61 protein-coding genes and 1 pseudogene (2 of these 62 running past the window's edge) are annotated in these 54029 nt (G+C 67.7%); 30 read left to right on the top strand and 32 right to left on the bottom strand.

The window, feature by feature from the left end; all coding sequences use genetic code 11:
* The 4 genes from CVUC_RS12490 to yaaA form a co-directional block, all read right to left on the bottom strand.
* Nucleotides 1-330: the 5' portion of an NUDIX hydrolase gene (locus tag CVUC_RS12490; protein ID WP_096034419.1), read on the bottom strand. It extends 90 nt beyond the left edge of the window; 330 of the gene's 420 nt are visible here — the first part of the coding sequence; the start codon lies at nt 328-330; its stop codon lies beyond the left edge, outside the window.
* Between the two features lie 9 nt (nt 331-339).
* Complete coding sequence (locus CVUC_RS12485; RefSeq protein ID WP_096034420.1) at nt 340-1401, bottom strand: patatin-like phospholipase family protein; 1062 nt, start codon at nt 1399-1401, stop codon at nt 340-342.
* Between the two features lie 71 nt (nt 1402-1472).
* Nucleotides 1473-2270 (bottom strand): 3-hydroxybutyrate dehydrogenase, encoded by a 798-nt coding sequence (locus CVUC_RS12480; protein WP_010921213.1) that lies wholly within the window; start codon nt 2268-2270, stop codon nt 1473-1475.
* A gap of 97 nt (nt 2271-2367) precedes the next feature.
* Entirely contained in the window at nt 2368-3135 is a 768-nt protein-coding gene (yaaA, locus tag CVUC_RS12475) for a peroxide stress protein YaaA (protein ID WP_010921214.1), read from the bottom strand.
* Between the two features lie 135 nt (nt 3136-3270).
* Here yaaA and CVUC_RS12470 point away from each other — a divergent pair, with 135 nt between their 5' ends.
* From CVUC_RS12470 to CVUC_RS12460, 3 genes are read left to right on the top strand one after another with little or no spacing between them, the layout of a single operon-like run.
* Complete coding sequence (locus tag CVUC_RS12470; protein WP_096034421.1) at nt 3271-3723, top strand: hypothetical protein; 453 nt, start codon at nt 3271-3273, stop codon at nt 3721-3723.
* Entirely contained in the window at nt 3720-4016 is a 297-nt protein-coding gene (locus CVUC_RS12465) for a transcriptional regulator (protein WP_010921216.1), read from the top strand. Before CVUC_RS12470 ends, CVUC_RS12465 begins: the two co-directional genes overlap by 4 nt.
* A 43-nt stretch (nt 4017-4059) precedes the next feature.
* The gene (locus CVUC_RS12460; protein WP_010921217.1) at nt 4060-4368 is read left to right on the top strand and encodes a hypothetical protein; all 309 of its coding nucleotides are present in this window, start codon (nt 4060-4062) and stop codon (nt 4366-4368) included.
* Here the strand turns inward: CVUC_RS12460 and CVUC_RS12455 are convergent.
* The gene (locus tag CVUC_RS12455) at nt 4365-5774 is read right to left on the bottom strand and encodes an FAD-binding oxidoreductase (protein ID WP_096034422.1); all 1410 of its coding nucleotides are present in this window, start codon (nt 5772-5774) and stop codon (nt 4365-4367) included. The two genes, CVUC_RS12460 and CVUC_RS12455, sit on opposite strands and share 4 nt — an antisense overlap.
* A 65-nt stretch (nt 5775-5839) precedes the next feature.
* Between CVUC_RS12455 and CVUC_RS12450 the strand changes: the two genes are divergently transcribed.
* Together CVUC_RS12450 and CVUC_RS12445 are read left to right on the top strand one after the other, a co-directional pair.
* Nucleotides 5840-6124, top strand: a complete 285-nt coding sequence (locus CVUC_RS12450) for a type II toxin-antitoxin system VapB family antitoxin (protein ID WP_096034423.1) — start codon at nt 5840-5842, stop codon at nt 6122-6124.
* The gene (locus tag CVUC_RS12445) at nt 6121-6513 is read left to right on the top strand and encodes a type II toxin-antitoxin system VapC family toxin (RefSeq protein WP_096034424.1); all 393 of its coding nucleotides are present in this window, start codon (nt 6121-6123) and stop codon (nt 6511-6513) included. The genes CVUC_RS12450 and CVUC_RS12445 overlap by 4 nt, the downstream gene beginning before the upstream one ends.
* On the opposite strand, the gene CVUC_RS12440 is transcribed toward CVUC_RS12445, so the two are convergent.
* From CVUC_RS12440 to CVUC_RS12430, 3 genes are read right to left on the bottom strand one after another with little or no spacing between them, the layout of a single operon-like run.
* The gene (locus tag CVUC_RS12440) at nt 6510-7487 is read right to left on the bottom strand and encodes an L-threonylcarbamoyladenylate synthase (RefSeq protein WP_096034425.1); all 978 of its coding nucleotides are present in this window, start codon (nt 7485-7487) and stop codon (nt 6510-6512) included. The two genes, CVUC_RS12445 and CVUC_RS12440, sit on opposite strands and share 4 nt — an antisense overlap.
* Entirely contained in the window at nt 7418-8701 is a 1284-nt protein-coding gene (locus tag CVUC_RS12435) for a YceI family protein (RefSeq protein WP_096034426.1), read from the bottom strand. The genes CVUC_RS12440 and CVUC_RS12435 overlap by 70 nt, the downstream gene beginning before the upstream one ends.
* Nucleotides 8702-8734: 33 nt before the next feature.
* Complete coding sequence (locus CVUC_RS12430; RefSeq protein ID WP_010921221.1) at nt 8735-9376, bottom strand: YceI family protein; 642 nt, start codon at nt 9374-9376, stop codon at nt 8735-8737.
* Between the two features lie 142 nt (nt 9377-9518).
* On the opposite strand from CVUC_RS12430, the gene CVUC_RS12425 reads away from it, so the two are divergent.
* Nucleotides 9519-11330, top strand: coding sequence for an acyl-CoA dehydrogenase (locus tag CVUC_RS12425; RefSeq protein WP_096034427.1), 1812 nt, complete (start codon nt 9519-9521; stop codon nt 11328-11330).
* Nucleotides 11331-11400: 70 nt separating this feature from the next.
* Here the strand turns inward: CVUC_RS12425 and CVUC_RS12420 are convergent, their stop codons facing one another.
* The gene (locus tag CVUC_RS12420; RefSeq protein WP_010921223.1) at nt 11401-11883 is read right to left on the bottom strand and encodes a peroxiredoxin; all 483 of its coding nucleotides are present in this window, start codon (nt 11881-11883) and stop codon (nt 11401-11403) included.
* 128 nt (nt 11884-12011) lie between these two features.
* Here CVUC_RS12420 and CVUC_RS12415 point away from each other — a divergent pair, with 128 nt between their 5' ends.
* Nucleotides 12012-12599: a YqgE/AlgH family protein gene (locus CVUC_RS12415; RefSeq protein ID WP_010921224.1), complete on the top strand. Its 588-nt coding sequence runs from the start codon at nt 12012-12014 to the stop codon at nt 12597-12599.
* Nucleotides 12600-12667: 68 nt separating this feature from the next.
* Here CVUC_RS12415 and CVUC_RS12410 read toward each other — a convergent pair whose 3' ends face one another.
* The 12 genes and pseudogenes from CVUC_RS12410 to coxB all read right to left on the bottom strand — a co-directional run bounded on the left by CVUC_RS12410 (nt 12668) and on the right by coxB (nt 24366).
* On the bottom strand, nt 12668-14335 hold the full coding sequence (locus CVUC_RS12410) for a putative bifunctional diguanylate cyclase/phosphodiesterase (protein WP_096034428.1): 1668 nt from the start codon (nt 14333-14335) through the stop codon (nt 12668-12670).
* A gap of 34 nt (nt 14336-14369) precedes the next feature.
* Entirely contained in the window at nt 14370-14948 is a 579-nt protein-coding gene (locus tag CVUC_RS12405) for a GNAT family N-acetyltransferase (protein ID WP_096034429.1), read from the bottom strand.
* Nucleotides 14949-14965: 17 nt separating this feature from the next.
* Nucleotides 14966-16237 (bottom strand): M16 family metallopeptidase, encoded by a 1272-nt coding sequence (locus CVUC_RS12400; RefSeq protein ID WP_010921227.1) that lies wholly within the window; start codon nt 16235-16237, stop codon nt 14966-14968.
* A gap of 46 nt (nt 16238-16283) precedes the next feature.
* The gene (gene thrC / locus CVUC_RS12395) at nt 16284-17681 is read right to left on the bottom strand and encodes a threonine synthase (RefSeq protein WP_096034430.1); all 1398 of its coding nucleotides are present in this window, start codon (nt 17679-17681) and stop codon (nt 16284-16286) included.
* A pseudogene (locus tag CVUC_RS12390) lies at nt 17681-18368 on the bottom strand (SURF1 family protein). The gene thrC and the pseudogene CVUC_RS12390 overlap by 1 nt, the downstream one beginning before the upstream one ends.
* Nucleotides 18361-18723: a DUF983 domain-containing protein gene (locus CVUC_RS12385; RefSeq protein WP_096034432.1), complete on the bottom strand. Its 363-nt coding sequence runs from the start codon at nt 18721-18723 to the stop codon at nt 18361-18363. The pseudogene CVUC_RS12390 and the gene CVUC_RS12385 overlap by 8 nt, the downstream one beginning before the upstream one ends.
* 173 nt (nt 18724-18896) lie before the next feature.
* Entirely contained in the window at nt 18897-19769 is an 873-nt protein-coding gene (locus tag CVUC_RS12380; protein ID WP_010921231.1) for a cytochrome c oxidase subunit 3, read from the bottom strand.
* Nucleotides 19770-19838: 69 nt separating this feature from the next.
* The gene (locus CVUC_RS12375) at nt 19839-20489 is read right to left on the bottom strand and encodes a cytochrome c oxidase assembly protein (RefSeq protein ID WP_015923266.1); all 651 of its coding nucleotides are present in this window, start codon (nt 20487-20489) and stop codon (nt 19839-19841) included.
* On the bottom strand, nt 20467-20628 hold the full coding sequence (locus CVUC_RS12370; RefSeq protein WP_010921233.1) for a hypothetical protein: 162 nt from the start codon (nt 20626-20628) through the stop codon (nt 20467-20469). The genes CVUC_RS12375 and CVUC_RS12370 overlap by 23 nt, the downstream gene beginning before the upstream one ends.
* Entirely contained in the window at nt 20625-21644 is a 1020-nt protein-coding gene (gene cyoE / locus CVUC_RS12365) for a heme o synthase (protein ID WP_015923267.1), read from the bottom strand. The genes CVUC_RS12370 and cyoE overlap by 4 nt, the downstream gene beginning before the upstream one ends.
* A 107-nt stretch (nt 21645-21751) precedes the next feature.
* Complete coding sequence (gene ctaD, locus CVUC_RS12360; protein WP_010921235.1) at nt 21752-23410, bottom strand: cytochrome c oxidase subunit I; 1659 nt, start codon at nt 23408-23410, stop codon at nt 21752-21754.
* 26 nt (nt 23411-23436) lie between these two features.
* Nucleotides 23437-24366, bottom strand: coding sequence for a cytochrome c oxidase subunit II (gene coxB / locus CVUC_RS12355; protein WP_096034433.1), 930 nt, complete (start codon nt 24364-24366; stop codon nt 23437-23439).
* A gap of 374 nt (nt 24367-24740) precedes the next feature.
* Here coxB and CVUC_RS12350 point away from each other — a divergent pair, with 374 nt between their 5' ends.
* The 4 genes from CVUC_RS12350 to tldD are packed head-to-tail and all read left to right on the top strand — an operon-like array spanning nt 24741 to nt 27953.
* Nucleotides 24741-25067, top strand: coding sequence for a PadR family transcriptional regulator (locus CVUC_RS12350; protein WP_010921237.1), 327 nt, complete (start codon nt 24741-24743; stop codon nt 25065-25067).
* Nucleotides 25064-25627, top strand: a complete 564-nt coding sequence (locus tag CVUC_RS12345; protein ID WP_096034434.1) for a DUF1700 domain-containing protein — start codon at nt 25064-25066, stop codon at nt 25625-25627. The genes CVUC_RS12350 and CVUC_RS12345 overlap by 4 nt, the downstream gene beginning before the upstream one ends.
* Nucleotides 25624-26460, top strand: a complete 837-nt coding sequence (locus tag CVUC_RS12340; RefSeq protein WP_096034435.1) for a GIN domain-containing protein — start codon at nt 25624-25626, stop codon at nt 26458-26460. The genes CVUC_RS12345 and CVUC_RS12340 overlap by 4 nt, the downstream gene beginning before the upstream one ends.
* A gap of 56 nt (nt 26461-26516) precedes the next feature.
* Nucleotides 26517-27953 carry a metalloprotease TldD gene (tldD, locus tag CVUC_RS12335; protein ID WP_024265953.1) on the top strand — a complete coding sequence of 479 codons (1437 nt, stop codon included), beginning with the start codon at nt 26517-26519 and terminating at the stop codon, nt 27951-27953.
* A gap of 166 nt (nt 27954-28119) precedes the next feature.
* On the opposite strand, the gene CVUC_RS12330 is transcribed toward tldD, so the two are convergent.
* The 3 genes from CVUC_RS12330 to CVUC_RS12320 form a co-directional block, all read right to left on the bottom strand.
* Nucleotides 28120-28617, bottom strand: a complete 498-nt coding sequence (locus CVUC_RS12330) for a GNAT family N-acetyltransferase (protein WP_096034436.1) — start codon at nt 28615-28617, stop codon at nt 28120-28122.
* Between the two features lie 287 nt (nt 28618-28904).
* Entirely contained in the window at nt 28905-30785 is a 1881-nt protein-coding gene (locus CVUC_RS12325) for a peptide MFS transporter (protein ID WP_096034437.1), read from the bottom strand.
* Nucleotides 30786-30794: 9 nt separating this feature from the next.
* Nucleotides 30795-31136, bottom strand: coding sequence for a hypothetical protein (locus CVUC_RS12320; RefSeq protein WP_015923269.1), 342 nt, complete (start codon nt 31134-31136; stop codon nt 30795-30797).
* Here CVUC_RS12320 and CVUC_RS12315 point away from each other — a divergent pair.
* Nucleotides 31083-31226 carry a hypothetical protein gene (locus CVUC_RS12315; protein WP_015923270.1) on the top strand — a complete coding sequence of 48 codons (144 nt, stop codon included), beginning with the start codon at nt 31083-31085 and terminating at the stop codon, nt 31224-31226. The two genes, CVUC_RS12320 and CVUC_RS12315, sit on opposite strands and share 54 nt — an antisense overlap.
* Before the next feature lie 18 nt (nt 31227-31244).
* Here the strand turns inward: CVUC_RS12315 and CVUC_RS12310 are convergent, their stop codons facing one another.
* Nucleotides 31245-32606, bottom strand: a complete 1362-nt coding sequence (locus CVUC_RS12310; protein ID WP_096034438.1) for a glutamate--cysteine ligase — start codon at nt 32604-32606, stop codon at nt 31245-31247.
* 142 nt (nt 32607-32748) lie between these two features.
* Nucleotides 32749-33465, bottom strand: coding sequence for a 16S rRNA (uracil(1498)-N(3))-methyltransferase (locus CVUC_RS12305; RefSeq protein ID WP_010921244.1), 717 nt, complete (start codon nt 33463-33465; stop codon nt 32749-32751).
* A 46-nt stretch (nt 33466-33511) separates the two neighbouring features.
* Here CVUC_RS12305 and ppk2 point away from each other — a divergent pair, with 46 nt between their 5' ends.
* The gene (ppk2, locus tag CVUC_RS12300; RefSeq protein WP_096034439.1) at nt 33512-34273 is read left to right on the top strand and encodes a polyphosphate kinase 2; all 762 of its coding nucleotides are present in this window, start codon (nt 33512-33514) and stop codon (nt 34271-34273) included.
* A gap of 138 nt (nt 34274-34411) precedes the next feature.
* On the opposite strand, the gene CVUC_RS12295 is transcribed toward ppk2, so the two are convergent.
* Both CVUC_RS12295 and CVUC_RS12290 read right to left on the bottom strand, forming a co-directional pair.
* Nucleotides 34412-34795 (bottom strand): iron chaperone, encoded by a 384-nt coding sequence (locus tag CVUC_RS12295; RefSeq protein ID WP_096034440.1) that lies wholly within the window; start codon nt 34793-34795, stop codon nt 34412-34414.
* A 64-nt stretch (nt 34796-34859) separates the two neighbouring features.
* Nucleotides 34860-36374, bottom strand: coding sequence for a S10 family peptidase (locus tag CVUC_RS12290; RefSeq protein ID WP_096034441.1), 1515 nt, complete (start codon nt 36372-36374; stop codon nt 34860-34862).
* Nucleotides 36375-36474: 100 nt separating this feature from the next.
* On the opposite strand from CVUC_RS12290, the gene CVUC_RS12285 reads away from it, so the two are divergent.
* Nucleotides 36475-38223: a DUF4153 domain-containing protein gene (locus tag CVUC_RS12285; protein ID WP_096034442.1), complete on the top strand. Its 1749-nt coding sequence runs from the start codon at nt 36475-36477 to the stop codon at nt 38221-38223.
* Here the strand turns inward: CVUC_RS12285 and CVUC_RS12280 are convergent.
* The 3 genes from CVUC_RS12280 to CVUC_RS12270 form a co-directional block, all read right to left on the bottom strand.
* A complete protein-coding gene (locus CVUC_RS12280) occupies nt 38204-39997 on the bottom strand; it encodes an ABC transporter ATP-binding protein (protein ID WP_096034443.1) in 1794 nt (597 codons plus the stop codon). The genes CVUC_RS12285 and CVUC_RS12280 overlap by 20 nt on opposite strands.
* A gap of 32 nt (nt 39998-40029) precedes the next feature.
* Nucleotides 40030-40317, bottom strand: coding sequence for a DUF454 family protein (locus CVUC_RS12275; RefSeq protein WP_096034444.1), 288 nt, complete (start codon nt 40315-40317; stop codon nt 40030-40032).
* A gap of 69 nt (nt 40318-40386) precedes the next feature.
* On the bottom strand, nt 40387-40644 hold the full coding sequence (locus tag CVUC_RS12270; protein ID WP_096034445.1) for a hypothetical protein: 258 nt from the start codon (nt 40642-40644) through the stop codon (nt 40387-40389).
* Between the two features lie 131 nt (nt 40645-40775).
* Here CVUC_RS12270 and CVUC_RS12265 point away from each other — a divergent pair, with 131 nt between their 5' ends.
* The 5 genes from CVUC_RS12265 to CVUC_RS12245 all read left to right on the top strand — a co-directional run bounded on the left by CVUC_RS12265 (nt 40776) and on the right by CVUC_RS12245 (nt 44718).
* Entirely contained in the window at nt 40776-41807 is a 1032-nt protein-coding gene (locus CVUC_RS12265) for a UbiA family prenyltransferase (RefSeq protein WP_164512748.1), read from the top strand.
* A 202-nt stretch (nt 41808-42009) separates the two neighbouring features.
* Complete coding sequence (locus CVUC_RS12260; RefSeq protein WP_096034447.1) at nt 42010-42942, top strand: fatty acid desaturase family protein; 933 nt, start codon at nt 42010-42012, stop codon at nt 42940-42942.
* Nucleotides 42943-42974: 32 nt separating this feature from the next.
* Nucleotides 42975-43610 (top strand): hypothetical protein, encoded by a 636-nt coding sequence (locus CVUC_RS12255; RefSeq protein WP_125469941.1) that lies wholly within the window; start codon nt 42975-42977, stop codon nt 43608-43610.
* Between the two features lie 50 nt (nt 43611-43660).
* The gene (locus CVUC_RS12250; protein ID WP_010921252.1) at nt 43661-44320 is read left to right on the top strand and encodes a class I SAM-dependent methyltransferase; all 660 of its coding nucleotides are present in this window, start codon (nt 43661-43663) and stop codon (nt 44318-44320) included.
* A 44-nt stretch (nt 44321-44364) separates the two neighbouring features.
* Entirely contained in the window at nt 44365-44718 is a 354-nt protein-coding gene (locus CVUC_RS12245; protein WP_096034449.1) for a VOC family protein, read from the top strand.
* Nucleotides 44719-44732: 14 nt separating this feature from the next.
* Here the strand turns inward: CVUC_RS12245 and CVUC_RS12240 are convergent, their stop codons facing one another.
* Nucleotides 44733-45602 (bottom strand): NAD-dependent epimerase/dehydratase family protein, encoded by an 870-nt coding sequence (locus CVUC_RS12240; protein ID WP_096034450.1) that lies wholly within the window; start codon nt 45600-45602, stop codon nt 44733-44735.
* 29 nt (nt 45603-45631) lie between these two features.
* Here CVUC_RS12240 and CVUC_RS12235 point away from each other — a divergent pair, with 29 nt between their 5' ends.
* The 11 genes from CVUC_RS12235 to CVUC_RS12185 form a co-directional block, all read left to right on the top strand.
* Nucleotides 45632-45994, top strand: a complete 363-nt coding sequence (locus CVUC_RS12235; protein ID WP_096034451.1) for an MmcQ/YjbR family DNA-binding protein — start codon at nt 45632-45634, stop codon at nt 45992-45994.
* Nucleotides 45991-46647 (top strand): Pr6Pr family membrane protein, encoded by a 657-nt coding sequence (locus CVUC_RS12230; protein ID WP_096034452.1) that lies wholly within the window; start codon nt 45991-45993, stop codon nt 46645-46647. The genes CVUC_RS12235 and CVUC_RS12230 overlap by 4 nt, the downstream gene beginning before the upstream one ends.
* Before the next feature lie 20 nt (nt 46648-46667).
* The gene (locus CVUC_RS12225) at nt 46668-47507 is read left to right on the top strand and encodes an aldo/keto reductase (protein WP_096034453.1); all 840 of its coding nucleotides are present in this window, start codon (nt 46668-46670) and stop codon (nt 47505-47507) included.
* A gap of 73 nt (nt 47508-47580) precedes the next feature.
* Nucleotides 47581-48525 carry a DUF6624 domain-containing protein gene (locus CVUC_RS12220; protein WP_096034454.1) on the top strand — a complete coding sequence of 315 codons (945 nt, stop codon included), beginning with the start codon at nt 47581-47583 and terminating at the stop codon, nt 48523-48525.
* Between the two features lie 110 nt (nt 48526-48635).
* Nucleotides 48636-48899: a hypothetical protein gene (locus CVUC_RS12215; protein WP_096034455.1), complete on the top strand. Its 264-nt coding sequence runs from the start codon at nt 48636-48638 to the stop codon at nt 48897-48899.
* 132 nt (nt 48900-49031) lie between these two features.
* On the top strand, nt 49032-50306 hold the full coding sequence (locus tag CVUC_RS12210) for a glutamate-5-semialdehyde dehydrogenase (protein WP_096034456.1): 1275 nt from the start codon (nt 49032-49034) through the stop codon (nt 50304-50306).
* On the top strand, nt 50272-50922 hold the full coding sequence (locus CVUC_RS12205; RefSeq protein ID WP_010921260.1) for a nicotinate-nucleotide adenylyltransferase: 651 nt from the start codon (nt 50272-50274) through the stop codon (nt 50920-50922). The genes CVUC_RS12210 and CVUC_RS12205 overlap by 35 nt, the downstream gene beginning before the upstream one ends.
* A 120-nt stretch (nt 50923-51042) precedes the next feature.
* Nucleotides 51043-51474, top strand: coding sequence for a ribosome silencing factor (gene rsfS / locus CVUC_RS12200; RefSeq protein ID WP_024265955.1), 432 nt, complete (start codon nt 51043-51045; stop codon nt 51472-51474).
* A 104-nt stretch (nt 51475-51578) separates the two neighbouring features.
* The gene (gene rlmH / locus CVUC_RS12195; protein WP_096034457.1) at nt 51579-52043 is read left to right on the top strand and encodes a 23S rRNA (pseudouridine(1915)-N(3))-methyltransferase RlmH; all 465 of its coding nucleotides are present in this window, start codon (nt 51579-51581) and stop codon (nt 52041-52043) included.
* Nucleotides 52044-52059: 16 nt separating this feature from the next.
* The gene (locus tag CVUC_RS12190; RefSeq protein WP_096034458.1) at nt 52060-53115 is read left to right on the top strand and encodes a murein hydrolase activator EnvC family protein; all 1056 of its coding nucleotides are present in this window, start codon (nt 52060-52062) and stop codon (nt 53113-53115) included.
* Nucleotides 53116-53228: 113 nt separating this feature from the next.
* On the top strand, nt 53229-54029 hold the 5' portion of the coding sequence (locus tag CVUC_RS12185; RefSeq protein ID WP_010921264.1) for a S41 family peptidase. The gene runs 594 nt beyond the window's last position; only the first 801 of its 1395 coding nucleotides appear in the window; it begins with the start codon at nt 53229-53231; the stop codon falls past the right edge of the window.

Genomic DNA, 54029 nt, shown 5'->3' with positions numbered 1-54029 from the left:
CCGCGCCTCGGCCGCGTCGTCGCCGGCCACAGGCTCGCCGCCGGTCCAGCGGGCGGCGTAGTCGATCAGGACGTAGTGGCGGGTGATCTCACCGCCCGGCCGTGCGGGAAACACCCCGTCGATCACGTCGATCAGGCCCAGGAGTTCGGCGTCCACACCCGTCTCTTCCTTCAGTTCGCGCAGCGCCGCGTCCTGCAGGGCCTCGCCCCATTCCAGGCGCCCGCCCGGCACGCTCCATTGGCCAAGCCTGGGCGGGGTGCCGCGCTTGATCAGCAAAACCTCCTCGCCCCTTAGACAGACGACGCCGACAGTGGGAACGGGATGGCTCATGCCTGACCTTTAGGGGAAGCCGACCTTCAGATCGACACTGGACTTCACACCCACGCAATCGCCGCAGTCGTCCAGCCAGGCCTGCGCCGCCGCCCGCCCCCGATCCTTCAGATCGGTCAGGAAGCTCCATTCGGTGTTGAACTTGGTCGACATCGAAAGATCCGCCAGCGGCTTGTCGGCGGTGATGGCGTGGACCAGCATCCGGCGGTAGCGGCCGCGGGCGTTGTCCTTCAGGAGGCCCTCGTCCAGCAGTTTCTGCACGAAGCCGATAGCTCGCAGCTCTGAGGCCAGCGAGGCGTTGAAGGTGATCTCGTTCAGGCGGTCCATGATCTCGCCCGGCGACTTGGGGGTCTCCTCGCGGACGAACGGGTTGAGGGTGACGATCAGGATGTCGTCGGGCGTGTCGTCGTAGAACAGCGGCCACAGCGGCGGATTGGCCAGATAGCCACCGTCCCAATAGGGCTCGCCGTCGATCTCCACCGCCTGGAACAGCTGCGGCAGGCAGGCGCTGGCCATGATGTGGCGCGAGGTCAGCTCGGTCTCGCGGAAGACCTTCGACTTGCTGGTCCGGATCTGGGTGGCCGAGATGTAGAGCTTGATCGGGCTTGCGTCCCGGATCCGGCTGAAGGTGATCTCGCCCTCCAGCACGTCATGCAGCGGATTGAGATTGAACGGATTGAACTCGTAGGGGCTCAGCGACAGCGCCAGGGTCTCGGCCATCCGCCAGCCGGGGGTGTTCTTCAGCCAGTCGACGCCGCCGCCGAAGGCGTTGGTCCAGATGCCGGTGTCGCCGAAGACATTGCGCCCGCCGGCCCGGTTCACATTGCGCCAGAACGACTCCAGGCGCGCCCGCGCCCCCGCGCGGCCGTCATCGATCAGGCCCTGAGCCAGACAGACCGCGTTCATCGCCCCGGCCGAGGCGGCGGTGACGGCGCGGATCTCCAGATCGTCTTCCTCGAGCAGGCGATCCAGCACGCCCCACTCGAACGCGCCGTGCGCGCCGCCGCCCTGGAGGGCGAGACTCAGCCCCTTGGGGCCGGGGGGCTTCTTCTTGAACGGTGGAATCGGCATGCGACCTCGCGAAGGACCAGCCCCCGATCAGTAACGCTTCCTCCCGGCGCTTGGCGCCCGAAATCGAGGGCCTATTGGGCGACCCAGCCGCCGTCGATCTGATAGGCCGCGCCATTGGCCGAGGCGCCGAGGTCCGAGACCAGATACAGCAGCATGCCGTTCAGCTGGTCGAAGGTGACGAACTGCTTGGTCGGCTGGCTGGCCAGGATCACGTCCCTCATCACCGCCTCTTCCGAAATGCCGCGCGCCTTGGCCTGGTCGGCGATCTGAGCCTCGACCAGCGGCGTCTTCACAAAGCCCGGGCAGATGGCGTTGCAGGTGATCCCATGCTGGGCGACCTCGAGGGCGACCGTCTTGGTCAGGCCCATGATCCCGTGCTTGGCGGCGACATAGGCGCTCTTGAACGGCGAGGCCACCAGGCCGTGCGCCGAGGCGATGTTGACGATCCGACCCCGCCCCTGCTCCTTCATGATCGGCACCGCCGCCTTGGTGGCGTGGAAGGCCGACGACAGGTTCACAGCGATAATCAGGTCCCACTTGTCTTCCGGGAAGTCCTCGACCGGGGCCACATGCTGGACGCCGGCGTTGTTGACGAGGATGTCCAGCTCGCCGAACTCGGCCTTGGCCGCGCGGACCATGTCGGCGATCTCGATCGGCCTGGTCATGTCGGCGCCGTGGTAAAGCACCTCCACGCCGTGGGTCTCGGCCATCTCGGCGCGGGCGCGCTCGATGGCGTTCATTTCACCAAGACCGTTCATGACGATGTTGCAGCCCTGGGCGGCCAGCGCGTCGGCCATGGCGTGGCCGATGCCGCTGGTCGAGCCGGTGACGATGGCGACCTGCCCCTGCAAACCGAAATCGACGGCCATGCGCGTTCCCCTGAAGTGCTACCCGATCGTGTTGCGGTGCAGCATATAACTCGCTCCTGCGAAGGGCGAGCGCTTATAAATTCATCGATAGATGAATTCAGGGCTGCGGGCGAGCGAAAACCCAGTCCGCGCTCGTCGACAGGCCGGGCTGGAAACGATAGCCGTCGAGATCGAAACCCTTCAGCGCCTCGGCCTGATCGATACGATTGTCGATGATGTAACGCGCCATCCGACCGCGCGCCTTCTTGGCGAAGAAGCCCAGCACGCGCAGTTCGCCGCCCTTCTCTTCCTTGAAGTGGCAGGTGACGACCGGCAGCTTCAGGGCCTTGGCGTCGACGGCGCCGAAATATTCCTGGCTGGCCAGGTTCACCAGGGTGGGGTCGGCGTGGCCCTCGGCCGCCTGGTTGAGGGTCCTGGAGATCGTCTCGCCCCAGAAGTCGTAGAGATTGGCGCCCTTCTTGGTCTTCAGGCGCGTGCCCATCTCCAGGCGATAGGGCTGCAGGGCGTCGAACGGGCGCAAGACGCCATAGAGGCCCGACAGGATCCGCAAGTGGTCCTGCGCCCACTCCAGGGCCGGACGGTCCAGCTCGCGCGCGTTCAGCCCCGCATAGACGTCGCCGTTGAACGCGATCACGGCCTGCAAGCCTTCCTCGACTTCGGGATCGAAGGCCTGGAAGCGCTCGCGGTTCAATGTGGCCAGGGCGTCGGAGATATGCATCAGGCGCTTGAGGTCGGCCGCCGTCAGTTTGCGGGTCACTTTCGACAGCTCGGCGATCTGAGCTTTTAGCTCAGGCGTCGTGAGCGGCAGCACCGTCTGGGGCGCGGTGAAGTCCAGCGACTTGGCGGGCGAGATGACCATCAGCATGAGCGGGGAGATAGAGGCTTCCAGGGCCCGGCGCTAGGGCTGGCGACGATCACTTTCCGATATGGAAAGTTTTCACTTGCCAATATGGAAAGTGCAGAGCTATGACTTTCCACATTGGAAAGTAAGGAGGTCGCCATGACCCGAGACCAAGACACCCTGCGGATGCTGGCCGAGGTGGAGGCCGCCAACGCCGACCTGGCCGAGCGCGCCAAGGCGCCGGTCTGGTATCATCCGGCATTGGGCCTCCTGATCGGCGCTCTGATCGCGGTGCAAGGCCAGCCGACGCCAATCCTGGCCGCCGTCTATGCCGCCTGTATTGCCGGCATGGTCGTGCTAGTGCGGGCCTACAAGCGTCATACGGGCCTGTGGATCGGCGGCTATCGCGCCGGACGTACCCGCTGGGTCGCGCTCGGCCTTGCGACGCTCACGATGATCGGCGGAGTGATCGCGGTCTGGCTGCTGCGGGAACGTGGCCTGACTGCGGCGCCTCTGATTTTCGGCGCGATCGTCGCCGTGATCGTCACCATCGGCGGGTTCGTCTGGGAAGCCGCCTTCCGCGCCGACCTGCGCGACGGACGCCCCCTGTGAGCGCAGCGCTGGACCCGGTGATCCACGCCCCCAACCGCCTGCAGATGTGCTGCATGCTGGCGGCGGTGGACACCATCGACTTCGCCACCGTCCGCGAGGCTCTGGACGTTTCGGAGTCTGTGCTCAGCAAGCACGTGAAGACCCTGGAGGAGGCCGGCTACGTCAAGGTCAAGAAAGCCGCCTCCGACGGTCGCCAGCGGACCTGGCTGTCGCTCTCCAAGCCGGGGCGCGAGGCGCTGAAGGGCCACCTCGCCGCCCTCAAGGCGATGATGGCGGGCGTTCCCGAGGCGTAACAACGCCTCGACCTCGGGGAGCGGCGAGGCTATCCAGCCGGGCATGAACACCCTTGGCCTCGCCGCAGCCCTCGCCTGGCCGATCCCGATGCTGGTCGCCCTGTTCTTCGTGCTCCGCGACCGAACGCTGAAGTTCCGTCCGCTCTGGGCGGTGGCGTGCTTCATCGGGGTGGGCGCGTTCTGGATGGAGCAGGCGAGCGGGCGGTGGGGCTTCATACCGCTGGCGATCAATCTGATCCCGGGGACTCAGCCGGGCTTCCACCGCTCCACCCTACCTGGCGGCGCGCTCCTGGTGATGATCGCTCTGTGGCTTCGCGCCCGAAAGCGGGCGCAGGCCCAGACAGCCGCCTAGAACAACACCCGAGGGTTCATGATCCGCTGCGGGTCCAGCGCCCCCCGGATCGCCCGCAGGGCCGCGACCTCGATCGGGTCCTTGTAGGTCAGAGCCTCAGCCGTCTTCATCGCGCCCAGGCCATGCTCGGCGCTGATCGAGCCGCCGAAGCCGGCGGTGATGTCGTGGACGATCTTGGCCCCGGCCTCGCGCTGCGCCTCGTGGGCGTCGCCGTCGCCGCCGACGGGCTGCAGCACGTCGTAGTGGACATTGCCGTCGCCGACATGGCCGAAGGCGACGATGCGGGTTCCGGGAAAGCTCTTCTCGATCGCGGCGTTCGCCTGGCCGATGAAATCAGGAATTTTGGAGACCGGCACCGAGACGTCGTGTTTCCACACCGCGCCTTCCGGTTTCTGGCCGGCGGAGTGGCCCTCGCGGATGTGCCAGAAGGCCTTCATCTGCGTCTCCGTCTGCGCCACCGCCGCGTCGGCGATCAGGCCGCGCTCCAGGGCGCCGGCCAGCAAGCGCTCCAGCGCCGCCTCGGCCGCGCCCGGCTCGCCGCTGGCGATCTCGATGAGCACGTACCAGGGGTGCGCCTCGGGCAGCGGATCGCGCAGGCCCGGCACGTTGCGGACGGTCAGCTCAAAGCCCAGGCGGCCCATCAGCTCAAAAGCCTCGACCGCCCCGCCCGTCTCGTCCTTCGCCCGCGCCAGGAGCTGGATGGCGCTCGCCGGCGAGGCCAGACCCACGATCGCCACGGCCCGCGAAGCCAGCAACGCCTGCAGCTTCAGCGACGCGGCGGTGACGATCCCCAGGGTGCCTTCGGCGCCGATCAGCAGCTGCTTGAGGTCATAGCCGGTGTTGTCCTTGCGAAGGCGCTTGAGGCCGTTCCAGATCTCGCCGTTGGGCAGCACGGCCTCGATGCCCAGCACCTGCTCGCGCATCATGCCGTAGCGCAGAACCGCCGTACCGCCGGCGTTGGTCGAGATCAGCCCGCCGATCGTGCACGAGCCTTCGGAAGCGACGCCCACCGTGAACCGTCGCCCAACCTTGGCGGCCTGCTGGTGAGCTTCGTAAAGCGTGACACCGGCCTCCAGCACCATGGCGTCGTCGATCGGATCAACGTCGCGAATCGCCGTCAGCTTCTGGGTCGACAGCAGGATCTCGCCGCGCGGAATCTGACCGGCGACGAGGCCGGTATTGCCGCCCTGGGGGGTGATCGCCACGCCCTCGGCCGCGCAGATCCCGACCACGGCGGCGACCTCGGCGGTCGAGCGCGGCGTGACCAGCAGCGGCGTCTCGCCCTGCCAGCGACCGCGCCACTCCACGAGCTTGGGCGCGATCACGTCGCGATCCTGACTCCATCCACCTTCGCCGAGCACGGCTTTCAGGCGGGACACGACATCGGCGGGGACGGGCTTGGTCATGCGGGCAGGATACGCTTTCGAGGGGGCGGCTGTCAGTATATACTGCAGTCTATACGGAGGCGCGCATGGGCATCCTGATCAAGAACCCCGAGGCCGAGCGCGCCGTGCGCGAACTGGCGGAGCTGACCGGCGAGAGCTTGACCACAGCCGTCGAGATCGCGGTCAAGGAACGGCTGGCGGCCAAGCGGGCCGAGGCGCCGCCCCGTCGTCGTCGCAGCGTCGAAGAGATGAAGGCGATTACCCGCAAGTATCTGACGCCCGAGGCGCGGGCCGGCCTGCTCCCGCCCATCACCCAGGCGGACTACGACGAGATCAACTTCATACCCGGCCTGGACGATCGCCCGTCGTGACGGTGGTCGTCGACACCTCGGCGCTCATGGCGATCGCCCTCGACGAACCCGAAGCCGACGCGCTGATAGAAGCGCTTGAAGCGGCTGACGACGTCGTGATCTCGCCCATGACCTATGTCGAGCTGGGCATGGTGCTTCTTGGACGCAACCTGATGCCGTCTCGCGATGATCTGGACGACTGGCTGGCCCTGTATCGCGTCGAGATCGCAAAGGCTCCCGTCATCGACACCGCCGCGCTGGACGCCTACCTGCGCTACGGCAAAGGGCGAAACCCCGCACGGCTGAACCTGTCCGACTGTTTCGCCTACGCCCTGGCCAAGACCCTGGACGCGCCCCTGCTCTACAAGGGCGACGACTTCAGCCAAACCGACATCCGCTCGGCGCTTTAACCGACATAGCCCGCCGCGCGGCGCAGGCGGTCGTTGATCGCTTCGCCCAGGCCCTCCTCCGGGATCGGCGCCACGGCGATGGCGGTCGGCCGAATGCGGTCGGCGGCGCGCAGGAACGCGAACAGGTTGGCGGCGGCCTCGGCAAGGTCGCCGGTCGGGCTGAGATTGAAGACGCGCGGGCTTTGCGGCCAGGGGCCAAAGGCGAGATAGGCCTCGCCGGCCTCCGGCGTCTTGGCGTTGATCCGCACCGGGGCGTCGGGCGCATAGTGCAGGGCCAGCCGCCCCGGCGAGCGCTTGGCGTCGTCCTGCGCCTCAGCCAGGCGACCGACGATCTGCTGCAGTTGCACGCGCGTGACCGCGCCCGGCCGCAAGAGCCGGACCTCGCCCTCCAGCACCGAGACGACCGTCGATTCCAGACCCACGGCGCACGGCCCGCCGTCGAGGTGGGCGGCGGCCTTGTCGCCGGTCTCGGCCATGGCGTCGTCATAGGTGGTGGGGCTGGGCCGTCCCGAGCGATTGGCCGACGGCGCGACGACAGCGCCCCCGAAGGCGGCCAGCACGGCGCGCGACAGGGGATGGCCCGGCACCCGGATGGCCACCGTGTCGAGGCCCGCCCGCGCCAGATCACAGACGGCCTCGGCGTCGCGGATCGGGGCCACAATGGTCAGGGGACCGGGCCAGAATTCGCGGGCCAGCGCATGGGCGCGGTCATCGAAGACGGCGATCCGCGCGGCGGTCTCCAGATCGGCGACATGGGCGATCAGCGGGTTGAAGCGCGGCCGGCCCTTGGCCTCGAAGATCGCGGCCACGGCCGCTGGGTCGGCGGCGTTGGCGCCCAGGCCATAGACGGTCTCGGTGGGCAGGATCACCAGCCCCCCGGCGCGCAGCGCCTCGGCGGCGGCGGCTACTTCCGCTTGGCGGTCAGCTTGAAGCTGACCTTCACCTGCGCCGCGATCTCGTCCGTCGAAGCCCATTCACCCTGTCCCACGCCGAACGTCGTCCGGTCCAGGGTGGTTACACCGCTGGCGGTCGCCGTGTCGCCGTCGATCTTCAGAGAGAACGGCAGGCTGAGCGGCTTTTTCACCCCGCGCAGGTCCAGCGTCCCGTCGGCGACATAGCGCCCCTCGCCGGTCTTGCGGAACTTGGTCGCCGTGAACACGGCCTTGGGGTGGTCGGCGGTGTCGAGGAAGTCTTCACCGGTCAGGCTGGCGTCGCGCTGGGCGTCGCCGGTCTCGGCCGAGGCGAGGTCGACGCCGACCGTGACCTTCGAGCGGTCCAGGGCCTCGGGCGAGAACAGGATCTCGGCGGTCCAGCGCTGGAAGCGGCCCTCGATGGACGCGCCCGACCAGGTGGCGGTGAAGCCCAGCGTGGCGCCCTTCTGAACGGTCCAGGCGACGGGATCCTTGAGCGCGCTGACCGGCGGCGCGGCGGCCGCCTCCGGTGTGGCGGCCGGATCAGTGGTCGCGGCGGGCGCAGCGACAGGCTCGACCGCCGGAGCCGCCTCGGCAGGCGCGGGAGGCGGGGCCGATGGCGCGGCGCTGGGCATGTAGAGATAACCGGCGGCGACGACCGCCGCGAAGCCGGCGGCGGCCAGCCACAGGCGCGGCTCCTTCCAGCCGGGCTTGGCGCCCGGCGCCATGTTCTGGAACACCGCGTCCTTGTCGAGAATCTGGTGCTTGGCCACCGCGCCCAGGTGCAGGGCCAGCAGCAGATAGGTGGTCTTGACCAGCACGCTATGACCGATCTCGCCGATCTCGTGCCACAGGTGCTTGGGACCGGCGGCCAACTCCGGAAGCAGCGGCAGGTGCGGCCAAGGGATCGCGCCGAACAGGAGGGTCGGCAGGTTCGTCCGGCTGGTCGAGACCAGGATCCAGCCCGTCAACGGCAGGCCGATCATGATCACATAGAAGCCGATATGGACGATCTTGGACGCGGTCTGCTCCCAGCGGGGCTGACCGACCGGCGCCGGCGGGGCGGGATTGACCAGCCGCCAGCCCAGACGCGCCAGACTGAGCAGCAGGATCGTGATCCCGATCGACTTGTGCAGCTGCATCAGGGCGAAGGTGGTCGGTCCCTTGGGACCGTCTTCCGCCCGCCAGCCCAGGATGATCTGGAAGATGATGGCCGCGGCGATCAGCCAATGCAGCACGATCGCCACCGTCGTGTAGCGCGTCCGGTTCTCGGCCATGCGACTCTCCCAGATCCCTGTCAGACGATAGGCTTACTTCTTGTCGAACTCGACTTCGATGCTCAGCGCGACCTCATCGCCGACCATCGGGATGTACTTGCTGACGCCGAAGTCCGAACGCTTGATCGTGGTCGAGGCCGAGAAGCCGGTCTTGACGCTGCCGGGGACGAAGCCCGAGCCGACGCCGTTGAAGGTCACGTCCAGCACGATCGGCTTGGTGACGCCGCGCAGGGTGAAGTCGCCATAGACCTTGCCGGTCTGGCCCGCGCCCGGCTCGACCTTGGTCGAGACGAAGGTGGCGGTCGGGAACTTGTTCGCTTCCAGCCAGCCATCGCCGGCCAGCTCCTTGTTGAACTTCAGGCCGAACGCGTCCGTGCCGGTGTCGATCGAGGCCGGATCGACGGTCACGTTGATCTTGGTGTCCTGCGGGGCCTTGGGGTCGTAGGTGAACTCGGCGTCGACCTTGGTGAAGCGGAACTGATAGTTCGAGAAGCCCATGTGCTTGATCTTGCCCACGACCGAGGCGTGGGTCTTGTCGAGCACATAGCGGCCGGCCGGCACGTCGGCGGGCTTGGTCGAGCTGACGCCCGGCGCGGCCAGGGCGGCGGGAGCCGCCAGCAAGGCGATAGCGACGGCGCCATAGGCGACCTTGGACAGAGAGAAGTGACGGGACATCGGGAGGCGCTCCAGGGTAAATTAAAACAGCGCTAGTTGCAGTTCCCCGATCTAGGTACTCCAGCACGGCTTTGAAGGGCTTGATGTTCACGAGCGCGTGATAACGCACTCTCATGATATTCATTGATGAGGCGCCGGGCGCTTGGCGACCCTCGGCGCCCCGCTTAAAGACGGCGCACGACCTGGAGTTTCTCCCATGACTTTCCGCGCGCCTGTTCGCGATCTTGCCTTCTCTCTGCGCCATGTCGCCGGCTTCGAGCGTCTGGCCGACGCCTTTCCCGAGGCCGACGCCGACACGGTTGCGGCGGTGCTGGAAGCGGCGGGCGCGTTCGCCAGCGACATCCTGGCGCCGCTGAACCGCCAGGGCGATCTGGTCGGCGCAAGACTCGAGAACGGCGTGGTTCGCACCGCGCCCGGCTTCGCCGACGCCTACCAGCAGTTCGCGCAAGGCGGCTGGACCAGCCTGGCCGCACCGGCCGAGCATGGCGGTCAGGGCCTGCCCAAGACGCTGGAGGTGGCCGTCCTCGAAATGGTCCAGGCGGCCAACATGGCGTTTGGCCTCTGCCCGATGCTGAGCCTGGGCGCCATCGAGGCCCTGGAGCTGTGCGGCTCGCCCGAACAGAAGGCCAAGTATCTGGGAAAGCTGGTGTCGGGCGAATGGACCGGCACTATGAACCTGACCGAGCCCCAGGCCGGCTCGGACCTAGCGGCCCTGACCACGATGGCCACGCCGGATGGCGACGGCGGTTGGCGGATCACCGGCCAGAAGATCTACATCACCTGGGGCGACCACGACGCCGCCGACAACATCGTCCACCTCGTTCTGGCGCGCACGCCTGACGCTCCGCCTGGGGTGAAGGGCATCTCGCTGTTCCTGGCCCCCAAGGTGCTGGTCGGCGATGACGGCAAGCTGGGGCCAGCCAACGCCCTGCGGGCCGGTAGCCTGGAGCACAAGCTGGGCATCCACGGCTCGCCCACCTGCGTGATGCTGTTCGAGGGCGCCAAGGCCGAGCTGGTCGGCGGTCTGGGGCAAGGCCTGCCCAACATGTTCGTGATGATGAACGCCGCCCGCCTGCAGGTCGGGACCCAGGGCGTGGCGATCGCCGAGCGGGCCTATCAGCAGGCCCTCGCCTTCAGCCAGGACCGCGCCCAGGGCCGCTCGGCCTGGACCGGCGCCTATCCTTCGCGCCTATTCGATCATCCGGACGTGCGGCGCACGCTGGTGTTGATGAAGGCCCACATCGAGGCCGCGCGGGGCATATGTCTGTCGACCGCCGTCGCCGCCGATCTGGCCCGCGCCGCGCCGGACGCGGCGACCCGCACGGCCGCCAAGTTGCGCGAGGAACTACTGACCCCCATCGCCAAGGCCTGGTCGACCGACATCGGCGTCTGGGTCGCCTCGCAAGGCGTGCAGATCCACGGCGGCATGGGCTTTATCGAGGAAACCGGCGCGGCCCAGCACTATCGCGACGCCCGCATCGCCCCGATCTACGAGGGCACAAACGGCATCCAGGCCATCGACCTGGTCGGCCGCAAGCTGATGCTGGGCGAAGGCCAAGCCGTCGGCGACCTGATGGACGACATCCGCGACACCATCGACCTTCTGAAGGCCTCGGACCTGAAGAGCGTCGGCCTGCGCCTGGAGGCCGCGCTCGACGCCGCCGCCTCGGCGACCGCCTGGCTGATCGAACGCCGCGCCAAGGCCATGCCGGACGCGCTGGCGGGCGCCACGGCCTATCAGACGTTGCTGGGCGATGTGGTCGGCGGCTGGATGCTGGCCAAGGGGGCCCTGGCGGCCGCCGGCGAGGCCGACGCGGCCTGGGCCGAAAGCAAGCGCGCCCTGGCCCGCGTGTTCGCCGAAGCCGTCCTGGCCCAGATCCCCGGCGCGGCGGCCGGGGTCATGATCGGGGCGGCGGATTTCGAGGCGATGACCCCCGAGGTGCTGGGGGCTTAAGCGCCTCTCCAAAACAACGTCATCCCGCGCACAAGGCGCGGGATGACGGCAAGACGAGCTGAACTTACGCTTACAGCTGTTCCAGCAGATACTCGGCCGACGAGACCTTGAACTGGCCGGCGTCTTCGACGTGCAGCTGGGTGACGACGCCGTCCTTGGCGACCAGCGAATAGCGCTGCGAGCGCGCGCCCATGCCGAACTTGCTGCCGTCGAAATCCAGGCCGATGGCCTTGGTGAAGTCGCCATTGCCGTCGGCGATCAGCAGGACCTCGCCGTCAATGCCCTGGTCCTTGCCCCAGGCCTTCATCACGAAGACGTCGTTGACCGAGACGCAGACGATCGAGTCCACGCCCTTGGCCTTCAGCTCGTCGGCCTTTTCCTTGAAGCCCGGCAGGTGCTTGGCCGAGCAGGTCGGGGTGAAGGCGCCGGGCACGGCGAACAGGGCGACGGTCTTGCCCTTGAAGATGTCGTCGGTGCTGATCGGCGCGGGCCCTTCAGCCGTGCTGGTCATGAAAGTCGCCGCCGGGAGCGTGTCGCCAACCTTGATCGCCATGGGCCTCTGTTCCTCGTGTGTGGGATGAATTGAGGCGACTCGAATAGACCCCCGCGCGGCGGCCGCCAAGCACGCTTTGATGAAGCATCCGACTTGAAACCGTCACAACGAACGCCAATGCTTGAGGTATGGCCAGCTTAATCGACGATGACGACGGCGAGTTCCTGATCGGCAGGCTGCTCGTCGCCATGCCCGGCATCGAGGATCCGCGCTTCGAGCGGACGGTGCTGTATCTGTGCGCTCATGACGAGGACGCAGCGATGGGCCTGGCGGTCAATCGCCCGGTCGAGGGCCTGACCGTGTTCGAGCTGCTCAATCGCCTGGGCGTACGCTCCGAGATCCAGGCGCCCAGCGATCTCGTGCTGTTGGGGGGGCCGCTGGAGCGCGAACGCGGTTTTGTCTTGCATACTGACGACTTCAGCTCCCCGGACTCGACCCTGCCCGTCGCCGACGGCGTGGCCTTGACCGCGACTCGCGATGCGCTCGACGCCATGGCCAGCGCCATCAAGCGTCCGCGCAAGTCGCTGCTGGCCCTGGGCTACGCCGGCTGGGGGCCGGGGCAGCTGGAACAGGAGCTGCGCGACAATGTCTGGCTGATCTGCGACGCCGACGAGGGCCTGCTGTTCGACGAGGACCACGAGCACAAATGGACCCGGGCCCTGGCCAAGCTGGGGATCACGGCCGATCACCTGTCCGCGACGGCGGGCCGAGCCTAGGAAAATCCTCTCCCTGTGGGAGAGGGGTCGCCGACAGGCGACGGAGAGGGGAAAGGCGGGGTCGGCGTTTAACCCCGCGCCTTCACCGGCGCGGCGCCGTCGACATAGGCCTCGTTCAGATAGACCTCGGCCTCCTGCGGCGACAGGGCCGGCGCATAGCCAAAGCCTTGGCCATAGTCACAGCCCAGCGATTGCAGCGCATGCGCCATCTCGGCGTTCTCGACCCCTTCGGCGACGACTTCCAGATCCAGATCCTGGCCCAGCTTGACCACCGAGCGGACGATCTTGGCCGAGCCGGCGTTATTGCCCATGGTGCGGACGAAGTAGCGGTCGATCTTCAGCGTGTCGAACGGCAAGCGCGTCAGGTACGACAGCGACGAGAAGCCGGTGCCGAAGTCGTCCAGCGCAAGCCCTGCGCCCGCGTCGCGCAGCGTCTTCAGGATCACGGCGGCCCGTTCGGGATCGCGCATGATGTCGCTTTCGGTGACTTCCAGCTTCAGGGCGCCGCGCGGCAGGCGATTGACCCGCAGGGTCTCGGCCACGTCGGCGACCAGGCCGGGCCGGTCGATCTCGCCGGTCGACAGGTTGACGCTGACAGTCAGGTTCCCCATCGCCGGGTGAGCGGCGCGCCAGGTCGACAGCTGCTGGGCGGCGGCGTGCATCATGTGCGCGCCGAGCTCGCTCATCAGCCCCATCTCTTCGATCAGCGGCAGGAACTCGTCCGGCGGCAGCATGCCCCGGCGCGGATGGATCCAGCGGGCCAGGGCCTCGAAGCCGGACAGGGCGCCGGTCGACAGGCGCACGATCGGCTGGAAGTAGGGCGTGATCTCGCCCCGACCAATGGCGCCGCGCAGATCAGCCTCCAGCGCCAGGCGCGACAGGCCGTCGGTCTCCATCGCCCGGCCATAGGCGGCCGCGCCGCCTCGGCCGGCGGCGGCGGCGGCCTCGACGGCCAGTTCGGCGCGGCGCAGCAGTTCGGCGGCGTCCGGCGCGTCCAGGCCGCCTTCGGCCGAGACCGCGCCGATCGACAGGGTCGGGTGAATATCAAAGCCGGCCACGCGCAGCGGCTGCTCCAGCGCGCTGCGCAGCACCTCGGAGGGTTCGTAGCCGAGCGGCTGGCAGAGAACGGCGAACTCGTCCTCGCCGATCCGGCCCAGGATCGACTGGGCCGGGAACGCCGCCGCCAGGCGCGAGCCCAGCGCCGCCAGGACCAGGTCCGCGCGCTCGTGACCCAGCGCCTCGTTCAGGCGACGCAGTCGGTCGAGGTCGGCGACGACCAACTGGTGGGTCCCCTCCTGCGCCAGGCGCTCGCGGGCGCGGGCGAGGAAGCTGCGACGGTCCAGAAGTCCGGTCAGGTCGCAAAGCTCGGACGCGGAGAATTTCGTTTCGGGCGCCACGACGCCGGCGGCGCGCACGCCCTCTTCCAGCCAGACGCCGCGCCAGAGGCAGGTCTCGCCGCCGCGCACGCGGAAGCGGGCGACGACTTCGCTGCCCGGTTCACGCGGCTTCAGGACCTCTTCGGCCTGGGCGCGATCCTGCGGCAGGGCCAGGGCGCGGAAGGCGGCCGACGAGCATTCAGGCGCCAGCGGCCCAAGGCCCAAGGCGCGCGCCGCGCCGTTCAGACGCAACCTGTCGGTTTCGGGCTCCCAGATCCACAGGGCGACGTCCGCCGCGCCCAGCGCCTCAAGCGTGGCCGTCGCGTCCCAGATTCGTCGTTCGCCTGTCCGAAAAGACATACCCGTCCTAACCGTTTCGGCGAAAGCCGTGGCGCTACTCGGGCGCCACCAAGCCGAACAGACGATGATCTCGCCAAGCGCCGTTAATTTTCAAATAAGCGTGGGCATATCCCTCCTCGGAAAACCCGCATTTCGCGAGTAACGCGGCCGAGGCGTGGTTTTCCGGCATGCATGCAGCCTCCAGGCGGTGGAGACCAAGCCCGTGAAAGGCGAAACGGATCAAGGTTTCGACGGCGTCGGCCATATGCCCCTGGCGGACATAAGGCTCACCCAGCCAGTAGCCGATGGTTCCCGTCAGCGACACACCGCGCCGCACGTGAAACAGCCGGATCGCACCCAGCAGCGCGTCGTCCTCGCGCCGGAAGATGAAGAACGGATAGGCCTCGCCAAGCTCCAGTTCGCGGGCATAGGCGGCCAGCCGCGCCCGGAACGCCGCGCGGCTGAGATCGTGCTCCGGCCAGGTCGGCTCCCAGGGTTCGAGAAAGGCGCGCGACTGGCTGCGAAGGGCCGCCCACGGCGCGTAGTCCCGCTGCATCGGCGGCCTCAGATAGACCGCACGACCCTGCAACCGCAGGCGGGGACGAGGACTCAGAAACGGCAGCAAAACGGACACGCAGCCATCTTCGACCGTCAGGCCGCCGAGAACAACGCCTTGTCGAAGACTTCGCCGGCCTTGAGCGCCGACTTCGCCCCCAGCACGGCCGTCGCGGCGCGGCCGGCCGCCAATAGGCGCTGACCCAGACGGGCGACGTCCTGTGGCGTCACGGCGTCGACTTCCCGCGCCAGTTCAGCGGGCGGATAGAGACGGTCAAACAGCAGCACCTGCCCAGCCCCCTGCTCAGCGCGCGACAGCGGCTGCTCGCGGGCCATGAACATGTGCGCCTTCAGCTGCGCCTTGGCGCGGGCCAATTCCGCCTCTTCGATCCGGTCGGCCAGCTTGATCAGTTCGTCGGCGCAGACCTTGGCGGTCTCGACCGCGTCGCTCGCCGCGCAGCCCGCATAGATCCCCAGCGCGCCGTGGTCGGCATAGGTGTCGGCATAGGCGTCGATGTTGTAGGCCAGACCGCGTTTCTCGCGGGCCTCCTGGAAGAGGCGCGAGGACATGCCGCCGCCCAGGCATTCGGCGAAGATTCGCAGGGCGAAATAGTCGTCCTCCCGCGCGCCGCAGGCGGGCAGCATGAAGACCAGATGCGCCTGTTCGAGCTTGCGCGCCTCGGCCTGCGGGCCGCCGACAAAGGCGGCGGACTGCGCAAGCCCGACGCCCGGCGTCGCCGGCAGATCGCCGAACGCCCGCTCGGCGGCGGCCATCAGCTCAGCCTCCTCGACCGCGCCGGTGGCGGCGATCACCAGGCGATCGGCCGCGTAGAGATCGCCGCGCCAGTCCGACAGCGCCTCGACGCTGGCGGCGTTGACGGTCTCGTCGCTTCCGAGGATCGGGCGGCCGACGGGATGGTCGCCCCAGCTGGCCCGCTGGATCAGGTCGAAGACATAGTCGTCGGGCGCGTCGGCGGCCTCGGCGATCTCCTGGGCGACGACCTGCTTCTCCCGGGTCAGATCGGCGGGATCCAGCGTCGGGCGGCGCACCAGGTCGGCGATGACGTCCATGCCAAGGTCCAGGCCGCCCTTCAGCGCCCGGACCTGGAAGCTGGTGCGCTCATAGCCCGTGGCGGCGTTGATCGACCCGCCCTGGTTCTCGATCACCTCGACGATGTCACGGGCCGAACGTGAGCCGGCGCCCTTGAACACCATGTGTTCCAGAAGGTGCGACCAGCCCGAGCGCGCCGGGTCCTCATAGGCCGCGCCCCGGCCCGCCACGACGGACAGGGCCAGGGTTTCGAGGCCGGGCATCGGGTCGCAGACGACGCGGACGCCGTTCTTCAGGGTGCGCAAGGAAGCGGTCATGAGGCGCGCTATCTAAGTGTTCGCGCCCCTAAACGCCAGCTTTAGCTCAACTATTCGCCGCGAAGGTCCGCACAAAGGCCTTCACCGACGATCCATCCGCGGGCAGACGCTCGAACTTTTCCGGCTTCTTGGAGAGGTCGGGCGTGGCGCGCGGGGTCGAGGGCAGCAGGCCCGTGGCGGCCTGAACCGCCTCTGGGAACTTGGCCGGATGGGCGGTCGACAGCACCACGACCGGGATGGCCGGATCGATCCGGACGCCCTGGGCGGCGGCCAGGCCGACAGCCGTGTGCGGATCGACGACCTCGCCCGTTTCGTTCAGCGTCGAGAGCATGGTCTTGGCGGTGTCGGCCTCGCTGACGGCGGCGCCGCGGAACAGCTCGCGCATCCAGGCATGGGCGGCGGGCGGGATGTCCAGCAGGCCGGTGTCGGCGAACGCGCGGAAGGCGCGGCCGGTCTCGACCCCGTCGCGACGCACGGCCTCGAAATAGAGACGCTCGAAGTTCGAGGCGACCTGGATGTCCATGGCCGGGCTCTGGGTGGCGGCCACCGCGCCGCGCGAATAGCGGCCGTCCTCGAAGGCGCGGGCCAGGATGTCGTTGCTGTTGGTGGCGGCGGTCACCGAATGGATCGGCAGGCCCAGCGTCTTGGCCACGAAGGCGGCGTAGGCGTCGCCGAAATTGCCGGTCGGCACCACGAAGGCCACTTCGCGCGCCGGGGCGCCCAGGGCCACGGCGGCGGTGAAGTAATAGACGCTCTGGGCCGCGATCCGCGCCCAGTTGATCGAGTTGACGCCCGACAGGTCCACCGCGTGGCGGAACTGGTCGTCCTGGAAGGCCTGCTTGACGATGGCCTGGCAGTCGTCGAACGAACCCAGCACCGAGACGCAGGCGACATTGGCGTCGGTCGCGGTGGTCATGAACCGGCGCTGCACCTCGCTGATGCGGCCCTCGGGGAAGAGCGCGACGATGCGGGCGTTCTTGCGGCCCCGGAACGCTTCGACGGCCGCGCCGCCGGTGTCGCCCGAAGTGGCGCAGATGATGGTCATCTTCCGCGACTGGCGCTCGAGCACATAGTCGTAGAGGCGGCCCAAGAGCTGCATCGCAACATCTTTGAACGCCAGGGTCGGTCCGTGGAACAGTTCCAGCAGATAGCGGTTGGCAGTCAGTTGCTTTACCGGCGTCACAGCGGTGTGGGCGAAGGTGGCGTAGGCCTCCTCGCACATCTGGAGCAAGTCGTCGGCGGGAATGTCGTCGCCCACGAACTTGCCGACCACGGCGGCGGCGACCTCGGCATAGGGCTTGCCGGCGAAGGCGGCGATCTGCTTGGCCGTGAGGCTGGGCCATTCGGCGGGCACGTACAGGCCACCGTCGGGGGCCAGGCCGGCCAGGACGGCGTCGAGGAAGCCGATGGGTGCGGACTGGCCGCGGGTCGAAACGTAACGCATCAGGGTCTCAGTCTCCGCCAGAGCATGGCGGCATAGATAAACAGCAGGGTTACGGCAAGACCAAACCACGTAAGGGCGTATTCCAGATGCCGATTGGAAATTTCTGCCGGTAGCGGCGTGGGCGTCAGGCCTTCGGGCGCGGGCGTTTCCTGTTCGACCATCAGCACCAGCGGGGCGGGCTTGCGATCGGCGAAGCGCTCCAGGACCTTGGCGCGGTCGCCGCCCAGCTGCTCGATCGGGCTGAGCACGCCGACAACACGCCGAGGAGCCGCAAAGGCGCGCGGCGCCGGTGGGGACCTGGCCGGTCAGGCCGGGCACGACGCCGCGATCGACCAGGATCATGTTGTAGGGACCGGCCAGCACCGCGCACGGCGACTGGGCGCGCCAGACGACGTCGCCGTCACGGACGCCATAGACCAGCGGCAAGGGCTCCCCGCCCACATCGCCGCAGTCGACGCTGACCCGGGTCCAGGCCAGATCCTCTGGCCGCGCCTCGGCGGTCAGCACCTGGACCAGCGGCAGGGCCGGCGCGGTCTTCAGCGCCTCGAGCCGGGCCAGTACGCCCTCCTTCCAGTGAAGGCGCTGCAGCTGCCAGCTCCCCAGGCCGCACAGGATGGCAAAGGCGATGGCGGTGGCGATCGTCAGGCCGAAGGGAAAGCGTGTCTTGCCGGTCGAAATCTCAGACATGGTCGCGTCCCGCTTCCGAGGCCTTCTGCGCGATCTGGGCGGCGACCATCAGGCCCTTGGCCGGACGCATCAGGCCGAGGCTGATCGCCACCACGGCCGGCAGCCAGACCACCAGCGACACCCAGACCGGCCAGTTCCAGGCAAACATCGAGAACAGCGCCCCAAAGGCGCAGATCGCGCCGGCGATCAGGATGACGAAGGTCGCCGCGCCGTCGCCGGTCTCATGCTTGCCAAGGTCAAAGCCGCAGGCCTCGCAGCGGGGCGCCACCTTGAGAAAACCGTCGAACAGATAGCCCTCGCCGCAGTGGGGGCACAGACCGCGCGCGCCGGCGGCGTAGGGGTTCACTTTTGTCATTCGAACCTTGGCCCGAAATCCACGCCCTTCGACAAGCTCAGGGTGAGGATTTCTATGTCGTCGACAGTGGCCCTCATCCTGAGCCTGTCGAAGGACGAGGGCGGCGCACCGCCCTCAAACGAAAAAGGCCCGGAACGCTGTCTGGCGTTCCGGGCCCCCGTGGATCTTCTGATCTAGTGGGCCGAGGCCCCGAAGATCACGTAGATGAACGCGAACAGGAACAGCCAGACCACGTCAACGAAGTGCCAGTACCAGGCGGCCGCTTCGAAGCCGAAGTGCTTCTGGGGCGTGAAGGCGCCGGTCATCAGGCGGATCAGGCAGACGATCAGGAACAGCGTGCCCACGAAGACGTGGAAGCCGTGGAAGCCCGTGGCCAGGAAGAAGGTCGAACCATAGAGGCCCGAATTGGCGGCGGCTTCCGAGTAGAACAGCTGCTCGTGGTTGATGTGCGCGTACTCGTACACCTGGATGGCGGTGAACAGGCAGCCCAGCACGATGGTCAGGATCAGACCCCACTTGGCGCCCTTGCGGTCGCCGACCTGCAGCGCGTGGTGCGCCCAGGTGACCGTCGTGCCCGAGAGCAGCAGGGTCAGGGTGTTGATCAGCGGCAGGTGCCAGGCCGAGACCGTCTCGACACCGGCCGGCGGCCAGGCGGCCCAGGCGGTGCGAACTTCTTCGATCGTCGAGAGGGTGCGGTGCTCGTGGAACAGCGCCATCTCGAAGAACATCCAGAACCACGCCACGAAGAACATCACTTCCGAGGCGATGAACAGGATCATGCCGTAGCGCAGGCCGATCGAGACGACCGGGGTGTGATCCCCCGCCTTCGATTCCTTGGCGACATCGGCCCACCAGCCGAACATCGTGTAGAGGATGCCGGCCATGCCCGCGGCGAAAATGGCCCAGTTGCCCTTCTCGATGCCGAGCACGCCGCCCTTGAGCCAACCGATCAGGCCGATGGCCATAACGGTGGCGGCGGCCGAGCCCACGAAGGGCCACGGGCTGGGCGGAAGGATGTGGTAGTCGTGTTTGACGGCGCCGGCCATGTTGCTGCTAACCCTTATATCCCTCTAGACGCACGGCCGGTCCCCCCGCCTATGCGTGTATGCCGAATGCTATAGACCTCTCGACGGTGCGCCGCCAAGGGGGTCCACGATGCGGGGCGTTGTCGCGGCCGCGACTTGCCCCGGCTTGTCGTCGTCGACCGCCGGGAAGAAGGTGTAGCTGAGGGTGATCTCAGGCTTTCCCTTCGTTTCAGGGTCGTCCGCATATTGGGGATCTACGAAGTAGACCACCGGGAACTCTACGGTCTGGCCAGGCTGGATCGTCTGGCTGGTGAAACAGAAGCACTCCAGCTTCTGGAAGTACGGCCCCGCCTGTTCCGGCACGACGTTATAGAGCGCGCGTCCCGTGATCGGCTTGTCCGTAGGGTTGGTGACCTTGAAGAAGGTCAGACCCGTATCGCCGATGCGGATATCCTGCTTGGGCTGCAGCGCCTGGAAGCGCCAGGGCAGCTCACGGATATTGGCGTCGAATCGTACGGTGATCTTGCGATCCAGCACACGGGTCGGGGCCACCTCGGCACGGCGGACCGTGCCGTCGAAGCCGGTCACCTGGCAGAACAGCTTGTAGAGCGGCACCGACGCATAGGCCGCGCCGATCATGCCGCAGAAGGTCGCCACGCAGATGACCGCAACCTTCTTGTTGCGACGCGCCATCTGCTGCTGCGGGGTGAGATCGTCGTTAGATGTGGGGTTTTGCGACATTTCCGCCGAGCCTCACGAGGGTGACCACGAACACGAGAACGACGAAGGCGACCAGGCCCAAGGCGAGGGCCAGGTTGCGTCCGTCACGGGCTTTCTTGGCGGCCTGTTGCGCCGCGTCGGTTTCGACCGGTTGATTCACTTCAGGAGCTCCAAGGGGCGAACGCCCGTGACCGCCTCGCCCAGCAGGGCGGCGAACAGGGCGAAGAGGTAGAGAATCGAGAAGGCGAACAGATTGCGGGCGGCCTTGGCCCCGGCGGCCTTCTCATCCTCGGTGACGTCATAGAGGGCGCGGTCGGCTACGCGCGGATCGGCGGCGTCGCCGGCCTTGCTGGCGAACACGCGCCAGGCCAGCAGCAGGAAAACGAGGCCACCAAGACCCGACACGGCCAGATAGATCGGGCCGCCCAGGCCCGTCAGCACCGGCGACAGGCAGATCGGGAACAGGATCAGGCTGTAGAGCAGGATCTGCTTGCGCGTCTCGCGCGCGCCCTTGACCACGGGCAGCATCGGCACGCCGGCCTTGGCGTAGTCGGTGGTGACATACAGCGACAGCGCCCAGAAGTGCGGCGGCGTCCAGAAGAAGATGATCGCCACCATCAGCCAGGCGTTCAGGGGCGCCGAGCCCGTGGCGGCGGCCCAGCCGATGGCGGGCGGCAGCGCGCCCGCAAGGCCGCCGATGACGATGTTCTGCGCCGTCCAGCGCTTGAGCCACATCGTGTAGACGACCGCGTAGAAGACGATCGTGAAGGCCAGGAGGCCGGCGGCCAGCCAATTGACCGCGAAGCCCAGGAACATCACCGACAGCAGGGACAAAACCACGCCCAGCGAGGCGGCTTCCTCGCCCTTGATCTTGCCGGCCGGAACGGGGCGGCCGCGCGTGCGGCGCATCTTCTGGTCGATGTCGGCGTCGTACCACATGTTGAGCGCGCCCGAGGCGCCCGCGCCCACGGCGATGCAGAGCACGGCGATGGCGGCCAGCACGGGATGGATCGGCGCGCGCGCGGCCAGGAGGCCCGTCAGACCGGTGAAGACCACCAGCGACATGACGCGCGGCTTCATCAGCTGAAAATAGTCCTGCCAGCGGGCGGTTTCCGACGAATCCCGCAGCGGGGTCGTCTCGGCGCTGTCAGACGTCATGGCGGCTGTCTTTGACATCGATCCAAAACATACAGGTCTTGAACAGGCGAGGGGCGCGGCCCGGACCCTTAAGGATCCCGCCCGCGCCCCCCCTTTTTAGGTCCGGTTACGGACGACGGTTCACCCTAGTGGTGGTCGTCGCCCTTGATCACCGGCGGTTCGCTGAACTGGTGGAACGGCGGCGGCGAGGACAGGGTCCATTCCAGCGTGGTGGCGCCTTCGCCCCACGGGTTGGCCTCGGCCTTGCGGCGACGGATCGCCGCCTCGATCAGCACCAGCATGAACACGCCGACACCAACGACGGTGATCATGTAGCCGACCGTCGACACGTAGTTCCACAGGGTGAAGGCGTCCGGATAGTCGACATAGCGACGCGGCATGCCTTGCAGGCCCAGGAAGTGCTGCGGGAAGAAGATCAGGTTCACACCGATGAACATGATCCAGAAGTGGGCCGCACCGAGGAACTCGTTGTACTTCACGCCCCACATCTTCTCGAACCAGTAGTAGAAGCCCGCGAAGATGGCGAACACCGCGCCCAGCGACAGCACGTAGTGGAAGTGGGCCACCACGTAGTAGGTGTCGTGCAGGGTGTAGTCGATGCCGGCGTTCGACAGGACGACGCCGGTGACGCCGCCGACCGTGAACAGGAAGATGAAGCCGATCGCCCACAGCATGGGCGTCTTGAAGCTGAGCGAACCGCCCCACATCGTGGCGATCCAGCTGAAGATCTTCACGCCGGTCGGGACGGCGATGATCATCGTGGCGGCCACGAAGTAGGCGCGCAGGTTGATGCTCATGCCGACCGTGTACATGTGGTGCGCCCACACGACGAAGCCGACGAAGCCGATGGCGACCATCGCATAGGCCATCGCCAGGTAGCCGAAGACCGGCTTCTTGGAGAAGGTCGAGACGATGTGGCTGATGATGCCAAAGCCCGGCAGGATCAGGATGTACACTTCCGGGTGGCCGAAGAACCAGAACAGGTGCTGGAACATGACGGGGTCGCCGCCGGCGGCCGGGTCGAAGAAGTGGGTGCCGAAGTTACGGTCGGTCAGCAGCATGGTGATGGCGCCGGCCAGGACGGGCAGCGACAGCAGCAGCAGGAAGGCGGTGATCAGCACCGACCAGACGAACAGCGGCATGCGGTGCAGGGTCATGCCCGGCGCGCGCATATTGAAGATCGTGGTGATGAAGTTGATCGCGCCCAGGATCGACGAGGCGCCGGCCAGGTGGAGCGACAGGATCGCCAGGTCCATGGCCGGACCCTTGTGACCGATGGTCGACAGCGGCGGATAGATCGTCCAACCACCGCCGAAGCCGTGGCCCGGGCCGCCGTCGACGAACATCGACAGGACCAGCAGGATCCAGGCGGCGATCAGCAGCCAGAACGAGATGTTGTTCATCCGCGGGAAGGCCATGTCCGGCGCGCCGATCATGATCGGAACGAACCAGTTGCCGAACCCGCCGATCATCGCAGGCATGACCATGAAGAAGATCATGATCAGGGCGTGGGCGGTGACGACGGCGTTATAGCCGTGCTTGCCCTTGAAGATGCCCATCTGGGCCAGCATGCCGGTGTCGGAGAACACCTGAATGCCCGGCGCCATCAGCTCCCAGCGGATGAGGCCCGAAAGCGCGCCACCGACGATGCCCGCCATGATGGCGAACAGGATGTACAGCGTGCCGATGTCCTTGTGGTTCGTGGAGAAGAACCAGCGAGCGAAGAACGGCGGCTTGTGGTCGTCGTCGTGGGCGTGGTCGTGAGTGTCTGCGGCGGAAGCCATCTGACGTCTATCCTACGATCGTATTCTTAGGCCGCCGGCGCGGCAGGAGCCGCGGCCGGAACGGAAGCGGGGGCGGCCGGAGCCGAGGCGGGGGTCGCGCCCGAAGCCGCGGGGGCTTCAGCCGGAGCGGCCGCAGGCGCGGGCGGAGCGGTCTTGGCCTTAACCCAGGCGTCGAACTCGGCTTGGGTCACGACCTTGATCTCGATCGGCATGAAGGCGTGGTCGACGCCGCACAGCTCCGAGCACTGGCCGTAGAACACGCCGGTGCGATCGGCCTTGAACCAGGTTTCGTTCAGGCGGCCGGGAATCGCGTCGGTCTTCAGACCGAAGGCCGGCAGGGCGAAGGCGTGGATCACGTCGGCGGCGGTGACCTGAACCCGGACGACCTTGTTCACCGGAACGACCATCGCGTTGTCGGCGGCCAGCAGATACGGGACCTTCTTGGCCTCGGCCTGTTCCTTGGTCAGCGGCAGCGAGATGATTTCGCTGACCTTCTGGTCCGGGTACTCGTAGCCCCAGTACCACTGATAGCCCGTGGCCTTCACGGTCAGGTCCGGCTTGGGCATGTCGTTGTAGTGGAACAGCAGGCGGAACGAGAAGATGGCGATGACCATCAGGATCGCGACCGGCACGACCGTCCAGATCACCTCGATCATGGTGTTGTGGCTGAACTTGGCGGCGACCGGGTTCGCCTTCTTGTTGTAGCGAACAACGATCCAGATCAGCAGGCCCAGCACCAGCAGGGTGATGGCCGTGATGATCGGCATCAGGATCCAGTCATGGAACCAGATCGCGTGGTGCTTCAGCTCCGACGCGGCCGGCTGGAGGTCGATGGCCCCCGGCGTCGGCTGGCCCATCAGATCTTCCGCGAGCGCGTGTCCCGCGAACATCATCGTAGCGGCGAGGGCGGACGCGCCCGTCATGATCCGCCGAATCCCCGAAAATTGCGCCTTCATATCCCTCACGGCCCGTTTCGGCGGCGATTTGAGCCCGATCAAGGCCCGCGCCGCGCCGACATGCACATTACGACTGTCGATAAGGTCCTGCGCAATCGACTTTGCTCAAAATGAGTCGCGTGTCGACGCCCAGCCCGCCCGATTGTCGGTCCGGAGGCTGCATACGCGCATCGCCAGCCCTTGCCAAGCGCCAGAGCCCACGCGCTGAGCATGGGAACAGCCCGTAACCCCCGCCCCGAGGGGGTTCAGTCGCGAATGCCTCTCAGAAACCCCCGGATTCGGCGTCCGGATCATTACGTATCATTCATGAGTAGGTACCTTGCACCGCTCAGTACCGGGCGGTACAAGGGAGCATCAACGGAGGCAAGGACGCCGTGCCGGAAACAATTGAAATCCAACTGAAGAAAGGCGTGCTGGCGCTCTGTGTGCTGGCCCTGCTCTCGCACGCCGACAGCTACGCCTACGAGATCGCCAGCAGGCTCACGAGGGACATCGATATGGGGGAAGGGACGATCTATCCGCTGATGCGCCGCATGCAGTCGGATGGCCTGGTCGAGACCTATCTGGTGGAAAGCCAGAGCGGCCCGCCGCGCAAATACTACCGCCTCACCGCCGCCGGGCGCGAGAGCCTGGCGCAGCAGAAGGCCGAATGGACCGCGTTCGCCACCGCGGTGAACAACATCGTGGGAGCCGCTGCATGACCCGCGCCGAGTTCATCACCCGCCTGCGCCGGGGCCTGTCGGGCCTGCCGGCCACCACGATCGCCGACATCGTCGCCGATCACGAGGCGCACTTCGCCGACGCCCAGGCCGCCGGTCGCACCGAGGCCGAGGTCGCCGCCGCCCTGGGCGATCCCGATCGCCTGGCCCGCGAGCTGCGCGCCGAGGCCGGCCTCAAGCAGTGGGAGGAGAAGAAGACCCCGTCCAACGCCATGGCCGCGATCATCGCCTTGATCGGCCTGGGGGCCATCGACGTGATCTTCCTGCTGCCCCTGCTGATGGGCGTGCTGGCCACGCTGTTCGGCTTCCTGGTCGCCGTGGTGACGATCTTCTTCGTCGGCGGCTTCATCTTCGCCGCAGGTCCGCTGGCCTCGCCGCCCGGAGGGCCGATCACCGCCTTCCTGACGGGCATCGGCCTGATGGGCGTGGCCACCTTCATCGGCTCGCTGCTGACGGTGGTGACGGTCGGGGTCTTCAATGCGGTCGTCTGGTACGCCCGCCTGCACTTCCGGCTGCTGAAGCCGGCCATGGAACAAGCTTGAGCGGAGAGGAGGGGACCATGTTGATCCGCAATACGCTCATCGTCGCCGGGGCGAGCTTCGCCCTCGCGGTCGGTTGCTTCGCTGGGGTGGCGGCCATCGCCGGCCCTGAACTGATGACCAAAGGCTGGACGATCCCGTTTGGGGACAGCGCCTCGGTGACCATCACCGACGACAACGGCAAGGTGATCCACACCGTCCGCCACGTTGGCGCCGGCGGAGCGCCGTCGCCGATGGTCGATCGCACCCTGCCCTGGACGGGCAAGGACACGCTGATCATCGACCTGCCGGTCGACGTCGTCTTCGTCCAAGGCGCAGAGGCCAAGATCGTCGTCTCCGGGCCCAAGACCTATGTCGATCGCCTGAAGGTCGACGGCGGCCGCATCAGCCTCGACGACATCAATCTGGCCGACAGCGCCGTCATGACCTTGGGCCCGGACGGGCTGCAGGTGCGTAGCGATCGCGACCGGATGAAGATCACGGTCGTGGCGCCCGACGTCACCCGCTTCGAGGTGCGCGGCTCGGGCGATCTCGATATCCGCCGCTACGAGCACCCGGCCCTGGGGCTGGATATCTCGGGCAGCGGCGACGTCGAGGCCGAGGGCAAGACCGAGACGGTCACCGTCGACAACGCCGGCTCGGGCTATGCCGACCTGGCCGCGCTGAAGGCCAAGGACGCCACCATCGACGTCTCGGGCAGCGGCGGCGGCGCGGTCTTCGCCACGGACAAGGCCAAGATCGACATCTCCGGCAGCGGCGATGTCGAGCTGCGCACCGAGCCCAAGTCGGTGACCAGCGAGATCACCGGCTCGGGCGATATCCGCCGCGAGTACTGATCCGCGACAAAAGGGGCGGGGTGACGAGCGCGTTCGGAAGTCTTACCTGTAGGACCATGAACGCTCCGATCCCCGCCTCTTCCCTTTCGATCCTGGACGCAGCCGGCGTCGATCCTGACCGCGCCCGCGCGATCCTGGGCGAAGCCCTGGCCGGCGCCGACGACGGCGAACTGTTCCTCGAACGCTCCGAGAGCGAGGCCTTCGTCTTCGACGATGGACGCCTCAAGAGCGCCTCCTACGATTCGGGCGAGGGCTTTGGCCTGCGCGTGGTGGCCGGCGAGACGGCAGGCTACGCCCACGCCGCCGAGATTTCCGAGGCCGCCATCCGCCGCGCCTCTGATTCGGCGAGCCTGGCCAAGCGCGGGCACGCCGGCGTCAGCGCCGAAGGACCGCGCGCCACCAACGAGAAACTCTATGGCGAGGACAATCCGGTCAGCGCGCCGGACTTCTCCGACAAGGTCGCCCTGCTGCAGGAGATCGACGCCTTCGCCCGCGCCCGCGATCCGCGCGTCGTGCAAGTGATGGCCTCGATGGCCGGCGAGCGCCGCGTCGTCGAGATCCTGCGCGCCGACGGCCGGCTGATCCGGGACGTCCGCCCGCTGGTGCGCGTCAATGTCCAGGTCACCGTCGAGAAGGACGGCCGCCGCGAGAGCGGCTCGTCCGGCGCCGGCGGCCGCGCCGGCTTCGCCGCCTGGATCAGCCCCGACAAGTGGCAGGATCAGGTCGATGAGGCCCTGCGCATGGCGCTGGTGAATCTGGACGCCGTCGCCTGCCCCGCCGGCGAGATGGACGTGGTGCTGGGTCCGGGCTGGAACGGCGTGCTGCTGCACGAGGCCGTCGGCCACGGCCTGGAAGGCGACTTCAACCGCAAGGGCATCAGCGCCTTTTCAGGCCGCATCGGCGAGCGCGTGGCCGCCCCCGGCGTCACCGTCTTCGACGACGGATCGATCCCCGGTCGCCGCGGCTCTCTGACGGTCGATGACGAGGGCACCCCCACCGAGCGCACCATCCTGATCGAGGACGGCATTCTCGTCGGCTACATGCACGATCGGATGAGCGCCCGCCTGATGGGCATGAAGGCCACCGGCAACGGCCGCCGTCAGTCCTACGCCCACATGCCCATGCCGCGCATGACCAACACCGGCATGCTGGCCGGCGAGCACGATCCGCAAGAGATGATCGCCTCGCTGAAGCGCGGCCTCTACTGCGCCAATTTCGGCGGCGGCCAGGTCGACATCACCAACGGCAAGTTCGTCTTCCAGTGCACCGAGGCCTACCTCGTCGAAGACGGCAAGATCACCGCCCCCGTGAAGGGCGCCACCCTGATCGGCGATGGCCCCAGCGCGCTGACCCGCGTGACGATGATCGGCAACGACTTCGACTTCGACCCCGGTATCGGCGTCTGCGGCAAGTCGGGCCAAGGCGTGCCGGTGGGCGTGGGCCAGCCGTCGCTGAAGATCACCGGCCTGACCGTGGGCGGGACGGCGGTCTAAGGGGACGTCCGAAAGCGCCCCCACCGTCACGCCGCGTATCCGCAGCGCGCCACCTCCCCCGTTTCACGGGTGAGGAGAGCGATCACTCAGAGCTTCCTGCCCCGCTCGCGGGGGAGGTGGCGCAACGCCGGTAGGCGATGCGACGGGGGGGGGGCGCTTCTCAGCGCTAAAGCCGCCGCTCCAGATACGTCACCGTCTTCTTCCCGCCATGGATCTCGGCCGTCCCCACCGGGACAAAGCCGAGCGCCGCATGGAAGGCGTCCGAGGCGGGGTTGGGCGGGTCGGAATTGACCTCACAGACGATCCGCGCGTGGCCCGCCGCCGTGGCTGCGGCGAAGAGGTCGTCATAGAGCGCCTTGGCCAGCCCCCTGCCCCGCGCGCTGTCGGCGACGACGACGCGGTCGACATAGACGAACGTCGGATAGCGCTCGCGAAACCACAGGAAGTTGGGGCTGTCGTAGTCGGCGTCCTGGTCGAAGGTCAGCAAGAGGGCGTCGGCCACGCCGACACGCCGCGCCAGAAACGCCTGCGCGACCAGATGCGCCAGCCGCTCGGGCTCCAGCCAGGACAATTCCACGGCGTGGGCGTTGTTCAGCGCCAGCAGCGCCGCGCCGTCAGGCGCGTTCAGATCAGCGAGGGCGAGGGGGATCGAAAGTCGGCTCATAACCTCACCTGCGCCTGGGCCCCACGGCGGACGGGTCGCGGCCCGGCGCCACCTTGCAAAGGTTTAATCCACCTGTCCGGCTTGTAACTTCCCTCAAGGGGAGCCGAGAGGCACCGTCGAACCCAGGACGCCATTGTCCTGACCGTTCGGGTTGGGAGCGGAAGCGGTCCCCGCGGTTTGAGCCACCGCGAGGACCGTCTCACCCGAAGGTGAGACGTGGTCCCCTCCACGTCTCCGCGAGGGGCCCCGGATCGTCGCCGGGGCCCCTCTTTGCTTAGGACGCCGCCTTAGGCCTTCTTGGGCGCGCCGACGTTGTCGGCGCCGTGCGACCACTTCTTGAGGACCGGCGACAGCAAGAGGAAGCCGATCCCGATCGCCACCGCCACCAGGCCGATGATGTTGAAGACCTTCAGCGACGCGGCCAGGGCCGCGCCGGGGTCCAGCACCTGGCCGCCGACCGTCTCGGTGGCCGCCAGACCGGCGATCTTGCCGCCGACCCACTGGGCGATGGCCACGGCCAGGAACCAGACGGCCATCATGAACGACACCACCGAGGCGGGCGACAGCTTGGTCATCTGCGACAGGCCGACCGGCGACATGCACAGCTCGCCGGTGGTGTGCAGCATGTACATCAGCACCAGGAAGATCAGCGGCAGCTTGAACGCGCCGTCGGCGAAGGTGGAGCCCCACTGCAGCAGCAGGAAGCCGGCGCCGACCTGGATCAGGGCCAGGCCGAACTTGATCACCGGGTTCGGGTCCTTGCCGCGCGCGCCCAGGAACGTCCACACCGCCGCGAACACGGGCGCGAAGATCAGGATCCAGCCGGCGTTCAGCGCCTGGGTCTGCGGGGCGTTGAAGCTGGTGTCGACCCAGAAGGTCGAGGCCGCGTCGATGCCGGCCTTGGCCAGCTGGTCAGGCGTGGCCAGGGTCACCGCGCCGCTGAACAGCCGGACCGGCTCGCGGACCAGATCCAGCTGGACATTGGTGGCGGCGAACAGGCTGAGCGACGAGCCGGCCTGTTCAAACAGGGTCCAGAACACCACCGCGCCGAAGATCAGGAACACGGCCAGCGCCAGGCGCTCGCGCTCTTCCTTGGCGCACTTGGTGAACATGAAGAAGCCGATATAGCCCAGCGAGGCCAGGATGCCGATGTTGAGGGCGACCCCGACGATGGCGTTGAACTGCACCAGGAAGAAGATCCCGATGAGGCCCACCAGAGACAGGCCGTAGATGGCCAGTTCGCGGTTGATCGGACCGGCGACCTTTTCCTTCAGCACCTTGGGCTCCGGCGGTTCGGCCTTGCCGTCCAGCCAGGGCTTGCCCAGCACGAAGACGATGAAGCCGGCCAGCATGCCGACGCCGGCGAGGCCAAAGCCCGCCCACCAGCCGACATTGACGCCCAGCAGGCCGCACAGGATCGAGGCCCAGAACGAACCCAGATTGATGCCGTAGTAGTAGAGGGTGAAGCCCGGATCGCGGCGCGGATCGCCCTGCGGATAGAGCTGGCCGACGATGGTCGAGATGTTCGGCTTCAGGAAGCCGACGCCCAGGATGATCAGCGACAGTGAGAACCAGAAGATGTTCAGGTACAGCGGGTCGCGGCCCGCGACGTCCAGCTTGTAGTCGGCCTTGGGCAGAACGGCGGGCAGCGGCGCGTTGGCGGGCAGGCCCTTGATCTCGAAATCGCCGACCTTGGTCGCGGCGACCTCATAGGCCTTGCCGTCGACCACCAGCTTGGCTTCGCGGTTCTGACCGCGGCCCTCGGCCTGGAACTCGTAGGTCGCGCCCTGATAGGTCAGGGTCTGGACGGCGGGCTTGCCCTCGATCGCCATGGCCAGGTGGCCGGCCACCAGCAGGACGGCGCCGAACGCCACAGCCTTGCGCGTGCCCAGCCACTTGTCGGCCAGGAAGCCGCCGATCAGCGGCACCAGATAGACGAGCGCGGTGTACGAGCCGTAGTGCCCGGACGCGGCCTTCGGATCGAACAGGAAGTGCTGCGTCAGGTAGAAGATCAGGATGGCGCGCATGCCGTAGTAGGAGAAGCGCTCCCACATCTCGGCCAGGAAACAGATGATCAGGCCGCGCGGATGGCCTTTCAGCAATTGAAGAAGAACCGGGATCCCGGTCACGAGCGTGACCAGGATGCCCACGGCGATAACGATGTTCATACGCTAGCCTTAGAACGTGACGAGAGGCGGAAACTGACCCCCCATTTGGTCAAATCGTCCCCGCCGGCCCCAATTTGGCGGCGAGAAGACCACGCGGGAGAGGGTTTCACAAGCAACGGCTTGCGCGGGCGCCAGAGCCCAGGCCCGCCATGCCCGATCCAGAACGGGAAACGGGCGACGCGGACACCCCGACCGCGACATTGCGCCCCCTTGATCGAAACCGCGAATTAAGGCGCTTTTGACCCTTGGGAGCGCGACCATCGCCCCAGCGTCCGCCAGAGACGCACGGAGGAAACCATGGCCTACGTCTCCTATGATCAGGCTGTTCACGCGACCGCAATTCGACCGCAACGCCGCCTCGCCTGGGGCCGGCTTCTGGCGCTCGCCGCCACGGTCGGGCTTTGGATTGGCCTGATCGCAGCGGTTCGGGCGATTCTCTGATCAGCCTCTCGCGGACGACTAGTACGCGCAGTCGGTGAAGACCCGTTCGATGTCGCCGCCCCAGGCGCCGTTGTACAGCGACAGCAGCTTCTCGGCCGGGGTGATCCCGCTGTCGGCGATCTGCTCCAGCTCGCCCAGATAGATGGTCTCGTCCAGGAAGCCGCCGTTCAACTGGGCGCGGTTCTTCAGACCCGCCTTGGCGACGGCGACAAAATCCTTGGCCACGTCCTGGGCCGAGCGGCCGGCGACTTGCGCCTTGAGGCCCAGCTTGGGCACATCGCGACGCAGGCCCTCGCGGTCCTCCAGCGTCCAGTCCTTGCAGAGGTCCCACGCGGCGGCGAGCGCGGCGTCATCGTAGAAGACGCCCGTCCACAGCGCCGGCAGGGCGCACAGGCGGCTCCAGGGCCCGGCGTCGGCGCCGCGCATCTCCAGATACGTCTTCAGCCGCACTTCGGGGAAGGCCGTGGTCGTGTGGTCGGCGAAGTCCTTCATCGTGGCGATCTCGCCCGGCAGCTCGGGCAGCTTGCCCTCGATGAAGTCGCGGAAGGACCGGCCGGCGACGTCGATGTACTTGTCGCCGCGCTTGACGAAATACATCGGCACATCCAGCGCGTAGCGGGCGTAGCGCTCGAAATCGAAGCCGTCCTCGAACACGAAGTCCAAGAGGCCCGTGCGGTTGGGATCGGTGTCGGTCCAGACATTGGCCCGGGCCGACAGGAAGCCGTTGGGCTTGCCTTCCGTGAACGGAGAATTGGCGAACAGGGCCGTGGCGATCGGCTGCAAAGCCAGGCTCATGCGGAACTTGGCGACCATGTCGGCTTCGCTGGAGAAGTCGAGATTGGCCTGCACCGTGCAGGTGCGCAGCATCATATCGAGGCCGAGATTCCCGACCTTGGGCATGTAGTTGCGCATGATCACGTAACGCCCCTTGGGCATCACCGGCACCTCTTCGCGCGTCCACTTCGGCGAGAAGCCCAGACCCGTAAAGCCCAGGCCCAGCTCGTCGGCGACGGTCTTGACCTCGTCCAGGTGCTGGCCGGTCTCCTCGCAGATCTCGTGCATGGTCGAGAGCGGCGCGCCCGAAAGCTCGAACTGACCGCCCGGCTCCAGGCTGACATTGGCCCCGTTGCGCTCGAGGCCGATGATGACCTCGCCCTCCATGACCGGCGTCCAGCCAAAGCGCTGCAGTCCGGTCAGCAGGGCGTGGACGCCCTTGTCGCCCTCGTAGGGCACGGGCTCATGCGAGCCCAGATAGAAGCCGAATTTCTCGTGCTCGGCCCCCACACGGAAGGCTTCCTTGGGCTTGGAGCCCTTGGCGAAATAGGCGGTGAGGTCGTCGAGCGTCAGCTGACGCTCCTGAACGCTAGCGGTGTCGGCCATGCAAGCCGTCCCTCCCCAGGGTGTTGCGGTGCTGCGGAAAGAGAGGGCCCATACTCTCCGCCGACGGCGATCCTAATCAGTCACGCCCAGTTGGGCGTTTTCTTTGCGAACCTCAAGGGGCCACCTTGAGCTTATCTGCGGACTACCGCCAATCCCCGGCAGCAGCCTGCCACAGGGTCATGGCTGAAATGGCCGCCGTGTCGGCGCGCAGGATGCGCGGGCCCAGCGACACCGGCGTGACGAAAGCAAGCCCGCGCAGGCGCTCGCGTTCCTCCGGGGCGAAGCCGCCCTCGGGACCGATCAGGATCGCGGCAGGCCCGGTTGTCCCCGACAGCGCCTCGATCATGGGCCTGGCGTCGCCACCCTCGTCGCAGAACACCAGGCGCCGGGCCGGGTCCCAGGCGTCGAGGATCTTGTCCAGCTTCTCGGGGTCGGCGACCTCGGGCACGTCGAGGCGCCCCGTCTGCTCGGCGGCCTCCATGGCGATGGCGTCCAGGCGCCCCAGCTTGACGAAATCGACATTGGTCCGCCGCGTGATGGTCAGCCGCACCCGGCGCGCGCCCAGCTCGGCGGCCTTCTCGACGATGGTCTCGACGCGGCCGCGCTTGACCATGGCGACGATGAGGTCGAGGTCGGGGCCCAGCGTCATCGGCCGCGTCTGCTCTTCGGCCTTCAGCAGGCAGCCGCGCTTGGTGGCCTCGACGAGGGTCGCCCGCCACTCGCCGTCGCGGCCGTTGAACAGCAAAAGCTCGGCGCCGACCGACAGACGCATCACCGAGGTCAGGTAGCGCGACTGATCGACGGTGGGGACGACGCCGGCCCCGGCGGACAGATCATTGGGAACGAAAAGGCGGATCATTTCGTCCTTCTAGCCTAACCGACGCGCCCGGGGGTAGGCTCGGCAGATGAGCAAGTCCGACGACGACGAGGCCGAACTCGTCCAGCTGCAACTGGCGCTGATCGCCCTGCAGAAAAAGGCCATCAAGGACGGCGACAAGATCCTCGTGGTCTTCGAGGGCCGCGACGCCGCCGGCAAGGACGGCGTCATCGCCCGGATCACCGAGCACCTGTCGCGGCGCGCCACCACGGTCGTGGCCCTGCCCAAGCCCACCGACCGCGAGCGCAGCGAGTGGTATTTTCAGCGCTATGTCGAATGGCTGCCGGCCTGCGGCGAGGCGGTGCTGTTCAACCGCTCCTGGTACAATCGGGCGGGCGTCGAGCGGGTGATGGACTTTTCGACGCCGCAGCAGCAGGAGCAGTTCCTGCGCGATGTCCCGGCCTTCGAGCGGATGCTGGTCGAGAACGGCCTGCGCTATGTAAAGTTCTGGTTGGACATCAGCCGCGAGGAGCAGGCCAAGCGCCTCAAATCCCGCCGCGAAGACCCGCTGAAGGCCTTCAAGACCAGCCCGCTGGACGCCGTCGCCCAGGAAAAGTGGGACGACTACACCAAGGCCCGCGACGAGATGCTGATGCGCACCCACAGCGACGTCGCGCCCTGGATCTGCGTCCGCGCCGACCACAAGAAGGCCGCCCGGCTCAACGTCATCCGCTGGCTGCTGCACGCGGCCGGCGACAAGAAGATCCTCAAGGGCGTGGAGAGGCCCGATCCTGCGGTGATCTTCCCGTTCGAGCCGGCGGCGCTGGAAGATGGGCGGTTGGCGCGGTAGCTGCGCCCCCTCCGTCACGTCGCCTATCGGCGCCGCGCCACCTCCCCCGCGATGCGGGTGAGGAGGAGAGGGCCACCCTCCTGCCCCGCTTGCGGGGGAGGTGGCGCGCGGCGCAGCCGCGCGACGGAGGGGGCGCTGCTAGCCCCTCTTCCGAGCCCTTCGCTCCGCCGCGATCTCCACGTTCCGCGCCACGCGATGGCGGACGATGTCCTCCACCAGGTCCGGCGGCAGCGGCGCGTCCGGCTGGAACCGGATCGTGCCCTTGGCGGTGTCGAAGCCGGCCAGCCGCTCGGCGAACACGTCCATCACCGCGCCCGGATAGAAGGCGCAGTGTTTGGCCGCCGCGCCGAAGTGGACGAGATTGCCGTTCAGCTTGAAGGTCGGCAGGCCATAGCTGATCGCCTCGACCGCCTCGGGGGCGGCCGCGCGGATCTGACCGCGAAGAACCTCCAGCGCCGCGCGCTGATCGGCGGGCAGTCTGGCCAGATAGTCGTCCACGGATGCGGCGGGGGGCTTCATCATCGGATGGTCCTCGATCGATCACACCAAGGACGTTGCAAAAACGCCCCCGCCGACACCGCCGCGACTATTTCACCCCATACAGCGCCATCACGTCCTTGCGGAACGCAGCCCCGCTGTCGGGGCGGCTGTAGAACATGTGGCCGCCCGCATAGTTGGACAGGGTCACGCGGCCATTGGCCGTGGCCGGCATGGCGTCGACGATCAGGCGCGAGGCGAAGAACGGACACGACAGGTCGTTATAGCCGTGGACGATCAGCACCTTCAGCTTGGGATCGACCGAGACGATCTTGCGCAGGTCGGTGACCGACTCGGTGTCCGCGCCGCGACCGCGGTCCCATTGGCCGTTGACCTTGTAGGACAGCGCCTCATAGCGAGCCTCAGGCTTCCAGCCGACGACGCGGGTCGTGAAATCGACGATCGCGCTGGTGGTCGGAGCGATGATCGCGTCGAGGATCGGGTCATTGACCTCCTGCTCCGGCGCGAACGGGAAGGGGTCGAGCGAGGTGACGTTGCTGTCGTAGCGGCTGCCCAGGCGCCCCTTGTCGCGGAACGCCTCGCGCAGGAACGACTGGGTTTCCAGGCGACCACCGGCGCGGCGGACATAGGTCGGATCAAGCCCCGTCATCGCCGAGACCTTGGCTGTCAGGCGATCCAGGGCGGCGGGGTCCGCGCCCTTCATCAGGTCGACCATGTATTCGCCGCGCGTATAGTCCTCGACGGCCTTGATCGCCTCGGGCGTCAGCTTACCCTCGCGCTCCAGCTTGGCCGCCGCGATCGACGGCAGGGTCCACATGGCCGGCAGAGGCGAGATCTCCTGCGAGACACGGCCGGCGCTGGTCAGCAGCGGCGAGACCAGCACCACGCCCTTCACCGCCACCCCTAGATCGGTCTGCAGGGTGTAGGCCAGGCGCGGCCCCCGGAAGCCGCCGTAGCTTTCGCCGACCAGATACTTCGGCGCGGCCAGACGGTCGGACTTGACCAGGTAGTCGAAGACGATCCGCGACAGGTAGTCGATGTCCTGCTTGACGCCGAAGAAGCGCTTCTTGGCTTCGTCCTCAGGGATCAGCGAACGCGAGAAGCCGGTGCCGACCGGGTCGATGAACACCAGATCGGTGAAGTCCAGCCACGAGGCCGGATTGTCGTCCAGCTTACTGAAGTCCGACGGGCTGTCGCCCTCGGCGCCGAACTGCACGCGCTTGGGGCCCAGGGCGAAGTTCAGATAGACGCTGGCCGCGCCCGGACCGCCGTTGAAGGCGAAGGTGATCGGACGCTTGGGATCGCGCGGTCCGTCCAGGGTGTAGGCGGTATAGACCACCTCGGCGATTTTCTTGCCCTTCTCGTCGCGCACCGGCATGGCGCCGACCGTGGCGGTGTAGGTCAGGGTCTTGCCGGCCAGGACCGTGGTCTGCTTGACCGACTTCTCGCCGGGGAACGCCGGCAGGTCGGTTCCAGACTTCTCGGCGGCGGCCTTGTCGCCGCCCTTGTCCTGGGCGAACGCGGACGGGGCGAACACGCTCGGACCCGACAGGGCCGCCACGGCGACCAGAGCCAGCAGGCCCGCTCGGAAAGACTGTTTCATCGATACCCCTCCACTGAGGGCGAAATTGCTAGGCCAAGGCGCGTGGCTTCACAACCTTGAGCCAACGTGATGGTGTGGCCGCGAACGGGAGGACTTCGCCATGGACGCCACGCGGTCGCGCGACGCCGCCATTCTTCGCCTGGCCATCGGCCTGGCCCAGGGGATTGCGCTGTTCCTGCTGCAGAAGGCCGACGAGTCGAAGACCTGGCCCGCGACACAGCCGATGTTGTACGCGCCGCTGCTGGTCTGCGTGCTGATGGTCCCGCTGCTGCCGCTGGCGGCGCTGTCGGCGATGCGGCGCGCCAACCTCGTGGTCTGGACCGCGGTCGCCACCGCCGTCACGGCGATCCTGGCCGTCCATGCCGCCTGGGTCGGCGCCGCCCTCGACCGTATCGGGGCCAGCCCGCTGTCGCCGCCGTTGTTCCTGGCGACCGCCGCCATGCTGTTCATCGCTCACCATCTGGTCCAGCCCGCCGACGCGGCCGGCAAGCCCGTCGCGCCCTACCCCGCCTATTTCGACCTGACCTGGACCAACGGCGTGCGGCTGGCGCTGTCCCTGGCCTTCACCGGCGCCTTCTGGCTGCTGCTGTTCCTGGCCGCCGCCCTGTTCAAGCTGATCGGGATCGAGGCCATCGGCAAGCTGATCGGCGAGACCGCCTTCGCCTTCCCGGCCACCGGCCTGATGTTCGCCGCCGCCGTCCATATGGCCGTGCAGCTGACCGAGGCCCGCGCGGGCCTGGTGCGCGGCGCCCTGACCGTGGGTCTGACCCTGCTGGGCTGGCTCTTGCCGCTGATGGTGCTGATCGGCGGCGGGTTCCTGGCCACCCTGCCCTTCACGGGCCTGGCGCCGCTGTGGGGCACCAAGGCCGCCACCGCCCTGTTGCTGTCAGCGGCCGCCGCCCTGATCCTGCTGATCAACGCCGCCTATCAGGACGGCGAAGAGCCGCCGCATCTGATCCCTCGTCTCGCGGCGCGGATCGCCGGCCTGCTGCTGATCCCGATCGTGATCCTGGCCGGCTACGCCCTGTGGCTGCGGATCGACCAGTACGGCCTGACGCCCGAGCGGGTGGTCGCCGGCGTCTACCTGGTGGTCGCGATCGGCTTCACGGCGGGCTACGCCCTGGCGGCCGTGAAGCCCGGCCCCTGGATGAAGCCGCTGGAGCGGACCAACCCGATCATGGCTGCAGCCTGCGTGCTGCTGCTGATCGCCCTGTTCACCCCGATCGCCAACCCGGCGCGGCTTTCGGTGGCGAGCCAGGTCAAGCGGCTGGAGAGCGGCGAGGTGGCGGCGGACAAGTTCGACTTCCAGTTCCTGCGCTTCGACGCCGGCCGCTACGGCCGCGAAGCGCTGGATCGCTTGAAGACCCACCCCAACGCCGAGATCGCCAAGCGCGCCCGCGACGCCGCCGCCAGCACCGAGAAGCAATACCCGGCGGGCGAGAAACGGCCCGACTTCAAGGCCATGGCCGTCTATCCGGCCGGCAAGGCGCTGCCCCAGAGCTTTGTTGCGCAGGACTGGTCACAGCCTTCAGGCTCGAACTGCACGGCCATAGCCATGCAGTGCCCAGCCCTGGTCGCTGACGTCGACGCCGACGGCAAGGACGAGGTGCTGCTCGCCGAGGGCGACCGCCTGAAGGTCTTCTCCGAGGGCGCGGACCGCGTCTGGACCCTGACCGCGGTCGCCGCGGCGGGCTGTGAGAGCTACGACCTGGAGGCCTGGATGAAAGCCGGCGCGTCCAGCCTGAGCGAGCCTGTCGCCCGCCGCGATCTGATCCTGGACGGGCGTCGCCTGGCGCTGCAGCCGGCCAGCAAGGATTGTCAGGTCAGCGTTACGCCACCCCCGCGCTGATCGCGTTGAGCCGCGCATAGACCCCGCCCCTGGCGGTCAGCTCGGCGTGCCGGCCTTCCTCAACGACGCGGCCGCCCTGGAACACCAGGATCCGGTCGGCGCCGCGCACGGTCGACAGGCGGTGAGCGATGACGATCGTCGTGCGGCCCTCCATCAGCGCCTCGGCGGCCTCTTGGACGTGGCCTTCGGTCTCGACGTCCAGCGACGAGGTCGCCTCGTCCAGAACCAGGATCGGCGCGTCGGCCAGGAAGGCGCGGGCGATGGCCACCCGCTGGCGCTCGCCGCCCGACAGCTTGACGCCGCGCTCGCCGACCAGGGTGTCGTAGCCCTTGGGCAGGCGCAGGATGAACTCGTGGGCGCGGGCCTTGATGGCGGCGTCCTCGACCTCTTCGCGGGTGGCGTTCGGTTTGCCGTAGGCGATGTTCTCAAACAAGCTGCGGTGGAACAGGGCGGGGTCCTGCGGCACCACCGCAATGGCGCGGCGCAAAGACGCCTGCTTCACCGTCGAGACGTCCTGGCCGTCGATGACCACCGCTCCGTCCTGCAGGTCGTGCAGGCGCTGGATCAGCTTGACGAAGGTCGACTTGCCCGAGCCCGTCGGCCCGACCAGCGCCACCCGCTCGCCGGGGGCGATCTTCAGGCTGAACCGATCGTACAGCGGCGCGCCGGCGGCCTTGTAGCGGAAGGTCACGTCCTGGAATTCGATCGCGCCGGAACCGGGCTGGAACTCCGGAGCGTTCGGGTCATCGGCGATCTGCGGCGCAAGGCGGGTCCAGGCCGCGACGTCCTCGGTGTCATCAATGCCCTTCTGCAGCATGCGGATGTTTTCGCCCAGATTCCGCAGGTAGCCGCTCATCAGCATGAAGGCGGTGATCGCGAAGGCCACATCGCCGGGCGTGGCCGTGCCCTGCGTCCAGCCCCAGACCATGGCCCCGGTCAGGCCGGCCTGCAGCACCACCAGCAGCAGGTTCTGGCCCAGCCACACGTCGGTGAAGCGGTTCCAGGTGACCATCACCGCCTCGCGCCACTGCGCCGTCACCTTGGCCAGGCGCTCGGCCTCGCGGGTTTCGGCGCCGAAGCTCTTGACGGTGGGGTTGGAGGTCACCGCGTCGGCCAGGGCCCCGCCGATCTTTGAATCAAGCGCATTGGATTTCAGGTTCGACGGCCGCACATAGCGCTCGGTGATGACGAGGTTCACCGTCAGATAGGCCGCCACCACGACCAGCGAGATGATCCCCGCCAACGGCTGGCGCACCAGCATGGCGACGGAGAGGCCGATCAACACGATGACGCCCGGCCCCAGCCAGATGGTCACCGCGTCGGTGACGCTGTCATAGCCCCACATGGCGCGGGTCAGCTTTCGCACGGTCGCGCCGGCGAAGCTGTCGGCGTGCCAGTCCGACGAGAAGGCCTGGACCTTGGCGAAGCCCTCGTTGGTCATCTCCTCCATGTTCCGGGCCGCCAGGGGGATCCAGAACCGGTGGGCGATGTTGCGCACCACCGCGAAGGCGAAATAGACGCCGACAAAGATCGCCAGCGCCGACCAGGCCTGCGTATCGCCGCGCGGCTTGGTGGCCACGGTGTCGACCAGGTGTCCTGCGGCGTAGGGCAGCGCCAGATCGAAGGCGACGGCCACCAGGGTCAGACCCACACCCAGGCCGAACAGCACCGGGCGCCGCTTCCAGAAGCGGGCGACAAAGCCCAGCACCTGGCGGTTGGACAGCGCGCGCTTCTTGGCGCCGGTCTCGTCTTCGTCCTCGATCATGTCGGTCATGGCGCGGGAGATAGGGCTTTCCCGCCCGCGCGTCAGCCCCGCCCGCGCTTTCGCCCGCCGCCAAACGGCCGCCAGCGCAGGAACCAGCGGATCGCCGGCCCCACCACCGGCACGCGCAGCATCGGGCGCACCGCGTGGGGACGGGTCTTCAGGAAGCACAGCACCGCGCCGATCCAGAACACAGTGGTCGGCATGCCCGGCACCACCGCCCCGACCGCGCCGGTGGCCAGAAGCACGCCGCCCATCCCGTCCAGCACCCAACGCTCGACGCGGGTGAGGCGGCGGCGGCGCGAGCGACGGTCCTGGACGGCGAAAGCCATGCGTCGATCCTCGCGCCGCGCGCCCCCGCTGTCGAGAAAATTGAGAGCGGCTCGCAAGACCTGGAGCCCTTAAGCGAGGCTAAGGCGCGTCGGCCTGGCGCCCGGGTCGCGGGCAAGGCCGCGCCGGATGCGCGGCCCGAACTTGGTCGCCGAGGTCAGGCGGGCGACCATCCCCGCGTCTCCGGCCTTCGCGAACAGCCGGGTCGCGGCCGTCCACAGGGCTGTGGTCACCGGATGCGGCAGAACGATCCCGGCCACGCCGCCGGCCAGCAGCAGGCTCCAGGCCAGGATGCGGAGCACGGCGCCGGAAAGGGGTGACAGGGTCATGGCGAGAACTCCTCGGGGCTACACCAAGACCTTCGCGCCGAGGGACGAATAAATCCAATTGATCGTTTTTCGCGGAGACATCGATCTTCCCTATGCGACGAGCGCGCCGTTCGCAGGTTAAGCCTCGCCGCATGACCGCCGCCCAAAGCCCTCCTGGCGTCCTGCCGGACGCCGCCGCCACCAACTGGGTCGACCGCCACGCGCCTGAGCGCCTGCGGCCCTGGCTGAAGCTGGGCCGCTTCGACCGGCCGGTGGGCATCTGGCTCTTGATGCTGCCCGGCTGGCAGGGCATCGCCCTGGCCGCCGCCGAACAGGGCCGCTGGCCCAACCCGCTGCTGCTGCTGGCGGTGTTCGTCGGCGCGGCCCTGATGCGGGCGGCCGGCTGCGCGTTCAACGACATCGTCGACCGCGACTTCGACGCCCAGGTGGCCCGCACGGCGATGCGGCCGATCCCGGCGGGGCTGATCAGCGTCAAACAGGCCTGGCTGTTCGTGGTCGGCTGCTGCCTCGTGAGTTTCCTGATCCTACTGTGCTTAAATCCGCTTTGCTTGCTTCTCGGGGTCTTGTCCCTAGGACTTGTCGCAGCCTATCCGTTCATGAAGCGGATCACCTGGTGGCCCCAGGCCTGGCTTGGCCTGACGTTCAATTGGGGCGCCTTGCTAGGCTACGCCGCCGCTAGCGGTGGAGCTCCGACGCTGTATCACCTCGTGGCGAGCCTGATGACCGCCGCATCCCCCGGCAGTATGGCCGTTCTGGCGTCGACGCCTCACCTCTCTTGGTCGGCCGCCCTGCTCTACGCCTCGGGCATTTTTTGGACCCTGGGCTACGACACGATCTACGCGATCCAGGACATCGAGGACGACGCCCTGGCGGGGATCAAGTCCTCGACCCGGCGGCTTGGCCAGCACGTCCAGATCGGCGTCGCCGGGTTCTATCTCGTCAGCTTCATCCTGCTGGTGATCGCCGGCTGGATGGGCGACATCGGCCCGCTGTTCCTGCCGCTGGCGGCCCTGTTCGCCCTGCACCTGTCGCGTCAGGCCGCCGCCGTGCGGATCGAGGATGGTCCCGGCGCGCTGAAGCTCTTCAAGTCCAACGCGGTCGCAGGGCTTCTGGTGTTCGCAGGCCTTGTGGCCGGGCTCTGGAAGCCGGGCGTCAGCTTCTAACCTCAAACCCCTTGTCATCCCGCCCAAGCGCGAAGCGCGCAGAGCCGGGACCCAGGGGCCGCCGCACCGCCGCTCGCCCCTGGGTCCCGGATAGCCTCTGCGAGGCTTCCGGGATGACACACCAAATGGCGTCAGAGGCGGCTCCATCTGGTGACGCAAGGTCACGCTGTTGAGCCCAGGCGGACTGTGCGATGCTCCGCACATGGCCGTCGCTCCACGCGTCAAACCGCTGGACCTGTTCACGCCCGAGGAATGGACGCGGATTTCCGCGCGCTCGTCCTGGCGGGGCATTTGGATGGTGGCCCACGCCTGGGGCGTGATCCTCGCCGCCGGGGCGCTGTTCGTCGCCTTCCCCAATCCGCTGACCTATGTCCTGGCCGTGATGCTGATCGGCGCGCGGCAATTGGGTCTGGCGATCCTGATGCACGAGGCCGCGCACGGCGGGCTACATCCCAACCACAAGATCAACGACTGGCTGGGCGAGTGGCTGTGCGCCGCGCCGACAGGAGCGTCTCTGGCCAGCTATCGCCCCTATCACCTCAGTCATCACAAATACGCCCAGCAGGCCGAGGACCCTGATCTGGTGCTCTCTGCGCCCTTCCCGACCACCCGCGCCTCGCTGTGGCGCAAGGTGATCCGCGACCTGACCGGCCAGACCTTCTTCAAGCAGCGCTTCGGCCCACTGCTGGGCAAGATGAAGGGCGGCGCGCCGAAAGGAGCGATCTTCGCCGGCGAGATCGCACGGCAAAGGCCGTTCCTGCTGTGGAACCTCGGCATCCTGGTCGTGCTGTCGGCTCTGGGCCTGTGGTGGGCGTGGCTGGCGCTGTGGATCGTGCCGATGGCGACCTGGTTCCCGCTGGTCACGCGCCTGCGCAACATCGCCGAGCACGCCCTGGTGGCCAAGAACGAGCCCGACCCGTTCCGTCACGCGCGCACCACCCACGCCAACCTGATCGAGCGCGCTCTGATCGCGCCCTACTACGTCAACTTCCACGCCGAACATCACATGTTCATGCACACCCCGTGCTGGAACCTGCCGCTGGCCCACCGGGTGCTGGAGAAGAAGGGCCTGACTCAGGGCATGCTGACCGCGCCGGGGTATCGGAGCGTGTTAACGCAAGCCTCTTCCAGATAGAGTTGCTCGAACAGTCAACTCACGAGGTATCCGTGGACATCGTCACGCGCGCACAGGTCGCGTTCAAATCGACCTTCGGTCCTTTCGGAAACCATCTACCGGCTCTCAAAGCTCTACGCGGCGAGATCTACGGGTACATCCATGAAAACGCTTCGGCTGGCATGGCGCGGGGCCTCTATTGGAACATCTTCGTCGAGCTGGCGCCGTTGAAGTTTGATGGCGAAGTTTGGGACTGCGCCATTCTCGCGGACTGGCTGAGTCTCACCATCCAGAACGTCCATGAGCTAGACGGCGTTACCTGGGACAGCGTGAGGGAAAAGGAGCTCGTAGAAGGCAGCTTCTATCTCGCGGAGCATCATCCCGCGCGTGTGGATGAACTCACCATCTGCCGAGCCTCCGAGCCTTCGGCGCTCACCGTATCTCTGCGTGGCGAATTCGAATTCTGTTGGAATCTGAAGTCCCAGAACGTGCCATTCGATATTCAGTGTCCTCTTGAGCTTAGAGGCATCCTAGTCACGCCTGAGGGCCTCGATCCAAAACCACTCGGATCCGACGATGTGCGCGCAACCGTGAGTCAGTTCATTTCGACAATCGGACTAGATGCTCCGATCCAAAATGGCTCCCAATACGTTATGGCTCCAGAAACGAGTGAGCCAGTTAGCCGATAGAAATCTCTAGTTCCCTCGCGCCGTCCTCCGACTGGTGCTTTAAGCGCCCCATGATCGTCCAGACCCTGGAAGGCCGGCGGGCCTTCATCCGCGACAACACCCAGCTGCTGCCGCCGCCGCATGCGCCCGAACTGGCGCTGCATCTGGCCGACGAGGTCACGCCGCTGTGGAAGCTGACCGAAGAGGCGCTGGAGGAGATCGGCCTGCCGCCGCCCTTCTGGGCGTTCGCCTGGGCCGGCGGACAGGCCCTGGCGCGCTATATCCTCGATCATCCCGAAACGGTGGCCGGCAAGACCGTCTTCGACTTCGCCACGGGCTCGGGCCTGGTGGCCATCGCGGCGATGAAGGCGGGCGCCAAGAGCGTTCTGGCCAATGACATCGACGTCTTCTGCGAAGCGGCCGTCACCCTGAACGCCGAAGCCAACGGCGTCTTAGTCGCCTTCACCGAGGCCAATCTGCTGGGCGGCCCGCCGCCGGAGGCCCAGGTCCTGCTGGCCGGCGACATCTGCTACGAGAAGCCCATGGCCGAGGCGGTGATGGACTGGCTGCGGCGCGGCCGCGCCCAAGGCTCGACGGTGCTGATCGGCGATCCGGGCCGCACCTACTTCCGCAAGGACGACCTGGTGAAGCTGGCCGAATACCAGGTCGAGACCACCCGCGAGCTCGAGGACATGGCAGTCAAGCGCACCAGCGTCTGGACTCTGCCCTGAAGGGCCGATAAGAACATTTGCAGAACATTATACCGAGGGCCACCATGCGCGAAGACGGCAAGATCGACTATATCGAGTGGCCCGGCGGCGATCTGCCGGCGACCAAGGCCTTCTATTCCGCCGCGTTTGGCTGGACCTTCGCTGACTACGGTCCAGACTATGTGGCCTTCGAGGGCCAGGGAACCGACGGCGGCTTCGCCAGGCCGCAGGAGGAGTCCAGCGATAAGCCGCTGGTCATCCTCTACGCCCACGACCTGGAGGCCATGCTCGACAAGGTCACGGCGGCCGGCGGGGTGATCACCGCGCCGATCTTCAGCTTCCCGGGCGGGCGCCGCTTCCACTTCACCGACCCGTCGGGCAATGAGCTGGGCGTGTGGAGCGCCACCGGGGTCGAATAGGCGCTCGCGATCTGTCAGGGGGCGGCAAAGCGCGGGTGGAACTTGCGCGGACTCCAGCCAAAGTCCCGCGCCGCGTCAGACGAGTCGAAGGTCAGGTCCTGGCCCATGCGGGTTCCCATGGCCGTCGTGGCGCCGGGATAGAACGGCTTGGCCAGGCGCATCAGCAGGCCAAACAGCCAGGTCTGCATCGGCAGGCTGCGGGGCGTCTTGCCCAGGCCTTCAAACACGCGGTCGACCATGACGCGATAGGTGAGCGTCTCACCTCCGACGAGGTTATAGGCCTTGTCAGCGGCCGCAGGCGCATGGGCGGCGGCGAGGGCCCCGGCGGCCAGATCCTCGGCGTGGACCGGCTGGCGCAGCCCCTCCCCCGCGCCCGACAACGGCATGAAGTGAAAGCGGCGCACCAGCCGGGCGATGCGGCTGACATTCGCGTCGTGGCCTTCGTCATAGATCAGGGTGGGCCGCAGGATCGTCCAGGCGACCCCGTTGGCGGCGCACCAGGCCTCGACCGCCTGCTCCGCCTCGGTCAGCGCCGCCGCCACCGCGCGCTCGGCCGCGTCCGGCGAGGTCGTCTTGGTGAACCGGCTGGTCGAGGAAAAGGCGATCAGACGCGCCATGCCGCGCGCCTTCAGCGCCGGCAGGGCGGGCGGCAGGAGCCAGATCGGCGACAGCGAAAACACCGTCGCGGTCACCGGCAGGCGCTCGGCGAGGTCCGGGTCCTTCAGGTCGCCGCCGATCCAGCAGGCGTCGCCCGGCGGCGGGCGGCGGCTGAAGGCGACCGGATCCAGGCCCTCGTCCTTCAGCCGCGCCATCAGATGGCGCCCGATCAGGCTGGTCGCGCCCAGCACCAGCACCGGCGTCTTCAGGGTGTTCTCAGCGTCCATTCGCCTCCTATAGTCCCGCGCGGGAGGGCTTGCCCATGACCTATGACGAGGTGCGCGCCTTTGCGTTCCGCCTGCCGGGCGTGAGCGACGGGACCAGCTATGGCCGCCCCTGCCTGAAGGCGCACGGCAAGTTCCTGACCCGCCTGTTCGAGGACGGCGAGAGCCTGGTCTGTCCGGCCGTGCCGTTCGACGAACGCGACATGCTGGTCGAGGCCGAGCCCGACGTCTTCCATTTCACCGACCACTTCCGGAACTATCCTTATGTCCTGGTCCGCCTGGCGCAGGCGCATCCGGGCACGGTCGAGCGGCTCTTGCTACGCCAGTGGCGCGCCACGGCGCCCAAGTCGGTGCTAAAGGCCTGGGACGCAGCCCATCCGACGGAGATTCGATGAAAGGCCCGCTCGCCCTTTGGCGCATCCTGATCGCGCTGGTCGCCTGCCTTGGCCCGACCCTTCAGTACGGCCTGATGGTCTATGACGAAACCCTGGTGTCGGCGGCGGTGAAGTCGGTCGAGTTCTTCAGCTATTTCACGATCCTGACGAACCTGCTGGCCGCCGCGGCGCTGACCGCGCCCCTTGTCGCGCCCCAAAGCCGCTTCGCCGCCTGGGCCGAGCAAAGCGGTCCGCGCGCCGCGATCGCGACCTATCTGGCCATCACGGCGGTCGTCTATCACACCATGCTGGCCTCGCAGTGGGACCCGCAGGGCCTGCGCAAGGTCTCCGACACGATCCTGCACACCATCACCCCGATCGCCTTCCTGCTGGATGTGGCCCTGCGCGGCGGACAAGGCCCCGCGCGCTGGATCGTCGCCGCCAAGGCCATGGCCTTCCCGGCCCTGTTCGGGGTCTGGACGCTGCTCCACGGCGCGCTGACGAACTGGTATCCGTATCCGTTCATGAACGTCGCCAAGCGCGGCTATCCCAAGGTGCTGCTGACCATGGTCGAGATGAGCGTGGCCTTCGCGCTGGTCGCGCTGATCTTCATCGCCCTCTCGCGCGTTCGGGCCAGGGTGGCGCCCAGCCCCAGCGAGCCCCTATCGGCCTGACGCCCTTTTCGGAGCCTTCGATGTCCAAGCTTGTTCCCGCCGTCCGCTCGGGCGATGTCCTGATGCCCGCCCTGGGCTTTGGCACCTGGCAGCTGGAGAACGGAACCGCCGTTCCGCTGGTCGAAAAGGCCCTGGAGATCGGCTACCGCCACATCGACACCGCCCAGATCTACGGCAACGAGCGCGATGTCGGCGCGGCGATCAGGAACAGCGGGGTCAAGCGCGACGAGATCTTCCTGACCACCAAGGTCTGGATCGACCAGTTCGCGGACGGCGACTTGCAGCGCTCGGCCGAGAAGAGCCTGGAAAAGCTGGGCGTCGACCAGGTCGATCTGCTGCTTCTGCACTGGCCCAAACCCGATGTCCCGCTGGCCGAGACCCTGAAGGCCCTGAACGCGGTTCGCGCCAAGGGCTGGACCCGCGCCATCGGCCTGTCGAACTTCCCGTCCGCCCAGCTGGAGGACGCCGCCAAGCTGTCGGAGGCCCCCATCGCCACCGATCAGGTCGAGTATCACCCCTACCTGTCGCTGAAGACCCTGAAGGCCAAGGCCGACCAGCTGGGCGTCTCGATCACCGCCTGGTCGCCACTGGCCCAGGGCAAGGTCGCGCAGGACCCGGTGCTGATCGAGATCGGCCGCGCCCACGGCAAGACGCCCGGCCAGGTCACCCTGCGCTGGATCATCCAGCAGGGGATCATCGCCATCCCGCGCACCAGCAATCCGGCCCGGATCGTCGAGAACTTCGACGTTCTCGATTTCGAACTGTCCGACGCCGAGATGACCCGCATCCACGCCCTGGCCCGCCCCGACGGCCGGATCGGCGACTGGCTGGACAAGGCGTATCAGTGGGATGCGGCGTAGGGTGGCGCTCAACTTGACGAGCCGCCCACCTTGCGAACAATCTTGAATTGAGATTGCCGGGGCAGGGGTGGCGATGACGTTTGGCGCAGGACTTGCGGTTTTCGCCTTCGCGCTCGCCAGCGCTTCGCCGCCTGCCCTGCCGCTCGCCGCCCTGCGCGCTGATCCCTCTGTGGCTCGCACGTTCGACTACTGGAGCCTCCGCGCGGGTCGCACGCCGGCCGAGCTGCGAGCGCTGGCCGGTGCGATCGCGGCCGATGCCAAGACCAAGGGGTGTCGCACCGAGGCTGAGTTCGAGATCGTGCTGGGGCTGGAGAGCGCGGCGAGCGCCCCATCGCCGGAGTCATGGCGCGCGGACCGCGACGCCGCCGCCAGGCTCGAGCGCGAGAGCGAGGCCCTGCGCGCCAAGGCCCTGGCCGGCGAGAAGGTCGGCGATCAGTATATCAACCGGAACGTCCAGACCTTCGTGGAACAGGCCCAAGCCGCGCGGACGCCGCGCGCCCGGGCGGTGATCCAGCGCGTGGCTGTGGATCAAGCCCTTTTGAGCATCGACGCGCCCGGCGACCGCACGCCCGGGGTTGAGCAGCGGATCGCTCTGCGCGCCGAGCACAGCTACTGCGTTCTCACCCGCGACAATGCTGAATGGTTGCGGGCGCAGATCAAGTCCGACGGCTGGTTCACCCTATCGGCCGAAGGCGCCGAGGCTGACAGGGCCGCGTGGCTGATGGTGCAGCACAGCGATCACGACCCCGCTTTCCAGCGCGAGGCCCTGGCCCTCCTGACCCGCCTGAAAGACCAGAACGAGACTAGCAAACGCAACTACGCCTATCTCTACGATCGCCTGGCCGCCAATGAGGGCCGCAATCAGCTCTACGCGACCCAAGGCCGCTGCCGGGCCGGCCAGCGCGAACCGCATCCCGCCGTGGACGATCCTGCCGGCCTCGCGGCGCGTCGGGCTGAAATGGGTCTGGAGTCGCTGGAAGCCTACTACGCCCGCTGGGGCCCGTGCCCCAAGGATTGAGCGGGCATTGATCGCCCCCTGTTCCTGCCGCTCGCCGATGCTAAGCTGCCAAGACTAGCGACCGGGAGTTCCTCGCGATATCGCCACCCGAACCACCGCCAAGGAATTCCATGCGCCTCGCCATCGTCGCTCTCGCCGTCCTGACCCTCCCCGCCCTCTCGGCCTGCACCGAGAGCAAGCAGGCCCGGCGGGCGGCGACGTGGAACGACAAGCCGGCCGATATCGTCTGCTGGTCTTACGGGACCCAGACCTTCGCCGGCCGGTCGACCGGCAAGGTCGAGTACGATGAAGGCGGCCGGATCTCGTTCGTCGACGCCGCGAACGACCGCTACACCACGGTCGAGGGCGAGTGCCGGATCGTCTACGCGAAATAGACTCGGGCAGCGGGCGCGCCGGGATCGCTCCCACCAAAACTCGCTCCGTTTTCAGACGAACGCGGTTTCATCCGCCTCTGAAAGAGCCTAGGTAAGCCTCAACCTGAGCATAACCTTCAGGACGGGGACGAGATGGACGACGCGGGCGCGAGCCTTCAGGCGATCATGGCGGGGATGGGCCGGACGGCCCGCGAGGGCGCGCGCGCGCTTCGCCTCGCCACGCCAGAGCAGCGCACGGCCGCCATCCAGGCCATGGCCGTCGCCATCCGCGAGGACGCCGACGCGATCCTCACCGCCAACGCCAAGGATTTGGCGCGCGCAGAGGCCAACGGCGTCTCGGGCCCGATGCTGGACCGGCTGGCACTGGACGCTGCGCGTCTGGAAGGCGTCGCCGCAGGCGTAGAGGCCGTAGCCGCCATTCCTGATCCCGTCGGCGTCGCCACCTCGCGCTGGACCCGGCCCAACGGCCTCGATATCGCCCGCGTGCGCACGCCGATCGGCGTGATCGCCATGATCTATGAGAGCCGCCCCAATGTGACCGCCGACGCCGCAGCGCTGTGCGTGCGCTCGGGCAATGCGGTGATCCTGCGCGGCGGGTCGGAGTGCATCCACTCCAACCTCGCCATCCACGCCGCGATCGCGCGCGGTCTCCAGAAGGCCGGCCTGCCCACCGCCGCCGTCCAGGCGGTGAAGACGCCCGACCGCGCCGCCGTCGGCATGATCCTGGCCGGGCTGGACAAGACCATCGACCTGATCATTCCGCGCGGCGGCAAGAGCCTGGTGGCCCGCGTCCAGGCCGAGGCCCGCGCCCCGGTGCTGGGCCACCTGGAGGGCCTGAACCACGTCTTCGTCCACGCCGCCGCCGACCTGAAGAAGGCCGTCGAGGTGGTGGTGAACGCCAAGCTGCGCCGCGTGTCGGTCTGCGGCTCGGCCGAGACACTGCTGATCGACCAGGCGGCCGCCGACAAGCTTCTGCCGCCGATCGCCGACGCCCTGATCAAGGCCGGTTGCGAGCTGCGCGGCGACGCCGCCGCCCGCGCCATCGAGCCGACGATGAAGAAGGCCAGCGTCGAGGACTGGACCACCGAATACCTGGCCCCGATCCTGTCGGTGGCCGTGGTCGACGGCGTGGTCGGCGCGGCGCGGCACATCGCCTCGTACGGCTCGGGCCACACCGACGCGATCATCACCGAGGACGCCGCCGCCGCCGAGGCCTTCATCGCCGAGGTCGACAGCGCCATCGTTCTGGTCAACGCCTCGACCCAGTTCGCCGATGGCGGCGAGTTCGGCTTCGGGGCCGAGATCGGCATCGCCACCGACAAGCTTCACGCCCGCGGCCCGGTGGGGGCCGAGCAACTGACGACGTTCAAATATGTGGTTCGCGGGACCGGCCAGACTCGTCCCTGAGGCCGGCCGGCCCAACGCCCAGCGTCTGGGGTTCCACCTGGAACCCGGGATGCGCGTCGGGCTGTTCGGTGGCAGCTTCAACCCGGCGCACGAGGGGCACGCCCACGTGGCCGAGACTGCCATGCGCCGTCTGGAGCTGGACCGTGTGATCTGGCTGGTGTCACCGCAAAATCCGCTGAAACCCACGCACGAGACCCGCCCCGTGGCCGAGCGCATGGCCAACGCCCGCCGCTGGGCGCGCGGCAGCGGCATGATCGTCTCCGACGCCGAGACGCGGCTGGGCTCGCAGTACACGATCGACACCCTGCGGGTGCTGCGGGCCCGCTATCCGGGCGTGAAGTTCGTCTGGGTGATGGGCGCCGACAGCCTGGCCACCTTCCACCGCTGGCGCGGCTGGACCCAGATCATGCGTGAAGTGCCGGTGGCGGTGATCTCGCGCCCCTGGATCGCGCTGAAGGCCCGCACCTCGCCGGCCGCCCGCCGCTTCGCCTTCGCCCGCTGGCCGGCCAGCGCCGCGGCCCGCCTGCCGGACGCCAAATCGCCGGCCTGGGTCTATCTGACGGGACCGCTGAATTTCGCCTCCTCGACAGCGATGCGGGCGCGGCAGAAGGGCTGATCAACGTTGCGCGAGGGCCTCGGACGGCCCGCAAATCAGCGTTTGGCCATCACCCCCTCACGTTTCGCCCAATTCCGTGCTATAAGGGCTATCCACAGCGACCCCATAAGGAGCAATCCGCTGCGTAGCGACCCCGCGCATAGTGCGCATGAAGGCCCGGCCGGCGCCGAGTCTTCGACTGAATCCCCCGGCCTGAGTCCGGTTCTCGACGTGAAGGCGCTGGAGCGCCTCATCCTCGACCGCCTTGACGACGACAAGGCCCAGGACATCGTCCACATCGACCTGACGGACAAGAGCTCGGTCGCCGACAGCCTGATCGTGGCGTCGGGCCGTTCGCACCGTCACGTCGGCGCTCTGGCCGATCACATCCTGCGCGCCTTGAAGGAAAACGGCTTCGGCAAGGCGCGGGTCGAAGGCCTGCCGCACTGCGACTGGGTGCTGATCGACGCCGGCGACGTCGTCGTGCACCTGTTCCGTCCCGAAGTGCGCAGCTTCTACAACATCGAGAAGATCTGGGCGGTCGACGCACCGCACCGCACCGCGGCGAACTGATACGGCAAGGCCGTCGCTCCACGAGCGACGGCCTTTAGCTTTTTTGCTTGGCGCGTGGCGGGCGCCGAAACCGGCTTCCACTTTCGGCTGCCACGCTTGCCTTGATGAAGATCACCATCCTCACCGTCGGAAAGCTCGGCCGCATGGTCGAGGCGCAGCTGGCTCTGGACTATGCGTCCCGCGCCACAGCGTCCGGCCGCGCCCTGGCGCTGGGCCCCGTCGACATTCTCGAGGTCGAGGCCAGGAAGCCCGGCAAGGCCGCCGAGGCCGAGGTGCTGCGCCCGCATCTGGAGGGCGCCTATGTCGTGGCCTGTGACGAGCACGGCAAGGCCTGGAAAAGCCGCGCCTTCGCCGATCACCTGGCCCGCCTGCGCGATGACGGAAACCGCCGCGTGGTGTTCCTGATCGGCGGGGCCGACGGTCTGGATCCCTCGATCCTGTCGGCCGCCAACGAGACCATGGCCTTCGGCGTCCAGACCTGGCCGCACGCCCTGGCCCGCGCCATGCTGGCCGAGCAGATCTATCGCGCCGCCACCATCCTGTCGGGCTCGCCCTATCACCGCGATTAAGGCAAGAGTTGCGGCGATGTCCCGCTCGCGACTCGTCTTGGCTTTCTGCGCCCTGATCCTGGCCGTTCCCACGGCCGTGGTCGGCTGGCAGCGCGCCGACGCCGCCTTCGAGGCCCGACGGGCCCGCGACCGCCAGATCGCCGCCGAGACCCGCCGCGAGATCCAGGACCTGCGGGCCGAGCTCGACCGGCTGGACCATGCCCGGATCGCCGCCGGCGTCGATGTCGACGCCAAGCGGGCCAGGCTTGAAGCCTTGAACGCGCGCGAGAACGCGATCCTGGCGGAGCTGGGGCGCAATCGGCAGCGCCTGTCGCTGCTGCTCTCGGCCTTGCAGATGTTTCGCCGCGACCCGCCGCCGGCCCTGCTGGTCTCGCCCGGCGACGCCCGCGACGCGGTGCGGGCGGCCATCCTGATCCGCGCCATGACGCCCGAGCTCAAGCAGCGCGCCGACGCCTATGGCCGTCAGGCCGTCGCGATCCGCGCCCTGCGCCGTGAGGCTGCGGCCGCCTCGGCCGAACTGTTCACCGCCGAAAGCGTCGTGGCCGATCGCAAGGGCGAGATCGAGCGTCTGATCATCGAGAAGACCGAGCTGGAACGCGCCTATGCTCAGGAGACCCTGACCCAGGCTAACGAACTGAAGACCCTGGGCGCCTTGACCGATGGTCTCGGGAACGCCCAGCCCAGCGGTCCGCTCAGCCTGCGCCCCCCGGTCCAGGGTGCGATCGTCCGCCGGTTCGGCCAGGAAATGCCGGCTGGCGGCAAGTCGCCGGGTCTCACGCTTCGCCCCGAGAAGGGCGCGACCATCGCCGCGCCCGCAGGCGGGGTCGTCGAGTACGCCGGCGCGTTGAACGGCTGGGGCGCAGTGCTGATCCTGCGCGTGCAGGGCGCCTATCACATCGTGCTGGCGGGCCTGGACCAGATCAACGTCTCGCCCGGACAATCTGTCGCGGCGGGCGCCCCGATCGGGAAGATGCCAGACCCTGTATCCTCCGAGCCGGAACTCTATATGGAGGTGCGGGAGAATGGCGCGCCGTCCGATCCGGAGCGCTGGCTCAAACAGGAGTCGCGATAGTCGACTTTTTCAGTAATTGTGGCCGTAATTATACCTCCGGTCACGGACAGGGTTGGTCGGGGCTAAACACGGTTTGCGGCGCCGCGCGCCGCTAGGGAGCCTTCTGGGCCTTTATGCGCAAGTACCTGCTCATTGGCGTTTCGGCCTTCGTCCTCGGCGCGGGGACGATGGCCTATATCAGTCCCATCGCCCAGGCGAACAACGCCCCCAAGGCCCAGACCTACAAGCTGCTCGAACTGTTCGGCGACGTGCTGGGCACGGTCGAGGACCAGTATGTCACCGAGGTCGACGACAAGAAGCTGATCGAGGCGGCGCTGGACGGCATGCTGACCAGCCTGGACCCGCACTCGGGCTACCTGGCGCCCGACGCCTTTGAAGACATGCAGGACACCACGCGCGGCGAGTACGGCGGGCTTGGCTTGGAAGTGACCAGCGAAGAGGGCGTGGTCAAGGTGATCTCGCCGATGGACGGCACCCCCGCCTCGCGCGCCGGCATCCAGGCCGGTGACTACATCACCGCCGTCAACGGCCAGAGCGTGCTGGGCCTGACCGTCAACGAAGCCGTCAAGCAGATGCGCGGCACGGCCGGCGAGGCCGTCACCCTGACGATCGCCCGCGAAAAGACCGACCCGTTCGACGTCAAGCTCGTGCGCGAGGTGATCAAGCCCAAGGCCGCCATCGCCCGCATGGAAGGCGACTATGGCTATGTCCGCCTGCCGGGCTTCAACGAAAAGGCCACCGACGCCCTGGCCAGCTCAGTCAGCGAGCTGAAATCCAAGAACCCGAAGATGAAGGGCCTGATCCTGGATCTGCGGAACAATCCGGGCGGCCTGTTGGACCAGGCGGTCGGCGTCGCCGACGTGTTCCTGGACGGCGGTGAGGTGGTCAGCCAGCGCGGTCGCGACCCGCGCAAC

Origin of the sequence: Caulobacter vibrioides (assembly GCF_002858865.1) — a bacterium.
Classification (GTDB): Bacteria; Pseudomonadota; Alphaproteobacteria; order Caulobacterales; family Caulobacteraceae; genus Caulobacter; species Caulobacter vibrioides.
Note: the sequence above shows the minus strand (reverse complement) of the source record. Positions and strands in the feature narration are given on the sequence as shown.

Coding starts and splice junctions, on each gene's coding strand:
- CVUC_RS12485 (WP_096034420.1), bottom strand. CDS start 1,401: ATGCCGATTCCACCGTTCAAGAAGAAGCCCCCCGGCCCCAAGGGGCTG.
- CVUC_RS12480 (WP_010921213.1), bottom strand. CDS start 2,270: ATGGCCGTCGATTTCGGTTTGCAGGGGCAGGTCGCCATCGTCACCGGC.
- yaaA (WP_010921214.1), bottom strand. CDS start 3,135: ATGCTGATGGTCATCTCGCCCGCCAAGTCGCTGGACTTCACCGCGCCC.
- CVUC_RS12470 (WP_096034421.1), top strand. CDS start 3,271: ATGACCCGAGACCAAGACACCCTGCGGATGCTGGCCGAGGTGGAGGCC.
- CVUC_RS12460 (WP_010921217.1), top strand. CDS start 4,060: ATGAACACCCTTGGCCTCGCCGCAGCCCTCGCCTGGCCGATCCCGATG.
- CVUC_RS12455 (WP_096034422.1), bottom strand. CDS start 5,774: ATGACCAAGCCCGTCCCCGCCGATGTCGTGTCCCGCCTGAAAGCCGTG.
- CVUC_RS12450 (WP_096034423.1), top strand. CDS start 5,840: ATGGGCATCCTGATCAAGAACCCCGAGGCCGAGCGCGCCGTGCGCGAA.
- CVUC_RS12440 (WP_096034425.1), bottom strand. CDS start 7,487: ATGGGCTTCGACGGACGAGATCGCGGCGCAGGTGAAGGTCAGCTTCAA.
- CVUC_RS12435 (WP_096034426.1), bottom strand. CDS start 8,701: ATGGCCGAGAACCGGACGCGCTACACGACGGTGGCGATCGTGCTGCAT.
- CVUC_RS12430 (WP_010921221.1), bottom strand. CDS start 9,376: ATGTCCCGTCACTTCTCTCTGTCCAAGGTCGCCTATGGCGCCGTCGCT.
- CVUC_RS12420 (WP_010921223.1), bottom strand. CDS start 11,883: ATGGCGATCAAGGTTGGCGACACGCTCCCGGCGGCGACTTTCATGACC.
- CVUC_RS12415 (WP_010921224.1), top strand. CDS start 12,012: ATGGCCAGCTTAATCGACGATGACGACGGCGAGTTCCTGATCGGCAGG.
- CVUC_RS12410 (WP_096034428.1), bottom strand. CDS start 14,335: ATGTCTTTTCGGACAGGCGAACGACGAATCTGGGACGCGACGGCCACG.
- CVUC_RS12400 (WP_010921227.1), bottom strand. CDS start 16,237: ATGACCGCTTCCTTGCGCACCCTGAAGAACGGCGTCCGCGTCGTCTGC.
- thrC (WP_096034430.1), bottom strand. CDS start 17,681: ATGCGTTACGTTTCGACCCGCGGCCAGTCCGCACCCATCGGCTTCCTC.
- CVUC_RS12385 (WP_096034432.1), bottom strand. CDS start 18,723: ATGACAAAAGTGAACCCCTACGCCGCCGGCGCGCGCGGTCTGTGCCCC.
- CVUC_RS12380 (WP_010921231.1), bottom strand. CDS start 19,769: ATGGCCGGCGCCGTCAAACACGACTACCACATCCTTCCGCCCAGCCCG.
- CVUC_RS12375 (WP_015923266.1), bottom strand. CDS start 20,489: ATGTCGCAAAACCCCACATCTAACGACGATCTCACCCCGCAGCAGCAG.
- cyoE (WP_015923267.1), bottom strand. CDS start 21,644: ATGTCAAAGACAGCCGCCATGACGTCTGACAGCGCCGAGACGACCCCG.
- ctaD (WP_010921235.1), bottom strand. CDS start 23,410: ATGGCTTCCGCCGCAGACACTCACGACCACGCCCACGACGACGACCAC.
- coxB (WP_096034433.1), bottom strand. CDS start 24,366: ATGAAGGCGCAATTTTCGGGGATTCGGCGGATCATGACGGGCGCGTCC.
- CVUC_RS12345 (WP_096034434.1), top strand. CDS start 25,064: ATGACCCGCGCCGAGTTCATCACCCGCCTGCGCCGGGGCCTGTCGGGC.
- tldD (WP_024265953.1), top strand. CDS start 26,517: ATGAACGCTCCGATCCCCGCCTCTTCCCTTTCGATCCTGGACGCAGCC.
- CVUC_RS12330 (WP_096034436.1), bottom strand. CDS start 28,617: ATGAGCCGACTTTCGATCCCCCTCGCCCTCGCTGATCTGAACGCGCCT.
- CVUC_RS12325 (WP_096034437.1), bottom strand. CDS start 30,785: ATGAACATCGTTATCGCCGTGGGCATCCTGGTCACGCTCGTGACCGGG.
- CVUC_RS12315 (WP_015923270.1), top strand. CDS start 31,083: ATGGCCTACGTCTCCTATGATCAGGCTGTTCACGCGACCGCAATTCGA.
- CVUC_RS12310 (WP_096034438.1), bottom strand. CDS start 32,606: ATGGCCGACACCGCTAGCGTTCAGGAGCGTCAGCTGACGCTCGACGAC.
- CVUC_RS12305 (WP_010921244.1), bottom strand. CDS start 33,465: ATGATCCGCCTTTTCGTTCCCAATGATCTGTCCGCCGGGGCCGGCGTC.
- ppk2 (WP_096034439.1), top strand. CDS start 33,512: ATGAGCAAGTCCGACGACGACGAGGCCGAACTCGTCCAGCTGCAACTG.
- CVUC_RS12295 (WP_096034440.1), bottom strand. CDS start 34,795: ATGATGAAGCCCCCCGCCGCATCCGTGGACGACTATCTGGCCAGACTG.
- CVUC_RS12290 (WP_096034441.1), bottom strand. CDS start 36,374: ATGAAACAGTCTTTCCGAGCGGGCCTGCTGGCTCTGGTCGCCGTGGCG.
- CVUC_RS12285 (WP_096034442.1), top strand. CDS start 36,475: ATGGACGCCACGCGGTCGCGCGACGCCGCCATTCTTCGCCTGGCCATC.
- CVUC_RS12280 (WP_096034443.1), bottom strand. CDS start 39,997: ATGACCGACATGATCGAGGACGAAGACGAGACCGGCGCCAAGAAGCGC.
- CVUC_RS12275 (WP_096034444.1), bottom strand. CDS start 40,317: ATGGCTTTCGCCGTCCAGGACCGTCGCTCGCGCCGCCGCCGCCTCACC.
- CVUC_RS12270 (WP_096034445.1), bottom strand. CDS start 40,644: ATGACCCTGTCACCCCTTTCCGGCGCCGTGCTCCGCATCCTGGCCTGG.
- CVUC_RS12265 (WP_164512748.1), top strand. CDS start 40,776: ATGACCGCCGCCCAAAGCCCTCCTGGCGTCCTGCCGGACGCCGCCGCC.
- CVUC_RS12260 (WP_096034447.1), top strand. CDS start 42,010: ATGGCCGTCGCTCCACGCGTCAAACCGCTGGACCTGTTCACGCCCGAG.
- CVUC_RS12250 (WP_010921252.1), top strand. CDS start 43,661: ATGATCGTCCAGACCCTGGAAGGCCGGCGGGCCTTCATCCGCGACAAC.
- CVUC_RS12245 (WP_096034449.1), top strand. CDS start 44,365: ATGCGCGAAGACGGCAAGATCGACTATATCGAGTGGCCCGGCGGCGAT.
- CVUC_RS12240 (WP_096034450.1), bottom strand. CDS start 45,602: ATGGACGCTGAGAACACCCTGAAGACGCCGGTGCTGGTGCTGGGCGCG.
- CVUC_RS12230 (WP_096034452.1), top strand. CDS start 45,991: ATGAAAGGCCCGCTCGCCCTTTGGCGCATCCTGATCGCGCTGGTCGCC.
- CVUC_RS12225 (WP_096034453.1), top strand. CDS start 46,668: ATGTCCAAGCTTGTTCCCGCCGTCCGCTCGGGCGATGTCCTGATGCCC.
- CVUC_RS12220 (WP_096034454.1), top strand. CDS start 47,581: ATGACGTTTGGCGCAGGACTTGCGGTTTTCGCCTTCGCGCTCGCCAGC.
- CVUC_RS12215 (WP_096034455.1), top strand. CDS start 48,636: ATGCGCCTCGCCATCGTCGCTCTCGCCGTCCTGACCCTCCCCGCCCTC.
- CVUC_RS12210 (WP_096034456.1), top strand. CDS start 49,032: ATGGACGACGCGGGCGCGAGCCTTCAGGCGATCATGGCGGGGATGGGC.
- CVUC_RS12205 (WP_010921260.1), top strand. CDS start 50,272: ATGTGGTTCGCGGGACCGGCCAGACTCGTCCCTGAGGCCGGCCGGCCC.
- rlmH (WP_096034457.1), top strand. CDS start 51,579: ATGAAGATCACCATCCTCACCGTCGGAAAGCTCGGCCGCATGGTCGAG.
- CVUC_RS12190 (WP_096034458.1), top strand. CDS start 52,060: ATGTCCCGCTCGCGACTCGTCTTGGCTTTCTGCGCCCTGATCCTGGCC.